This is a genomic window from Micromonospora sp. NPDC050980, from assembly GCF_040653835.1.
Classification (GTDB): Bacteria; Actinomycetota; Actinomycetes; order Mycobacteriales; family Micromonosporaceae; genus Micromonospora.
This window is the reverse complement of record NZ_JBFAGS010000006.1, coordinates 192093-247703: the sequence shown is the minus strand read 5'-3', so window position 1 is coordinate 247703 and position 55611 is coordinate 192093. Positions and strand designations below refer to the sequence as shown.

The 55611-nt window shown below is 73.0% G+C and carries 62 protein-coding genes and 1 riboswitch (1 of these 63 cut by a window edge); of the genes, 40 read left to right on the top strand and 22 right to left on the bottom strand.

Annotated features, from left to right (window positions below; all coding sequences use genetic code 11):
• From hrcA to AB0H28_RS12920, 3 genes are all read left to right on the top strand, one after another.
• Positions 1-48, top strand: partial view of a heat-inducible transcriptional repressor HrcA gene (gene hrcA / locus AB0H28_RS12930; RefSeq protein WP_358038055.1) — the final stretch only. Its footprint begins 975 nt before the window's first position; the window shows 48 of its 1023 coding nt (coding positions 976-1023); its start codon lies off the left edge, out of view; it ends in the stop codon at positions 46-48.
• A gap of 73 nt (positions 49-121) precedes the next feature.
• A complete protein-coding gene (gene dnaJ, locus AB0H28_RS12925) occupies positions 122-1264 on the top strand; it encodes a molecular chaperone DnaJ (protein WP_358038249.1) in 1143 nt (380 codons plus the stop codon).
• A gap of 1 nt (position 1265) precedes the next feature.
• Positions 1266-2000: a 16S rRNA (uracil(1498)-N(3))-methyltransferase gene (locus AB0H28_RS12920; protein WP_358038052.1), complete on the top strand. Its 735-nt coding sequence runs from the start codon at positions 1266-1268 to the stop codon at positions 1998-2000.
• A 92-nt stretch (positions 2001-2092) separates the two neighbouring features.
• On the opposite strand, the gene AB0H28_RS12915 is transcribed toward AB0H28_RS12920, so the two are convergent.
• Entirely contained in the window at positions 2093-2854 is a 762-nt protein-coding gene (locus AB0H28_RS12915; protein WP_358038049.1) for an SDR family oxidoreductase, read from the bottom strand.
• A 93-nt stretch (positions 2855-2947) separates the two neighbouring features.
• Between AB0H28_RS12915 and AB0H28_RS12910 the strand changes: the two genes are divergently transcribed.
• From AB0H28_RS12910 to AB0H28_RS12875, 8 genes are all read left to right on the top strand, one after another.
• The gene (locus AB0H28_RS12910; RefSeq protein WP_358038046.1) at positions 2948-3292 is read left to right on the top strand and encodes a histidine triad nucleotide-binding protein; all 345 of its coding nucleotides are present in this window, start codon (positions 2948-2950) and stop codon (positions 3290-3292) included.
• A gap of 3 nt (positions 3293-3295) precedes the next feature.
• Positions 3296-4672 carry a serine hydrolase domain-containing protein gene (locus tag AB0H28_RS12905; RefSeq protein WP_358038043.1) on the top strand — a complete coding sequence of 459 codons (1377 nt, stop codon included), beginning with the start codon at positions 3296-3298 and terminating at the stop codon, positions 4670-4672.
• Between the two features lie 134 nt (positions 4673-4806).
• The gene (locus AB0H28_RS12900; protein ID WP_358038040.1) at positions 4807-5865 is read left to right on the top strand and encodes a PhoH family protein; all 1059 of its coding nucleotides are present in this window, start codon (positions 4807-4809) and stop codon (positions 5863-5865) included.
• An 18-nt stretch (positions 5866-5883) separates the two neighbouring features.
• Positions 5884-6357, top strand: a complete 474-nt coding sequence (ybeY, locus tag AB0H28_RS12895; RefSeq protein WP_091572065.1) for an rRNA maturation RNase YbeY — start codon at positions 5884-5886, stop codon at positions 6355-6357.
• The gene (locus AB0H28_RS12890) at positions 6333-7733 is read left to right on the top strand and encodes a hemolysin family protein (protein ID WP_358038246.1); all 1401 of its coding nucleotides are present in this window, start codon (positions 6333-6335) and stop codon (positions 7731-7733) included. The genes ybeY and AB0H28_RS12890 overlap by 25 nt, the downstream gene beginning before the upstream one ends.
• The gene (locus AB0H28_RS12885) at positions 7726-8112 is read left to right on the top strand and encodes a cytidine deaminase (protein ID WP_358038036.1); all 387 of its coding nucleotides are present in this window, start codon (positions 7726-7728) and stop codon (positions 8110-8112) included. The genes AB0H28_RS12890 and AB0H28_RS12885 overlap by 8 nt, the downstream gene beginning before the upstream one ends.
• Entirely contained in the window at positions 8109-9005 is an 897-nt protein-coding gene (era, locus tag AB0H28_RS12880) for a GTPase Era (RefSeq protein ID WP_358038033.1), read from the top strand. Before AB0H28_RS12885 ends, era begins: the two co-directional genes overlap by 4 nt.
• A 138-nt stretch (positions 9006-9143) precedes the next feature.
• Positions 9144-10328, top strand: coding sequence for an acyltransferase (locus AB0H28_RS12875; RefSeq protein ID WP_358038028.1), 1185 nt, complete (start codon positions 9144-9146; stop codon positions 10326-10328).
• On the opposite strand, the gene AB0H28_RS12870 is transcribed toward AB0H28_RS12875, so the two are convergent.
• A complete protein-coding gene (locus tag AB0H28_RS12870; protein WP_358038025.1) occupies positions 10315-11073 on the bottom strand; it encodes a DUF4097 family beta strand repeat-containing protein in 759 nt (252 codons plus the stop codon). The two genes, AB0H28_RS12875 and AB0H28_RS12870, sit on opposite strands and share 14 nt — an antisense overlap.
• A 213-nt stretch (positions 11074-11286) precedes the next feature.
• Between AB0H28_RS12870 and recO the strand changes: the two genes are divergently transcribed.
• The 4 genes from recO to AB0H28_RS12850 all read left to right on the top strand — a co-directional run bounded on the left by recO (position 11287) and on the right by AB0H28_RS12850 (position 13541).
• Positions 11287-12141: a DNA repair protein RecO gene (gene recO, locus AB0H28_RS12865; RefSeq protein WP_358038021.1), complete on the top strand. Its 855-nt coding sequence runs from the start codon at positions 11287-11289 to the stop codon at positions 12139-12141.
• Positions 12138-12950, top strand: a complete 813-nt coding sequence (locus AB0H28_RS12860; protein WP_358038018.1) for an isoprenyl transferase — start codon at positions 12138-12140, stop codon at positions 12948-12950. The genes recO and AB0H28_RS12860 overlap by 4 nt, the downstream gene beginning before the upstream one ends.
• Before the next feature lie 67 nt (positions 12951-13017).
• Entirely contained in the window at positions 13018-13203 is a 186-nt protein-coding gene (locus AB0H28_RS12855; protein WP_358038015.1) for a hypothetical protein, read from the top strand.
• Positions 13204-13319: 116 nt separating this feature from the next.
• On the top strand, positions 13320-13541 hold the full coding sequence (locus tag AB0H28_RS12850) for a thioredoxin reductase (protein ID WP_358038012.1): 222 nt from the start codon (positions 13320-13322) through the stop codon (positions 13539-13541).
• Between the two features lie 3 nt (positions 13542-13544).
• Here AB0H28_RS12850 and gndA read toward each other — a convergent pair whose 3' ends face one another.
• Both gndA and AB0H28_RS12840 read right to left on the bottom strand, forming a co-directional pair.
• The gene (gene gndA / locus AB0H28_RS12845) at positions 13545-14987 is read right to left on the bottom strand and encodes an NADP-dependent phosphogluconate dehydrogenase (protein WP_358038009.1); all 1443 of its coding nucleotides are present in this window, start codon (positions 14985-14987) and stop codon (positions 13545-13547) included.
• 106 nt (positions 14988-15093) lie between these two features.
• Positions 15094-15390 (bottom strand): MTH1187 family thiamine-binding protein, encoded by a 297-nt coding sequence (locus AB0H28_RS12840; RefSeq protein WP_358038006.1) that lies wholly within the window; start codon positions 15388-15390, stop codon positions 15094-15096.
• A gap of 250 nt (positions 15391-15640) precedes the next feature.
• Here AB0H28_RS12840 and AB0H28_RS12835 point away from each other — a divergent pair, with 250 nt between their 5' ends.
• Positions 15641-15991: a hypothetical protein gene (locus tag AB0H28_RS12835; RefSeq protein ID WP_358038003.1), complete on the top strand. Its 351-nt coding sequence runs from the start codon at positions 15641-15643 to the stop codon at positions 15989-15991.
• A gap of 78 nt (positions 15992-16069) precedes the next feature.
• On the opposite strand, the gene AB0H28_RS12830 is transcribed toward AB0H28_RS12835, so the two are convergent.
• The 4 genes from AB0H28_RS12830 to AB0H28_RS12815 all read right to left on the bottom strand — a co-directional run bounded on the left by AB0H28_RS12830 (position 16070) and on the right by AB0H28_RS12815 (position 19666).
• A complete protein-coding gene (locus AB0H28_RS12830) occupies positions 16070-16453 on the bottom strand; it encodes a hypothetical protein (protein ID WP_358038000.1) in 384 nt (127 codons plus the stop codon).
• A 240-nt stretch (positions 16454-16693) separates the two neighbouring features.
• On the bottom strand, positions 16694-17494 hold the full coding sequence (locus tag AB0H28_RS12825) for an energy-coupling factor transporter transmembrane component T (RefSeq protein WP_358037997.1): 801 nt from the start codon (positions 17492-17494) through the stop codon (positions 16694-16696).
• Complete coding sequence (locus AB0H28_RS12820; protein WP_358037994.1) at positions 17491-18981, bottom strand: ABC transporter ATP-binding protein; 1491 nt, start codon at positions 18979-18981, stop codon at positions 17491-17493. Before AB0H28_RS12820 ends, AB0H28_RS12825 begins: the two co-directional genes overlap by 4 nt.
• Positions 18982-19075: 94 nt before the next feature.
• Positions 19076-19666: an ECF transporter S component gene (locus tag AB0H28_RS12815; RefSeq protein ID WP_358037991.1), complete on the bottom strand. Its 591-nt coding sequence runs from the start codon at positions 19664-19666 to the stop codon at positions 19076-19078.
• A gap of 76 nt (positions 19667-19742) precedes the next feature.
• A riboswitch (TPP riboswitch) is annotated at positions 19743-19849 on the bottom strand.
• Positions 19850-19926: 77 nt separating this feature from the next.
• Here AB0H28_RS12815 and AB0H28_RS12810 point away from each other — a divergent pair.
• The 3 genes from AB0H28_RS12810 to AB0H28_RS12800 all read left to right on the top strand — a co-directional run bounded on the left by AB0H28_RS12810 (position 19927) and on the right by AB0H28_RS12800 (position 23457).
• Positions 19927-20754 carry an alpha/beta hydrolase gene (locus AB0H28_RS12810; protein WP_358037988.1) on the top strand — a complete coding sequence of 276 codons (828 nt, stop codon included), beginning with the start codon at positions 19927-19929 and terminating at the stop codon, positions 20752-20754.
• A gap of 149 nt (positions 20755-20903) precedes the next feature.
• A complete protein-coding gene (locus AB0H28_RS12805; RefSeq protein ID WP_358037985.1) occupies positions 20904-21407 on the top strand; it encodes a DUF6328 family protein in 504 nt (167 codons plus the stop codon).
• Between the two features lie 100 nt (positions 21408-21507).
• Positions 21508-23457: an acyl-CoA dehydrogenase family protein gene (locus AB0H28_RS12800; protein ID WP_358037982.1), complete on the top strand. Its 1950-nt coding sequence runs from the start codon at positions 21508-21510 to the stop codon at positions 23455-23457.
• A 58-nt stretch (positions 23458-23515) separates the two neighbouring features.
• Here AB0H28_RS12800 and AB0H28_RS12795 read toward each other — a convergent pair whose 3' ends face one another.
• The 8 genes from AB0H28_RS12795 to AB0H28_RS12760 form a co-directional block, all read right to left on the bottom strand.
• On the bottom strand, positions 23516-23686 hold the full coding sequence (locus AB0H28_RS12795) for a hypothetical protein (protein ID WP_358037979.1): 171 nt from the start codon (positions 23684-23686) through the stop codon (positions 23516-23518).
• A gap of 9 nt (positions 23687-23695) precedes the next feature.
• Positions 23696-24301, bottom strand: a complete 606-nt coding sequence (locus AB0H28_RS12790) for a hypothetical protein (protein ID WP_358037976.1) — start codon at positions 24299-24301, stop codon at positions 23696-23698.
• Positions 24302-24346: 45 nt separating this feature from the next.
• Positions 24347-24742 carry a transcriptional repressor gene (locus AB0H28_RS12785; protein ID WP_358037973.1) on the bottom strand — a complete coding sequence of 132 codons (396 nt, stop codon included), beginning with the start codon at positions 24740-24742 and terminating at the stop codon, positions 24347-24349.
• On the bottom strand, positions 24739-25041 hold the full coding sequence (locus tag AB0H28_RS12780; RefSeq protein WP_358037970.1) for a metalloregulator ArsR/SmtB family transcription factor: 303 nt from the start codon (positions 25039-25041) through the stop codon (positions 24739-24741). The genes AB0H28_RS12785 and AB0H28_RS12780 overlap by 4 nt, the downstream gene beginning before the upstream one ends.
• Positions 25042-25075: 34 nt before the next feature.
• The gene (locus AB0H28_RS12775; RefSeq protein WP_358037967.1) at positions 25076-25951 is read right to left on the bottom strand and encodes a metal ABC transporter permease; all 876 of its coding nucleotides are present in this window, start codon (positions 25949-25951) and stop codon (positions 25076-25078) included.
• Position 25952: 1 nt separating this feature from the next.
• Complete coding sequence (locus tag AB0H28_RS12770) at positions 25953-26717, bottom strand: ABC transporter ATP-binding protein (protein ID WP_358037964.1); 765 nt, start codon at positions 26715-26717, stop codon at positions 25953-25955.
• Complete coding sequence (locus AB0H28_RS12765; RefSeq protein WP_358037961.1) at positions 26714-27655, bottom strand: metal ABC transporter substrate-binding protein; 942 nt, start codon at positions 27653-27655, stop codon at positions 26714-26716. The genes AB0H28_RS12770 and AB0H28_RS12765 overlap by 4 nt, the downstream gene beginning before the upstream one ends.
• 85 nt (positions 27656-27740) lie before the next feature.
• On the bottom strand, positions 27741-28004 hold the full coding sequence (locus AB0H28_RS12760) for a DUF6703 family protein (protein WP_358037958.1): 264 nt from the start codon (positions 28002-28004) through the stop codon (positions 27741-27743).
• Between the two features lie 27 nt (positions 28005-28031).
• Between AB0H28_RS12760 and AB0H28_RS12755 the strand changes: the two genes are divergently transcribed.
• The 3 genes from AB0H28_RS12755 (at position 28032) to AB0H28_RS12745 (ending at position 30436) form a co-directional block, all read left to right on the top strand.
• Positions 28032-28373 carry an antibiotic biosynthesis monooxygenase family protein gene (locus AB0H28_RS12755; protein ID WP_358037955.1) on the top strand — a complete coding sequence of 114 codons (342 nt, stop codon included), beginning with the start codon at positions 28032-28034 and terminating at the stop codon, positions 28371-28373.
• A gap of 25 nt (positions 28374-28398) precedes the next feature.
• Positions 28399-28944 (top strand): hypothetical protein, encoded by a 546-nt coding sequence (locus tag AB0H28_RS12750; protein WP_358037952.1) that lies wholly within the window; start codon positions 28399-28401, stop codon positions 28942-28944.
• Between the two features lie 112 nt (positions 28945-29056).
• The gene (locus tag AB0H28_RS12745; RefSeq protein ID WP_358037949.1) at positions 29057-30436 is read left to right on the top strand and encodes a glycine--tRNA ligase; all 1380 of its coding nucleotides are present in this window, start codon (positions 29057-29059) and stop codon (positions 30434-30436) included.
• A 52-nt stretch (positions 30437-30488) separates the two neighbouring features.
• Here AB0H28_RS12745 and AB0H28_RS12740 read toward each other — a convergent pair whose 3' ends face one another.
• Entirely contained in the window at positions 30489-31454 is a 966-nt protein-coding gene (locus tag AB0H28_RS12740) for a type IV toxin-antitoxin system AbiEi family antitoxin domain-containing protein (RefSeq protein WP_358037946.1), read from the bottom strand.
• A gap of 177 nt (positions 31455-31631) precedes the next feature.
• Here AB0H28_RS12740 and dusB point away from each other — a divergent pair, with 177 nt between their 5' ends.
• Positions 31632-32780 (top strand): tRNA dihydrouridine synthase DusB, encoded by a 1149-nt coding sequence (gene dusB, locus AB0H28_RS12735; RefSeq protein ID WP_358037943.1) that lies wholly within the window; start codon positions 31632-31634, stop codon positions 32778-32780.
• A gap of 54 nt (positions 32781-32834) precedes the next feature.
• Here the strand turns inward: dusB and AB0H28_RS12730 are convergent, their stop codons facing one another.
• Positions 32835-33482, bottom strand: a complete 648-nt coding sequence (locus AB0H28_RS12730; protein WP_358037941.1) for a C39 family peptidase — start codon at positions 33480-33482, stop codon at positions 32835-32837.
• Between the two features lie 386 nt (positions 33483-33868).
• Entirely contained in the window at positions 33869-35554 is a 1686-nt protein-coding gene (locus AB0H28_RS12725; RefSeq protein WP_358038243.1) for a beta-N-acetylhexosaminidase, read from the bottom strand.
• Positions 35555-35928: 374 nt separating this feature from the next.
• Between AB0H28_RS12725 and ppdK the strand changes: the two genes are divergently transcribed.
• The 10 genes from ppdK (at position 35929) to AB0H28_RS12675 (ending at position 47651) form a co-directional block, all read left to right on the top strand.
• Positions 35929-38640: a pyruvate, phosphate dikinase gene (ppdK, locus tag AB0H28_RS12720; RefSeq protein ID WP_358037938.1), complete on the top strand. Its 2712-nt coding sequence runs from the start codon at positions 35929-35931 to the stop codon at positions 38638-38640.
• A 76-nt stretch (positions 38641-38716) separates the two neighbouring features.
• On the top strand, positions 38717-39070 hold the full coding sequence (locus tag AB0H28_RS12715; RefSeq protein WP_358037935.1) for a VOC family protein: 354 nt from the start codon (positions 38717-38719) through the stop codon (positions 39068-39070).
• 48 nt (positions 39071-39118) lie between these two features.
• Positions 39119-40351 (top strand): deoxyguanosinetriphosphate triphosphohydrolase, encoded by a 1233-nt coding sequence (locus tag AB0H28_RS12710; RefSeq protein WP_358037933.1) that lies wholly within the window; start codon positions 39119-39121, stop codon positions 40349-40351.
• A gap of 47 nt (positions 40352-40398) precedes the next feature.
• On the top strand, positions 40399-41235 hold the full coding sequence (locus tag AB0H28_RS12705; RefSeq protein ID WP_358037931.1) for a siderophore-interacting protein: 837 nt from the start codon (positions 40399-40401) through the stop codon (positions 41233-41235).
• 148 nt (positions 41236-41383) lie between these two features.
• Positions 41384-43021: a BCCT family transporter gene (locus AB0H28_RS12700; RefSeq protein WP_358037928.1), complete on the top strand. Its 1638-nt coding sequence runs from the start codon at positions 41384-41386 to the stop codon at positions 43019-43021.
• A gap of 133 nt (positions 43022-43154) precedes the next feature.
• Positions 43155-44045, top strand: a complete 891-nt coding sequence (locus AB0H28_RS12695) for an ABC transporter ATP-binding protein (protein ID WP_358038240.1) — start codon at positions 43155-43157, stop codon at positions 44043-44045.
• On the top strand, positions 44042-44893 hold the full coding sequence (locus tag AB0H28_RS12690) for an ABC transporter permease (RefSeq protein WP_358037925.1): 852 nt from the start codon (positions 44042-44044) through the stop codon (positions 44891-44893). The genes AB0H28_RS12695 and AB0H28_RS12690 overlap by 4 nt, the downstream gene beginning before the upstream one ends.
• A gap of 10 nt (positions 44894-44903) precedes the next feature.
• Positions 44904-45149 carry a helix-turn-helix transcriptional regulator gene (locus AB0H28_RS12685; RefSeq protein ID WP_358037922.1) on the top strand — a complete coding sequence of 82 codons (246 nt, stop codon included), beginning with the start codon at positions 44904-44906 and terminating at the stop codon, positions 45147-45149.
• A gap of 97 nt (positions 45150-45246) precedes the next feature.
• Entirely contained in the window at positions 45247-47115 is a 1869-nt protein-coding gene (gene dnaG / locus AB0H28_RS12680; protein ID WP_358037919.1) for a DNA primase, read from the top strand.
• Positions 47115-47651 carry a hypothetical protein gene (locus AB0H28_RS12675; protein ID WP_358037916.1) on the top strand — a complete coding sequence of 179 codons (537 nt, stop codon included), beginning with the start codon at positions 47115-47117 and terminating at the stop codon, positions 47649-47651. Before dnaG ends, AB0H28_RS12675 begins: the two co-directional genes overlap by 1 nt.
• Before the next feature lie 11 nt (positions 47652-47662).
• Here the strand turns inward: AB0H28_RS12675 and AB0H28_RS12670 are convergent, their stop codons facing one another.
• Positions 47663-48688, bottom strand: coding sequence for a sodium:calcium symporter (locus AB0H28_RS12670; RefSeq protein ID WP_358037914.1), 1026 nt, complete (start codon positions 48686-48688; stop codon positions 47663-47665).
• 134 nt (positions 48689-48822) lie between these two features.
• Positions 48823-49701: a MerR family transcriptional regulator gene (locus AB0H28_RS12665; RefSeq protein ID WP_358037911.1), complete on the bottom strand. Its 879-nt coding sequence runs from the start codon at positions 49699-49701 to the stop codon at positions 48823-48825.
• Between the two features lie 133 nt (positions 49702-49834).
• Here AB0H28_RS12665 and AB0H28_RS12660 point away from each other — a divergent pair, with 133 nt between their 5' ends.
• Positions 49835-50767 carry an ABC transporter ATP-binding protein gene (locus AB0H28_RS12660; protein ID WP_358037908.1) on the top strand — a complete coding sequence of 311 codons (933 nt, stop codon included), beginning with the start codon at positions 49835-49837 and terminating at the stop codon, positions 50765-50767.
• 18 nt (positions 50768-50785) lie between these two features.
• On the opposite strand, the gene AB0H28_RS12655 is transcribed toward AB0H28_RS12660, so the two are convergent.
• Entirely contained in the window at positions 50786-51010 is a 225-nt protein-coding gene (locus AB0H28_RS12655) for a flavin reductase (RefSeq protein WP_358037905.1), read from the bottom strand.
• Between AB0H28_RS12655 and AB0H28_RS12650 the strand changes: the two genes are divergently transcribed.
• From AB0H28_RS12650 to AB0H28_RS12625, 6 genes are all read left to right on the top strand, one after another.
• Positions 51000-51185 (top strand): Scr1 family TA system antitoxin-like transcriptional regulator, encoded by a 186-nt coding sequence (locus tag AB0H28_RS12650; RefSeq protein ID WP_358037902.1) that lies wholly within the window; start codon positions 51000-51002, stop codon positions 51183-51185. The genes AB0H28_RS12655 and AB0H28_RS12650 overlap by 11 nt on opposite strands.
• Entirely contained in the window at positions 51176-51364 is a 189-nt protein-coding gene (locus AB0H28_RS12645; RefSeq protein WP_358037899.1) for a DUF397 domain-containing protein, read from the top strand. Before AB0H28_RS12650 ends, AB0H28_RS12645 begins: the two co-directional genes overlap by 10 nt.
• Positions 51365-51470: 106 nt before the next feature.
• Positions 51471-52253: an ABC transporter permease gene (locus AB0H28_RS12640; protein WP_358037896.1), complete on the top strand. Its 783-nt coding sequence runs from the start codon at positions 51471-51473 to the stop codon at positions 52251-52253.
• A 25-nt stretch (positions 52254-52278) separates the two neighbouring features.
• Positions 52279-53085, top strand: coding sequence for an ABC transporter permease (locus tag AB0H28_RS12635; RefSeq protein ID WP_358037893.1), 807 nt, complete (start codon positions 52279-52281; stop codon positions 53083-53085).
• Positions 53086-53147: 62 nt separating this feature from the next.
• Positions 53148-54164: a YihY/virulence factor BrkB family protein gene (locus AB0H28_RS12630; protein ID WP_358037890.1), complete on the top strand. Its 1017-nt coding sequence runs from the start codon at positions 53148-53150 to the stop codon at positions 54162-54164.
• Positions 54165-54434: 270 nt separating this feature from the next.
• On the top strand, positions 54435-55611 hold a 1177-nt coding region (locus AB0H28_RS12625), incomplete at its 3' end, for an ROK family protein (protein ID WP_358037887.1).

Genomic DNA, 55611 nt, shown 5'->3' with positions numbered 1-55611 from the left:
GTGAGGGCCGTGGCACGCTACGTGGGCGAGCTGCTGGCCCAGAACTGACCAGTCAGGGCCGACGGCCGGCTGCGGCCGACGACCGGCGAGACGCGAGACGAACATGAGGACACCGAACGCAGTGGCCAGGGACTACTACGGCATTCTCGGCGTGAGCCGGGACGCCTCCGACGACGACATCAAGCGTGCCTACCGCAAGCTGGCGCGGCAGTACCACCCGGACGTCAATCCGGACCCGGAGGCACAGGAGAAGTTCAAGGACATCAACGCCGCGTACGAGGTCCTCTCGGACGATCGGAAGCGGCAGATCGTCGACCTGGGTGGCGACCCGCTCGCCCCGGGTGGCGGCGGCGCGGGCCCGGGCGGCCCGGGCGGGGCCGGCCCGTTCGTCGGCTTCCAGGACATCATGGACGCGTTCTTCGGCGGTGCGGCCGGCGGCAGCCGGGGCCCCCGGCCGCGCACCCGGCCGGGCGCCGACGCGATCCTGCGCCTGGAGCTGGACCTCAACGAGACCGCGTTCGGCGTCGAGGCGCCGATCACCGTCGACACCGCGGTGCTCTGCACCACCTGTTCCGGCGCCGGCACCGCCGCCGGCACCCACCTGGCCACCTGCGAGGCGTGCGGGGGCCGCGGCGAGGTGCAGTCGGTGCAGCGGACGTTCCTCGGCCAGGTGGTCTCCGCCCGGCCGTGCACCGTCTGCCAGGGCTACGGCACCACGATCCCGCACCCCTGCCCGACCTGCGCCGGCGACGGCCGGGTCCGCACCCGGCGCTCGCTGACCGTCAAGATCCCGGCCGGGGTCGAGGACGGCATGCGGATCCGGCTGGCCCAGCAGGGCGAGGTCGGCCCGGGCGGCGGCACCGCCGGCGACCTCTACGTCGAGATCCACGAGCGGACCCACGACGTCTACTCCCGCAAAGGCGACGACCTGCACTGCCGGGTGACCGTGCCGATGACCGCCGCCGCGCTCGGCACCCGGCTGACCATCAAGACGCTCGACAGCGAGGAGACCGTCGACGTCAAGGCCGGCACCCAGCCCGGCAGCACGCTGCGGCTGCGCGCCCGCGGCGTGCCGCACCTGCGCGGCACCGGGCGCGGTGACCTCTACGTCCACCTGGACGTGCGGACCCCGACCAAGCTCGACGCCGACCAGGAGCGGATGCTGCGCGACTTCGCCAAGACGCGGGGCGAGGAGGTCGCCGAGCTGACCAAGCAGGGCGGCTTCTTCTCCCGAATGCGCGACGCCTTCAACGGGCACGCCTGAGGTGTCGGCGCCACTGTTCCTGGTCGAGGCGCTGCCCACCGGTGACACGGCGACGCTGGACGGCCCGGAGGGCCACCACGCGGCCACCGTGCAGCGGCTGCGCGTCGGCCAGGAACTGCTGCTCGCCGACGGCCGGGGCGGCACCGCCGCCGCGGTGGTCACCGCCGTCGGCCGAGGCACCCTCGACCTGCGGATCACCGACCGGGGGTACGCCGACGCGTGCGTCCCCCGGCTGGTCGTGGTGCAGGGGATCGCCAAGGGCGACCGGGGTGAGCTGGCCGTGCAGGCGATGACCGAGGCCGGGGTGGACGAGATCGTGCCCTGGGCGGCGTCCCGCTCGGTGGCGCAGTGGCGCGGCGACCGGGGCGTACGGGCCCGGGAGAAGTGGGCGGCCACCGCCCGGGAGGCCGCCAAGCAGGCCCGCCGCCCATGGCTGCCGGTGGTGGCCGGCGCCCCGGACGAGTCGACCGACACGGTGGCCCGGCGGATCGCCGGCGCCGCCGCGGGCTTCGTGCTGCACGAGGCGGCCGACGAGCGGCTGGCCACCGTCGAGCTGCCGTCGACCGGCGAGATCGTCCTGGTGGTGGGTCCCGAGGGCGGCATCGCCGAGCCGGAGCTGGCCGTGTTCCGCGAGGCCGGCGCCCGCGCCGTGCGCCTCGGCCCGTCCGTCCTGCGGACCTCCACCGCCGGCGTCGCCGCCCTGTCCGTCCTCGCCACCCGCCTCGCGCGCTGGTAACCCCACCCCATCTCTCTCCCCTGATTCACGGAAAGAGTGGCTGTTCCGCCCGGGATGACCACTCTTTCCGTGAATCAGGGGGAGCGGGGTCGTCAGGTGCGGAGGTAGGAGGCGCCGTTGAGGTCGAGCACGGTGCCGGCGGCCCACTCGGCCTCGGGGCTGGCCAGCCAGTGCACCGCCGCCGCGATCTCCTCGGGGCGGGCCACCCGGCCGAACGGGGACTGGGCCCGCACCGCCTCGCCGCGCTCGCTCTTGAGGTGCTCGTTGGTCATGTCGGTCGCGACGAACCCCGGGGCCACGCAGGCCACCCCGATGCCGTACGGCGCCAGGGCCACCGCGAGCGACTGCGCCATCGCGTTCATCCCCGCCTTGCTGGCCCCGTACGCCGGGTTGGCCGGCTCGCCCCGGAACGCGCCCCGGGAGGAGACGTTGACGATCCGCCCGCCCTGGCCCCGCATGTGCTGGGCGGCGCACCAGGACGCGTTCGCGGCGCCGAACAGGTTGACGTCGAGCACCTCCCGCCAGCGCGCCCGCCACTGCTCGTAGCTGCTGTCGAAGACCGGGTGCGGCGGGTCGGCCGGCCCGAACACGCCGGCGTTGTTGACCAGCACGTCGAGCCCGTCGAGCAGCCCGGCCGCGGAGTCCACCATGACCTTGACCGCGTCCGGGTCGGCCAGGTCGGCGCGGACCACCACGTGCCCGTCGCCGGGCAGCTCGGCGCGCAGCGCCTCGGCCAGTTCGGCGGAGTCCCGGTGGTGCACCGCGACCCGGTCCCCGCCGGCCGCGAACGCCCGCGCGACCGCCCGCCCGATGCCCCGTGAGGCTCCCGTCACCAGCACCGCCCGCCCCGCCATGCCGGCCATCCTGCCGCACGGTCCCGGGGTGCTAAGCGGGGCCCCTTCCTATACCGGAAGCGTTAAGCGGGGGCCCCTCCTTACACTGCTGCGATGGACTGCCTGTTCTGCCGGATCGTCGCCGGGGAGATCCCGGCCACCATCGTCCGCGAGACCGCCACCACCCTCGCCTTCCGGGACATCGACCCGAAGGCGCCCACCCACGTGCTGGTGATCCCGAAGGAGCACTACGTGGACGTGGCCACCCTGGCGCAGGGCGACCCGACACTGGCCGGTGAGCTGCTCAACACCGCCGCCCTGGTGGCCGAGGAGGAGGGCCTCACGGTCGACGGGTTCCGGCTCATGTTCAACACCGGCCCGTACGGCGGCCAGGAGGTCTTCCACGTGCACGCCCACCTGCTCGGCGGCGCGCCGCTGGGCCCGATGCTCTGCCGCTGACCGGTGACCGCGATCTCCGACCGCCTCGACCGGATGGTGCGGTGGGCCCAGGCGAAGGGCCGCATCCCGGCCGTGTCGGCGGCCCTGCACCGGGCGGACCGGCCGCTCTGGACCGCCTCGGTGGGCGGCACCGGCACCGACACCCCGCTCGACGCGCAGAGCGTCTTCCGGATCGGCTCGGTCACCAAGACGTTCACCGCCGTGCTGGTCATGCAGTGTCGCGACGACGGGCTGCTCGACCTGGACGACCCGGTCGGGCGGCACCTCGACCTGCCCGCGCACGGCGAGCTGACGGTGCGCCGGCTGCTGTCGCACACCGCCGGCCTGCAACGCGAGCCGTACGGCGACGTGTGGGACAGCCTGCGCGCCCCGACCGTCGACCAACTGCTGGCCGACCTGGCCCGGGTGGAGCGGGTGCTGCCCACCGGCCGGCGTTTCCACTACTCCAACCTCGGCATGTCGCTGCTCGGCGAGCTGGTCGCCCGGCGACGCGGGGGCGCCTGGGCCGAGGTGCTCGCCGAGCGGGTGCTCGGCCCGCTCGGGTTGACCGCCACCACCGTGACGCCGGGGGATCGGGCGGTCACCGGCTACCTGGTCGACACGTACTCCGACGAGGCGCACCCGGAGCCGCCCGCCGACTTCGGCGCGGTGGCGCCGGCCGCCCAGCTCTGGAGCACCGCCCCGGACATGGCCCGCTGGGCGGCCTTCCTGGCCGACCCGGCCGCGCTCGACCCGGCCGGCGCGGTGCTCGCCCCGACCACCGTCGAGGAGATGCGCTGGCCGCTCACCACCACCGACGAGTCGCTCTGGACGGCCGGTTTCGGTCTCGGGCTGATCCTGGTGCCCCGACCGGGCCGGGTGACCCACGTCGGGCACGACGGCGCGATGCCCGGTTTCCTGGCCGCCGTCTACGGGCGGCGCGGCGGGGAGGGCACGGCCGGCGCCATGGGGTGCGCGGTGCTCGGCTCGTCCGGCACCGGCACGGCGGTGCTCGACCTGCCGCACGAGCTGCTCGCCGCCGCCGCCGAGCACGACCCGGCGGAGATCGAGCCGTGGCGTCCCGGCCCGCCCGCGCCCGCGCACCTGCGCGGGATGCTCGGCCGCTGGTGGGGTGAGGGGTTCGAGTCGGTCTTCTGCTGGCAGGACGGGGCGCTGCGGGCCCGAGGCGTGGACGACCCGGTCGACAAGCCGCCGTCGGTGTTCGCGCCGCTGCCGGACCGGCCGGACGTGTTCCGCACGGTCTCCGGCCGGGAGGTGGGCGAGTTGCTCCGGCTCACCCGCGACGAGCGGGGCGTGGTGGTCCGGATGCACTGGGCCACCTACCGCTTCACCCGGCGGCAGGAGGCGTTCGACGGCTACGACTTCCGAGCCGGCGGCTGACCCGGCCGGGCACCGGAAATGGGCGCGGTGCGTGCGGGGTCGACCCGATACGATGGGAGCAACCGCACGCCGCGCCGACCGGGCCCGGCGCCGAGATCGGAGAGCAGGTGGCGCAGGGCCCCACGGCCCGACCTATGACCGGCACCCCACCTCCCGGCCCGCCCCGGGCGCAGACCAGGATCACGGTCTCCGACCCGAAGATCATGGTGAATCTGCTCGGCGCGGGCGACGAGATCCTGCGACTCGTCGAACGTTCGGTCACCAGCGACGTCCACGTGCGCGGCAACGAGATCACCATCACCGGTGCGCCCGCCGACAACGTCCTCGCCGAGCGTCTCTTCAGTGAGCTCCTCGAGTTGATCGAGAAAGGCGAGACCCTGACCACAGACGCCGTCCGGCGTACCGTCGGCATGCTTGAGCAGGGCGGCGCCGAGCGGCCCGCCGAGGTCCTGACGCTCAACATCCTTTCCCGGCGCGGTCGCACCATCCGCCCCAAGACCCTCGGGCAGAAGCGCTACGTCGACGCGATCGACTCGCACACCATCGTCTTCGGCATCGGCCCGGCCGGCACCGGCAAGACCTACCTGGCCATGGCGAAGGCCGTCCAGGCGTTGCAGGCCAAGCAGGTCAACCGGATCATCCTGACCCGGCCGGCGGTCGAGGCGGGCGAGCGGCTGGGCTTCCTGCCCGGCACGCTCAACGAGAAGATCGACCCCTACCTGCGCCCGCTCTACGACGCGCTGCACGACATGCTCGACCCGGAGTCCATCCCGAAGCTGATGGCGGCCGGCACGATCGAGGTGGCGCCGCTGGCATACATGAGGGGCCGGACCTTGAACGACGCGTTCATCATCCTGGACGAGGCGCAGAACACCACGCCCGAGCAGATGAAGATGTTCCTCACCCGGCTCGGCTTCAACTCGAAGATCGTGGTCACCGGTGACATCACCCAGGTGGACCTTCCCGGCGGGACGAGCAGCGGCCTGCGGGTGGTGCGGGAGATCCTGAACAACGTCGAGGACGTGCACTTCGCCCAGCTCTCCAGCTCGGACGTGGTTCGCCACAAGCTGGTGGGCGAGATCGTCGACGCGTACGCCCGCTGGGACGCCGAGCGGGAGAGCCAGCAGACACAGAGCGTGCACGCCGTGCCGGGGCGGCCCGCCCAGGGCGGCCGGGCCGGCCGGCGCCGCTAACCCACCAGAGGAAGACAGTTGTCCATCGAGATCGCCAACGAGTCCGGTGTCGAGGTCGACACCGATGCCGTGCTCGCCGTCGCCCGGCACGCCCTCGACGAGATGGGGGTCAACCCTCTCGCCGAGCTGTCCGTGCTGCTCGTCGACATCGAATACATGTCGGAGCTGAACCACCGCTGGATGGGTGGTGACGGCCCGACCGACGTGCTCGCCTTCCCCATGGACGAGGGCAGCGTCGACCACGGGCCGGGGGAGAGCGCCCCGGCCGGGGGCGAGCCGGCGCTGCTCGGCGACATCGTGCTCTGCCCGGAGGTGGCGGCCAAGCAGGCCGCCGCCGCCGGGCACTCCGCCGCCGACGAGCTGCACCTGCTCACCGTGCACGGCGTGCTGCACCTGCTCGGCTACGACCACGCCGAGCCCGAGGAGGAGCGGGAGATGTTCGGTCTCCAGGCCCGGCTGCTGGCCAGCTGGCGGTCGACCCGGTCGCGGTGATGGTTGCCCTTGCGGCGGCGGGCGCCCCGGCCGGTCTGCCCGATCTCCAGCTCCTGTTCTTCGGTGCCGGGCTGGTGGTCCTCGCCGGCCTGATCGCGATGACCGAGGCGGCGCTGGCCGCGGTGTCCCCGGCGCGCGCCGCCGAGCTGGCCCGCGACGGGGCGCGCGGTGCGCGCGCCCTCCAGGCGGTCGCCGGTGACGTGGTCCGCCACCTCAACCTGCTGCTCCTGCTCCGGCTGCTGGCCGAGCTGACCGCGACCACGCTCGTCGCGCTGGTGGCGGTCGACACGTTCGGGGCCGGCTGGCGGGCGGCGCTGGTGACCGCCGGGGCGATGACCGTGGTGAGCTTCGTGGTGGTCGGTGTCGCGCCGCGCACGTTGGGCCGGCAGCACGCCTATGCGGTCGGGCGGGCGGTCGCGCCGCTGGTGCGCTGGCTGGGGCGGGCGCTCAACCCGCTGGCGTCGCTGCTGATCCTGATCGGCAACGCGGTCACGCCGGGCAAGGGTTTCCGCGAGGGGCCGTTCGCCAGCCAGGTGGAACTGCGCGAGCTGGTCGACCTGGCCGAGCAGCGCGGGGTGGTGGAGCACGGCGAGCGCCAGATGATCCACTCGGTCTTCGCGCTCGGCGACACCATCGCCCGGGAGGTGATGGTGCCGCGTACGGAGATGGTGTGGATCGAGGAGCGCAAGACGCTGGCCCAGGCGCTGGCGCTCTTCCTGCGCTCCGGGTTCTCCCGCATCCCGGTGATCGGCGAGAACGTCGACGACGTGCTCGGGGTGCTCTACCTCAAGGACCTGATCCGGCGCACCCAGGGTGACCGCGGGGCGCGGCAGATGCCGGTGGCCGAGTTGATGCGCCCGGCGACGTTCGTGCCGGAGTCCAAGCCGGTGGACGATCTGCTCTCCGAGATGCAGGCGGCCCGTAACCACCTGGTCATCGTGGTCGACGAGTACGGCGGCACCGGTGGCCTGGTCACCATCGAGGACATCCTGGAGGAGATCGTCGGTGAGATCACCGACGAGTACGATGTCGAACGCCCACCGGTGGAGCATCTGCCGGACGGCGCCGTGCGGGTGACCGCCCGGTTGCCGGTGGAGAATCTGGGCGAGTTGTTCGACACCGAGCTGCCCACCGACGAGGTGGAGACGGTGGGTGGGCTGCTCGCCCAGGCGCTCGGCCGGGTGCCCATTCCGGGCTCCGGGGCCGAGGTGGCCGGGTTGCGCCTGATCGCCGAGGGCACCACCGGCCGACGCAACCGGATCGACACCGTCCTGGTGAGCCGGGCCGGGCCGGGTTCCACGCCGGAGGGCGCGGGGCCGGCCGAGTCCGGTGGCAGTCCCAACCGTTCCGAGGAGAGGCAACCCGCCGATGCCTGAGTCAGCCGCCGTGCCGGCCGCCCTGCCTACCCCCGCCGATCCGGCCGAGCTGAGCGCCGAGGACGGCAAGCTCGTCGTCCTGGCCCGGGGCGCGCGGGGCCGGGTCGGGGCCGTGGAGGGCGCGGCGGTCCGCGACCAGGACGGCCGGACGTACGCCGCGGCCAGCGTGGTGCTGCCGTCGCTGACCCTGACCGCGCTCCAGTTGGCGGTCGCCTCGGCGGTGGCTGCGGGCGCGAGCCGGCTGGAGGCCGCGGTGGTGGTGACCGAGGCGTCGACGCTGGACGGGGCCGGGCACGCCGCGGTGCGTGATCTCTCCGCCGACGCGCCGATCCACGTGGCCGCGCCGGACGGCGTCGTACTCGGCACGGTGGTCGAGTGACCGCGTCCGAGGCACGGCCCTACCGGGCCGGTTTCGCCTGTTTCGTCGGCCGGCCGAACGCCGGCAAGTCGACGCTCACCAACGCGATCGTGGGCACCAAGATCGCGATCACGTCGAGCAAGCCGCAGACCACCCGGCACATCATCCGGGCGGTGCTGCACCGGCCGGAGTCGCAGCTCGTGCTGGTGGACACGCCCGGCCTGCACCGTCCCCGCACGCTGCTCGGGGAGCGCCTCAACGACCTGGTCCGGGAGACCTGGAGCGAGGTCGACGTGATCGGGTTGTGCGTGCCGGCGAACGAGCCGGTCGGTCGGGGTGACCGGTTCATCACCGGCGAGCTGTCCAGCCTCAAGGCGACGGTGCTGGCCGTGGTCACCAAGACCGATCTGGTGGACAAGAAGCGGCTGGCCGAGCAGCTGCTCGCGGTGAGCGAGCTGGCCGAGTTCGCGGCAGTGGTGCCGGTGAGCGCGGTCGCCGGTCACCAGGTCGACACGCTCGTCGACGTGATGACCGACTACCTGCCGGAGTCGCCGCAGCTCTACCCGGACGACATGCTCACCGACGACCCGGAGCAGGTGCTCGTCGCCGAGCTGGTCCGGGAGGCGGCGCTGGAGGGGGTCCGGGACGAACTTCCCCACTCCATCGCGGTGGTGGTGGAGGAGATGATTCCGGAGGGCAACCTGACGAAGATCTACGCGGATCTCTATGTGGAGCGGTCGAGCCAGAAGGCGATCGTGATCGGTCACCGGGGCGGTCGGCTCAAGCACGTGGGCACCACCGCGCGCCGGCAGATCGAGGCGTTGCTGGGCACCCGGGTCTACCTGGACCTGCACGTGCGGGTGGCGAAGGACTGGCAACGCGACCCGAAGCAGTTGCGCAAGCTGGGCTTCTGAGCCCGCGCCGGCCCCGGTGGTGAGGTTCAGTCAGATCTATGGGTCATCTCACCTCGACCGGGCCTCCTTACACGTTTCACAGCTTGTCGGAGCAGGGTAGGACCGACTGTCTCTGCCCCCGGACCCCGCTGCGAGCCGATGCGAAACCGCTACCTGGACCTGCTTCGCTTCCTGGCCATCCTGCGCGTCGTCACCTACCACGTCACCGGTTACGCCTCGCTCACGCTGGTGTTCCCGGCGATGGCGGTGATGTTCGCGCTGGCCGGGTCGCTGATGGCCGCGTCACTGGACCGCACCGGGGTGCCCGCGGTCGCGCGCCGGCTGCGGCGGCTGCTGCCCTCGCTCTGGGTGCTCGCCGCGGCCTTCGTGCCGGCGATGCTGCTCACCGGGCTGCCGCCGAGCCCGAAGGTGCTGCTCTGGCTCTTCCCGGTCAGTGACCCGCCGGCCAACTACTGGGGCGGGCTGGCCCTCAGCCCGATCTGGTACCTGCGGGACTATCTGTGGTTCGTGCTCGCCTCGCCGCTGGCGCTCTGGCTGTTCCGGCGGGCGCCGCTGCCCACGCTGGCCGCCCCGTTCGCGGTGCTCGCCGCGATCGAGTTCGGCGTCCTGCCGAACCCCCCGACCGTGTTGCGCGAGTTCGGTCTCTATTTCGGCGCCTGGCTGCTCGGTTTCGCCCACCACGACGGTCTGCTGCGGCGGATGCGCAATTGGGTGCTCCTGCCGCTCGCCGCGGTCGTGGGCGCGGCCGGGCTCGCCTGGATCTTCACCCATCCCGGCCCGCGCGGCTACGACATCAACGACATCCCGCTCGGCAACGCGCTCTGGGCGGCGGCGTTCATCCTGGTGGCGATCGGTCGGGCGCCGACCGACACGGCCTGGGTCGACCGGGTTCCGGTGCTCGGCCGGGCGGTGACCGTGGTGAACCGGCGGGCGCTGACCATCTACCTGTGGCACATGCCGTTCGTGGTGGCGCTCACCCCGCTGGTGGGGCTGGTGGGCTGGTCGCCCACCGACCCGGTCGGCCTGTGGCTGCGGGTGGTGCTGGTCTTCGCCCTGGTCGGGGTGGTGACGTTGGTGGTCGGCTGGGTCGAGGACGTGGCCGCCCGGCGTACCCCGGAACTGGTGCCGGGCAAGCCCCGGCGGTCGGTGGCGGAACGGGCGGCGGACGACCCGGCCGGTCCGGCCCCGCCCGGCGTGGCCGCCGGGTTCGTCGGCGCCCACCCCCGGGTGCCGGCGCCGCGCCGCAGCCCCGAGCCGTCCGCCGACGCCGCGCCGGACCCGGGTGGCCGAGTGCGCGGCGGCGGCCCGTTCAGCGACCGGTGACGGTCACGTTGCCGCTGGTGGCGGAGACGTCGAGCAGCAGGGACGCGCCCGGGTCGTTGGGCACCCGCACGTCGGTGTCGCCGGACCTGGCGTCGGCGCGCACCCGGTAGCGGCCGGCCGGCACGACCAGGTCGACGTTTCCGCTGGTGGCGTGCAGCCGGGCCGGAACCGGCTGGTCCAGCTCGACGGTGAGGTTGCCGGAGGTGGTCTCCGCGTCGACCGCGGAGGTGAGCCGGCGGGCCTCGATGTCGCCGGACTTGGCCCGCACCCGGACCGGGCCGGTCGCCTCGACCAGCCGGATGTTGCCTGACGTGGTGGCGGCGCGCACCTCGCCGCTCGCGCCGCTGATGGTGAGGTCGCCGGAGCCGAGCGTGAACTCCACCGCCCCGACGTCGGTGAGGTCGACGTTGCCGGAGCCGGTGCCGCCGCGGACCGCCACGCCCTTCGGCGCGGTCACCTCCCAGGAGATGCTGCACCGCTGCCCGCAGTCGGTGGGCAGCACCAACTCGTCGCCCTTGAGCTGGTAGCGGCTGTCCGGCTCACCACCCTGGTAACGAACCACGCGCTTGATCTTCACCTGGTCGGCCGGGCCGGTGGCCCGGACCACCACGTCGCCCGAGCCGCCGTCGTCCACCACGATCCGGGCAATCGTGGCGTGTTCGGTCCGGTCGTAGTCGAGCCGGCGGAACGACAGGTTGTCACACCCGGCGAGCACGATGAGCGTGGCGGCGGCGGTCGCGGCCACCAAGCTGTGCGGCCGGCGAGCGCTGTGTGGCCGGCGAGCGCTGTGCGGCCGGCGAGCGCTGTGCGGCCGGCGAGCGCTGTGCGGCCGGAGACCCGTTCGGAGCGGAACCATGGCCAGAACCCTAGGGCCGGCGGGTCGGCCGGCACATCCGGGATCGGCCGCCGGTCCACCCCGAGCCGACCCTGAGATCGCACCCCGAGAGAGAATGGACCGATGGCCGGGTATCGCCGACAGCTCTACCGCGACGACGCGGTGGTGCTGCGCGTGCAGAAGCTGGGCGAGTCCGACCGGATCATCACCCTGTTCACCCGCCGGCACGGCCGGCTGCGCGCGGTGGCCCGGGGCGTGCGGCGCACCACCAGCAGGTTCGGCGCCCGGCTGGAGCCGTTCGGGCACGTCGACCTCCAGCTCGCCGGTGACCCCAAGGGCAACCAGGGCAGTTCCCTGCACACGGTCAGCCAGGTCGAGGCGATCGAGCTGTACGGCAAGCGGTTCCTCGGCGACTACCCCCGCTACACGGCGGCCAGCGCGATCGCCGAGACCGCCGAGCGGCTGACTCCGGTCGAGCGGGAACCGTCGCTGCGGCTGTTCCAGCTCACCCTCGGTGCGATGAAGTCGCTGGCCCGCGGCGATCACGCGACCACGCTGGTGCTCGACGCCTACCTGTTGCGCGGCATGTCCTTCGCCGGCTGGGCGCCGGCGTTGACCGCCTGCGCGGTCTGCGGCGAGCCGGGCGGGCACCGCGCGTTCTCGGTGCCGGCCGGCGGCGCGGTCTGCCCGGACTGCCGACCCCCCGGCGCGGCCCACCCGGCGCCGGCCACGCTCACGCTGATGTCCGCGCTGACCACCGGCGACTGGGCGTACGCCGACGCCGCCGAGACCGCCGTGCGCCGGGAGTGCAGCGGCCTGGTCGCGGCGCACCTCCAGTGGCATCTGGAGCGCGCGCTACGCTCGCTGCCGCTGGTCGACCGGGGTGCCCCGGCGCCCGGCGCGGGGCCGAGGGTGGTCCCGCCGCGCACCGGCGCCGGGCCGGCCGCCGCTGGTGTCAACAGGGAGATGACCGAGTGATCCGATCGACGAGGACGACCCGCCGCGAGCCGTCGCCGCCGACCCCGCACCCGTCCGGCGCGCGACCGCCGGCCCTCCCCGCCGCCGCGCTGCCCCGGCACATCGCCATCGTGATGGACGGCAACGGGCGCTGGGCCAAGGAGCGCGGGCTGCCCCGCACCAAGGGGCACGAGCAGGGTGAGCACAGTCTGTTCGACACCATCGAGGGCGCGATCGAGCTGGGCGTGCCCTACCTGTCGGCGTACGCGTTCTCCACCGAGAACTGGCGGCGCTCGCCGGACGAGGTCCGCTTCCTGATGGGCTTCAACCGCGATGTCATCCGCCGCCGTCGCGACCAGCTCGTCGACCTCGGCGTGCGGGTGGTCTGGTCCGGCCGGGCCGGGCGGCTGTGGAAGAGCGTCATCTCCGAGTTGCAGACCGCCGAGGAGATGTCCCGCGGCAACTCGACGCTGACGCTCCAGTTCTGCGTCAACTACGGCGGCCAGGCGGAGATCGCCGACGCGGCGGCGGCCATCGCCCGCGACGTCGCCGCCGGCAGGCTGCACCCGGACAGGGTCACCGAGAAGACGGTGGCCCGCTACCTCTACCACCCCGAGGTGCCCGAGGTCGACCTGTTCCTGCGCCCCTCCGGCGAGCAGCGCATCTCCAACTTCCTGCTCTGGCAGACCGCCTACGCCGAACTGGTCTACCTGGACACGCTCTGGCCCGACTTCGACCGCCGCCACCTCTGGTACGCCTGCGAGCTGTACGCCCAGCGGGACCGCCGCTTCGGCGGCGCGCTGCCCAACCCGGTCGCCCCGGGAGTCTGAGCTCACGCTTACCGACGCGCCACGCTGGGTACCCGTACCGACAACAGCACACGCGGAGGTGAACCACATGATTCAGAAGCGGATCGCGCAGTGGGCGCTCATGGCGGTCGCCGTGCCGCTGGCGGCGGCCGGCGCGCGCCGGCTCAGCCACTCGTTGGAGGCCCGTCGCGGGCCGACCGGGGTGAGCCGCCTGCTGACCAAGGGCGCCGACCTGATCCGGCCGCAGAAGGCCAAGCGCCGCCGGTTCTTCTGAGCTGCCCGGCCGGCGCCGACCGGCCGTCGACGGAACGCCCCGCATCCGCGGGGCGTTCCGCTTTACCATAGGCGCAGGGCGCGCCGCCGGGACGCGCCGCCACGGGGGGTGGAGACATGCGCGATCTCCGGTACGAGCTGACGGCCGCCCTGGCCGCCGCCGACCTGGTGGAGCCGACCCGCCGGGAGGCGGTCGCCGAACTGTGCGCCGGGGTGGCCGAGCGGCACTGCGCCGACCTCGGGCACACCCCGACGGTCCGCTCGGGCGAGATCGGCGAGCTGACCACCGGCGAACCGGTGGCCGGCTGGGCGCCCGACCCGCCCGAGCGAATGTGGTGAGCCTCAGCCCTCCACTTCGGATCGGTCGCCCGCCCACAGGGTGTGGAACGAGCCGTCCCGGTCCACCCGGTGGTAGGTGTGCGCGCCGAAGTTGTCCCGCAGCCCCTGGATCAGCGCGGCCGGCAGCCGCTCGGCGCGCAGCGCGTCGAAGTAGGCCAGCGACGAGGAGAAGGCCGGGGTCGGCACGCCCGCCCGGGCCGCGTCGGCCACCACCCGCCGCCAGGCCGGGACGCCGGCGCTGACCCGCTCGGCGAACCAGGGCGCGACCAGCAGCGTCGACAGGTCCGGCTCGCTGTCGTACGCCTCCCGGATGCGGTCCAGGAAGCGGGCCCGGATGATGCAGCCGCCCCGCCAGATGGTGGCGGTGCCGCCCAGGTCGATGTTCCAGTCGTACTCCTGGCTGCCGGCGCGGATGTGGTCGAAGCCCTGCGCGTACGCAACGATCTTGCTGGCCAGCAGCGCGCGGCGCACGTCCTCGACGAACGTGTCCCGGTCGTCCACCCGCCACTTCTCACCGGCGTCGGGGAACACGCGGCGGGCGGCCTCGCGCTGGTCGGCGTGGCCGGACAGCGACCGGGCGAACGTGGCCTCGGCGATGCCGGTGATGGGGATGCCCAGGTCCAGCGCGCTCTGCACGGTCCAGCGGCCGGTGCCCTTCTGTTCGGCCTGGTCGAGCACCACGTCCACGAACGCCCGCCCGGTGGCCGCGTCGGTGTGGCCGAGCACCTCGGCGGTGATCTCGATGAGGAACGACTCCAGTTCGCCGCCGTTCCACTCCCGGAAGATCTCCGCGATCTCCGCCGGGCTCGCCGACAGGCCGGCCCGCAACAGGTCGTACGCCTCGGCGATGAGCTGCATGTCGGCGTACTCGATGCCGTTGTGCACCATCTTGACGAAGTGGCCCGCGCCGTCCGGCCCGACGTGCCGGCAGCAGGAGACGCCCTCGACCTGCGCGGCGATCTTCTCGAAGATCGGCCCGAGCTTCTGGTATGACTCCGCGGAGCCGCCCGGCATGATGCTCGGGCCGCGCAGCGCGCCCTCCTCGCCGCCGGAGACGCCGGTGCCGACGAAGTGCAGCCCGTGCTCGCGCAGCGCCTCCTCCCGGCGGCGGGTGTCGGCGAAGTGCGCGTTGCCGCAGTCGACGACGATGTCCCCCTCCTGAAGCAGCGGGATCAGCTCGTCGATCACCGCGTCGGTGGGCGCGCCGGCCTTCACCATCACGATCACCGCGCGGGGCCGCTCCAGCGAGCCGACGAAGTCGGCGAGCGACTCGGACGGCACGAAGGTGCCCTCGTCGCCGTGTTCCGCGACCAGGCTGCGGGTGCGTTCCGGCGAGCGGTTGTGCACCGCCACGGCGAATCCGTTGCGGGCCAGGTTCCGGGCCAGGTTGCGACCCATCACCGCCAGACCGGTGACCCCGATCTGCGCCGTCGCCTCTGCTGCCATGCGTACCGCCACCTCTCGTCCTCGCTGCCGTCATGCGACCGTATCGCGGTCACCGGGTGAGCGGATCACACCTCGACGGTGGGTGAGGAGCCGGTGGCGTCGTGTCTCACCCCTCGGCGAGACGCGCCTCGACGCGCGCCACCTTCGCGGTCAACGTGTCGGTCACCCCGGGGCGCAGGTCGGCCTTGAGCACCAGGCTGACCCGGGGCGCCTCGGCGGCGACCGTGTCGACGGCCCGCTTCACCACCGCCATCACCTCGTCCCACTCGCCTTCGACGGTGGTGAACATGGCGTCGGTCCGGTTCGGCAGGCCGGACTCGCGGACCACCCGTACGGCGTCGGCGACCAGGTCGCCCACGGACTCACCCACGCCGAGCGGGGTGATCGAGAACGCGATCAGCATGCCGACGATCGTGCCAGTAATTCGGCTGCGGTGGCCGGCCGTGTCGGGCTAGCGTGTCGGTATGCGTAACTGACGCCCGTCCTGCGAGCCCGGTCCACCGCCGCAGTCGCCGTGGATCCGTCCCGCTCCGGGCGTCCGCATCCCCTTCCCGCCGCCGCTTGTTCGCGGTGTCCGTCGTGGTCGGATCGCACCCGGGGCACCCGCTCGGCGCGTCCCTGGTCGGCGCGCCCGACAGACAGGAGGCCCGCGGATGCCCGCGAAGCGCACCTCGAAGAAGTCCCGTACCTCGTCGCCGTCCACCCCGTCGGACCGCGTCGCGCTCGGCGCGACGCCACCTATCCCGGCGGCGCTGCTCCCCGGTGTCGTGACGCCCGACCCGGTCCTGCCCGACGGGGCACTGCTGGTTCCGGTGCTGTCCGCCGACGCGGTGGCGGGAGGCGCGTCGAACGGTCCGGCCCGGTCCGGCGTGGCTCCGCTCGACGAGCCGAAGCCGGCCGGCCCAGCGCCGAAGGCCGGCCCGCCCGGCGCCCGTGACGCCCGGCTGAAGGGGCGCGGCCAGCGCGTCGACCGGACCCGGTTCTATGCCTTCCGGCGTAGCTGACCGTCGCCGCTCCTTGTCCGAATCCGAGAATATGGACGACAGTGACCGCCGCCTTGTGGAAACACTGTGGTTCGGGGGTCATCCGGTGGCCGCGTCCAGACCGGTCCGTTGGGTGATGGCCCGCACGACGCGGGGATCCACGGAGGCCGGGTCGCAGACGACCAGTTCCTCCGGGGCATAGACGCCCGTGCTCGTCTCGGGGTGCCAGACGAGCACGCCGCCGACGGGAAGGAAATCGACGATCTGGCCGTAGGGATGCCGCGTCGTCTCGCCCGGATCGGTCGATGGGGGAAGGTGCACAAGCACGCCCGGCGCCAGCCACGGCGGCCGGTCGACCAGGAGTGACACGTCCAGCGGCCCGCCACCGTGGATGCCGGCCGCTGCTTCCTGTGCCATTCGGCCGAGGTCCGCCGTGTGTTTCGTGACTCCCGCGTCGACCGGCCCGTCCGGCCCGTCGAGCACAAGGTGCATGGAACGGTCCGGGTGGAAGTGCACGTGCCCGCTGACGTTTCGCGACACCGCTCGCCCTTTCGCCGGTAGGTGCCGGTGCGTCACGGGCTCGACGCCGAGCCCGTGACACGCCGGTCCTGAGTGTGCAGCGTCGGTGCTCAGCCTGGGCTGCTGTTGCCGGGTGGCGGTGCTCGTCGTCGCCGGGCAGCACTCCCGACCGGTTCCGCAGGCGTTGCGCTGACCGGCGTCCGGTCACCCGATCAGCGGTCGGAAGGTGCCGAGGACCACGCTGACCGTCAGGGCCGCGCCGGCCAGCAGCGCCGCCCCGGCGATCAACAGCCCGTCAGCCCGGGTGAAGCGTTGCCGGCGGGCGACCGTGCGCGGGGTGCCGGCGTCGAAGCCGCGGGCGTCCATCGCCACCGCCAGTCGGGTGCCCCGCCGGATCGCGCCGACCAGCAGGGTGAACGCGGTGGACGCGAAGATCCGCAGCTTGGCGAACGGGTTGCGGCCGGCGCCCACGCCGCGCGCCCGGCGGGCCATACTGATCATCCGCCACTCCTGTTCGAGGAGCGGCACCAGCCGGAACGCGGCCAGCGCGCCGATGGCGAACCGGGCCGGGGCCTTGGCGTTCTGGATCAGCGCGTCGGCCAGGTCCGTCGGGTCGGTGGTGGCGAATACGATGATCCCGGGCAGCGCCACCGCGAGCATCCGCAGCACCAGCCCGAGCGCGGTGACCAGCACGCCTCCGGTGACCACCACCGGGCCGGCCTCGACGAAGACCCGGCCGGACCGGTCGGCGGCGAAGAGCACAAGCGTGACCAGGATGCCGACGGCGGCGGCCAGCAACGGCCAGGCCCGCCGGGCCAGCACCCGGTAGCGGACGCCGAACAGCGGCAGCACGGCCAGCTCGACGGCGATGGCGATGGCCGGCGCGACCGGGTCCAGCGTGGCCACCAGGACGATCGTGAACACCATCGCGGCGGCCAGCTTCGCCACCGGGTTGCGCCGGGCCAGCGGGGCGCCGGGCGTCGCCACCGGCTCCAGGTCGATCACGTCACACCGGTCCCTCGGCCCGGAGGCGACGACGGGCGCTCCGCGTCTGGGCGGCCCGGTTCGCTGGACCCGGGCGGGCGGTCCAGGGTGAGCCTCCGGTCGGCGAGCGCGGCCACGAAGTCCGCGTCGTGGGTCACGGTGACCACGCCGTGGCCGGCGTCGCGCAGCTCGGCCAGCAGGTCGACCAGCTCCCGCCAGGTGCGCCGGTCCTGGCCGAACGTGGGCTCGTCGCAGATCAGCAGGCGGGGCGCGGTGGCCAGGGCGGTCGCCACGCTCAGCCGCCGCGCTTCGCCACCGGAGAGGGTGTACGGGTTGGCGCCGGCGAGCCGGTCCAGCCGCAGCCGCTCCAGCAGCGCGTCCACGGTGGCGGTGACTTCCGCCTCGGGCCGGCCGGTGCGGCGCGGCCCGAGCGCCAGCTCGTCGCGGACCGTGGCGGTGACGAACTGGTGCTCCGGGTCCTGGAAGACCGAGCCGATCCGCCCGGCCAGCGCCGGCGCGCGCCACCGGTGCGGGGGCGTGCGCGCGTCCCGGCCGGCCAGGCCGGCGGAGGCGGTGACCGTGCCGGCGCCGGGGCGCGTCAGGCCGCCGAGGAGCAGCGCCAGGGTGGACTTGCCGGCGCCGTTCGGGCCGAGCACGGCGAGCGCCTCGCCGGCGCGTACCCGCAGGTCGGTGGGGGCCAGCCGGGGTGGCAGGCCGAGCCGGTCGGCGGTGAGCAGCACGTCGCCGGCCGGCGCGGTGGCGTGTCGTGGTGGCACGGTGTGTCCGGGCACCCAGACCCCGGCGGCGGCCAGCGCCTCGCCGTGCGCGGCGAAGACCGCCTCGGGTGGGCCGTCGGCGCGCACCCCGCCGCCGGGTTCCAGCACCACCACCCGGTCGACGAGCGGCAACGCCTCGGCGACCCGGTGCTCGACCAGGATCAGCGTGGTGTCCCTGTCGAGCGCGTCAGCGACGGCCCGGCGGATCAGCGTGGCGCCGGCCGGGTCGAGGTTGGCGGTGGGTTCGTCGAGCAGCAGCAGCCCGGGCCGCAGCGCGAGCACCCCGGCCAGCGCCAGCCGCTGCTGCTCGCCGCCGCTGAGCGCGGCGGTCGGGCGGTCCCGGTGGTAAGGGAAGCCGACCCGGCGCAGTGCCTCGTCCACCCGGGGCCAGATCTCCTCGGCGGGCACGCCCCGGTTCTCCAGCCCGAACGCGACGTCGTCGCCGCAGCGGGCCATCACCAGTTGGGTTTCCGGGTCCTGGAAGACGACGCCGACGCGCTCGCGGGCCTTGCGCGGGTCCAGCCCGTCGATCTCGACTGTGCCTTCCTGCTCGCCGGAGTCCTCGGGCAGCAGCCCGGCCAGCGCCGCCAGCAGCGTGCTCTTGCCGGCCCCGGAGGCACCGAGCAGCAGCACCCGCTCCCCGCTCTCGACGCGCAGGTCCACCCCGCGCACCGCCCAGCGTCTGCGCCCCCCGTGCCGCCACCCGAATCCCCGCAGCACCACCCCGCTCACGGTCCCACCCCCTCTGCCTCGTCGATCATGAAGTTGACGGCACCACAACGCGCCGAAATCACCGTCAACTTCATGATCGACAGTGGGATACCCGTCAGACCAGGGCTCGGTCGCGGCCGGCGGGGAAGCGGTCCAGGACGCCGGTGTTGGCCAGGGCGCGGGTGAGCAGGTGGGCGCCGACGCCGGCGACGATCGTGGCGCTGACGATGGTGATCAGCGCGTACGGGATGCGGTAGGAGGTGAGGTCGAAGGCCTTGTTCCAGTAGACGAAGTCGAAGATCGCCGCGCCCAGGCCGGTGAGCGCGCCGGCCAGCGCCGCCACCGGCAGCTTGAACGAGCGGTAACGGAACGCGGCGAACGCCAGCTCGGCGCCGACGCCCTGCATCAGGCCCTGGAGGATCACGATGCCCGCCCACTGGCTGCCCAGCAGCGCGGAGACGATAGCGGCCACCGTCTCGCAGTAGAGCGCGGCACCCGGCTTGCGGATGATCAGGCCGGCGAGCACCGCCGGGATCAGCCACACGCCGTAGAGCACCGCCTGCGCCGGCGGGAAGAACGCGAACGCCGCGTCGGTGGCGCTCCAGAGCAGGCCCCAGGCCCAGAAGACGACGCCGAAGGCGACGGCGATGACCGAGGCGACGACGATGTCGACGGTACGCCAGCGGTTGCTGTCGGTGTGGTTCATGACGGACTCCCAGTTCGTGGTGCGGAACCAGGAGAAGACGCACGCCGCGCCCGGAAAACGCCCGGACTGCGGCGCGGCTGGAGGTCGACCGAACTCCCTGCGCTGGCATTACCCAGATCAGGTTCGAGGGTCTGCGGGCACCGGCCCGCACTCTCAGCGCTGTGCGCTCCCCTGTCGGATGTGAAGTTGTCTCGTCGCAGACGCTAGCACCGACCGTGGCCCCGGGCCCAGCAGGGCGACTGTCGGCTACGGTGGCGACCATGCGGGTCGAGGCGCGGGGACTGACGTTCGAGGTGACCACCGGCGGCCCAGAGGACGGCGAACCCGTCCTGCTGCTGCACGGCTTTCCGCAGCACGCCGGCGAGTGGGAGGCGGTGACACCCGCGCTGCACGCCGCCGGGCTGCGCACGTACGCACTCGACCAGCGCGGCTATTCGCCCGGCGCGCGGCCGGACGCGGTCGAGGCGTACCGGATCCCGGAGCTGGTGGCCGACGCGGCGGCCGTGCTGGACGCGCTCGGGGTGAGCGCCGCGCACCTGGTCGGCCACGACTGGGGGGCGATCGTGGCCTGGGGCCTGGCCGCGGCGCACCCGCAGCGGGTGCGGACGCTTACCGCGGTGTCGGTGCCGCACCCGGCCGCGATGGGGCACGCGCTCGCCACCGATCCGAGGCAGAAGGCCAAGTCCGCCTACATGGCGCTGTTCCGGATGCCGGGCAAGGCCGAGAAGGTGCTGCTGGCGCTGCGCGGGGCGGCGCTGCGCCGGCTGCTGCGCGGGGTCGGCGACGTCGATCGCTACGCCGAGCCGATGCGCCAGCCGGGCGCGCTCACCGCCGCGCTCAACTGGTACCGCGCGATGAGCGGGTCGGACATGAAGGCGGTCGGGCCGGTGGCGGTGCCGACCACGTACGTCTGGAGCGACAGGGACGTGGCGATCGGCCGGACCGCCGCCGAGGCGTGCGCGGCGCACGTCACCGGCGACTACCGCTACCTGGTGCTGCCCGGGGTCAGCCACTGGATTCCCGACGAGGCCCCCGGCCCGCTGGCCGAGGCGATCCTCGCCCGGACGTCGGGGACGGCGGAGGCATGACGGTGAGCGCCGAGGCGTACCTGGCGGTATGAGGGCCGGACCCGGCGCGGATCCTGAGCCGGTTTCGTGGTCAACCGATCCGGGCACAGACGCTGCTGCCGGCGGGCGTTCACCCGCCGGCCGTGCCGTCTTCACCGGAGGTTCACGAGTTGTCCAAGGAATCCGAGAAGCAGCGCTGGCAGCGCAACTTCGCCGACCTGCTCCAGGAGTTGCGCGTCGCGCAGACCGGTGTGCAGATCCTCTTCGCCTTCCTGCTGACCATGCCGTTCAGCAACGCGTTCAACCGGACCACCGACTTCCAGCGCGACGTCTACGTGGTGGCGCTGCTGGCCGCCGCCGCTGCCGCCGCGATGATCATTTCGCCGGTGGCGTTCCACCGGGCGCTGTTCCGCCAGGGGCGCAAGCCGGAGCTGGTGCGCTTCGCCCACCGGATGGCCACCGGCGGCCTGTTCTTCATGCTGGTCGCGATGGTCAGCGCGGTCCTGCTGGTCACCGACTTCGTGCTGCCCCGGCCGATCGCCTTCGCGCTCAGCGCGATCACCGGCGTCTGGTTCCTGATCTTCTGGGCCGTGCTGCCGTTCGCCCGCCGCAACTGGGGTGACGACGACATCGACGACGAGGACGACGACCCGCAGACGCTGACCGGGGACTGACGGTCCGCCAAATCGGACGTGCACGCGAGGCTACCCCTGGGTAACACCCGGGGGTAGCGTCGTTTTCGTCGCATCCGGACCGACCATCCAGGAGGCAGCCGTGACCACGACACAGAACAATGCCGGCGGAGCCGGGCCGCTGCCCACCGAGGCGGGCCAGGTTTCCGAGCATGAGGCCCGCCAGGTCGCCGAGGCGGCCCGGGAGGCGGCCTGGGACCGGCCCAGCTTCGGCAAGGAACTGTTCCTCGGCCGGTTCCGGCTCGACCTGATCGACCCCTGGCCCCGGTCCGACCCGGCCGACGTGGCCCGCGCCGACGAGTTCCTCGGCGCGTTCGGGGCGTACCTGCGCGACGAGGTGGACGGCGCGGCGATCGAGCGCGACGCGCACATACCGGATGAGGTGTTCCGCGGGCTGGCCCGGCTCGGCGCGTTCGGCATGAAGATCGACCGGAAGTACGGCGGCCTCGGGCTGAGCAACCTGCACTACTGCCGGGCGCTGATGCTCGCCGGTTCGGTGAACCCGGCGATCAGCGCCCTGCTCTCCGCGCACCAGTCGATCGGCGTGCCGCAGCCGCTGAAGATGTTCGGCACGCCGGAGCAGAAGGAGCGGTTCCTGCCCCGGCTGGCCGCCGGTGAGGTCTCCGCGTTCCTGCTCACCGAGCCGGACGTCGGCTCCGACCCGGCCCGGCTCGCCACCACCGCCGAGCCGACCGCCGACGGCGCCGGCTACCGGCTCAACGGGGTGAAGCTCTGGGCCACCAACGGCACGGTCGCCACCCTGCTCGTGGTGATGGCCCGGGTGCCGGCCGGCGAGGGGCGGCGCGGCGGGATCACCGCGTTCGTGGTCGACGGCGACAGCGAGGGCATCACGGTGGAGCGGCGCAACTCCTTCGTCGGGCTGCGCGGCCTGGAGAACAGCCTCACCCGGTTCCACGACGTGTTCGTGCCGGCCGAGAACGTGATCGGCGGCGAGGGCAAGGGCCTGAAGATCGCGTTGACCACGCTCAACACCGGCCGGCTGTCGCTGCCGGCGATGTGCGTGGGCGCCGGCAAGTGGGCGCTCAACGTGGCCCGGGGGTGGGCCGCCGACCGGGTCCAGTGGGGCCGGCCGGTCGGCGAGCACGAGGCGGTGGCGAAGAAGCTGTCGTTCATCGCCGCCACCACGTACGGCATGGAGTCCATGCTGGACCTGTCCTGCCTGCTCGCCGACGACGACCGCAACGACATCCGGATCGAGGCGGCGTTGGTCAAGCTCTACGCCAGCGAGATGGCCTGGCGGATCGCCGACGAGCTGATCCAGATCCGGGGCGGGCGCGGCTACGAGACGGCCGAGTCGCTGGAAGCCCGGGGCGAGCGTCCCGCCGCCGTCGAGCAGCTCCTGCGCGACCTGCGGATCAACCGGATCTTCGAGGGCTCCACCGAGATCATGCACCTGCTGATCGCCCGGGAGGCGGTCGACGCGCACCTGTCGGTGGCCGGCGACATCATCGACCCGGAGGCCGGGCTGGGCCGCAAGGCGTCAGCGGGCGTGCGGGCCGGCGCCTTCTACGCGAAGTGGCTGCCCACGCTCGCCGTCGGCAAGGGGCAGGCGCCGGGCGCCTACCCGGAGTTCGGGCCGTTGGCCGGGCACCTGCGGCACGTCGAGCGGACGTCGCGCAAGCTGGCCCGCTCGACCTTCTACGCGATGTCCCGCTGGCAGGGAAAGATGGAGCGCAAGCAGGCGTTCCTCGGCCGGGTGGTGGACATCGGCGCGGAGCTGTTCGCGATGTCCGCGGTCTGCGTCCGGGCCTACGCCGAGCGGTCCGAGCACCCGGAGAACGTCGAGCTGGCCGACCTGTTCTGCCGGCAGGCGCGGCTGCGCGTCGACGAGCTGTTCACCGGCCTGTGGTCGAACACCGACTCGGTCGACGTGGCCGCCGCGAAGCGGATCGTCGCCGGCCGCTACGCCTCGGTGGAGAGCGGCGTGGTCACGCCCCCCGCCGACCTCCCCTGGGTCGCCCGCTGGCAGCCGGGCCCGTCCACCACCGAAGACGTCCGCCGCCGGATCTGAAAGGAGGGGCCCCTTCTTAACGCCTCCGGTAGAGCAGGGGCCCCTTCTTAACAGCCGCTCAGCGGCGGGCGACCGCCCAGGCGATCACCGCGACCAGGATGAGGCCGTTCAGGGCGGCCAGCACGAGATACGCCGACGGCGGGATCCGGCGGCCCTTGCGGACGAAGCTCACCAGCACACCCGCGTAGCCCAGCAGCAGCACGGCGACGACGATCAGGAAGTACAGCACCGGCACACCCTACCGGTCACTGCGCAGCCCCAAGCCGCGCAGCTCCAGCGCGGCGAGCGCGTCGACTGTGGCGTCGTCGCCGCGCCGCCACGCCTCGGCCACGTCCGGCGCGATCCGGGTGAGCTTCGACAGCGGCTGACCGGCGAGCGCGCGCAGCGCCAGCAGGTCCCGCCCGGCCGGCGCGGCGGCCATCGCCTTCGCCGCACCGGCCCGGCGCATCCAGCGCACCCGCAGCGGCAGCCAGCCGAAGAGCACCAGGCCGAGCGGGAACACCAGCACCGCGACGGTCAGCGCGAGGGCCAACTGGCCGACCAGCTCCTGCTGGTCGCGGCCGGCGTCGGCCATCGCGCGGGCGGCGTCGGCGGCCCGGGTGAACGGCGCGGTCAGCTCGTCGCCGACCAGCGGCACCCGGCCCACCTTGCCGCCGGCGTCGGCCAGGTTGTCGGCCAGCCCGCTGCCCGCCCCCTCCAGCTTCCGCCCGGGTACGGCGAGCTTCTCCACCAGATCGTGCAGCCAGAGCGCGAAGCGGATCGCCGCGTACACCCAGACGACCACGAGCAGGTCGGTCAGGAGCTGACGGAGTGCGGTCGGGAAACGGTCGGCGTAGATCTTCACGCCGGACAGCCTGCCACGGCCCGGGCGTGCCGGCACCGGTCGGATTTACCGGCCGGCGCAGGCCGGGCAGGTGCCGAAGATCTCCAGGGTGTGGCTGACCTCGGTGAAGCCGTGCTCGGCGGAGATCTGCTCGGCCCACTTCTCCACCGCCGGGCCGGCCACCTCGACGGTGCGACCGCAGGCCCGGCAGACCAGGTGGTGGTGGTGACCGCCGCTGCACCGCCGGTAGAGGTGCTCGCCGCCCGGCGGGCGCATCACGTCGATCTCGTCGGCGTCGGCGAGCGCCTGCAGCGTCCGGTAGACCGTGGTCAGCCCGATCCGGTCGCCCCGGCGGCGGAGCATGGCGTGCAGGTCCTGGGCGCTGTGGAAGCCCTCGACCTCGTCCAGCAGCGCGCTCACGGCGCTGCGCTGTCGGGTGGTGCGTGGGGTGCCGGTGGTCATGACGGTCCCTCCCCGGCGTGGCTGACCGCGTCCGCCACGATGTGCGCGACGTGCTCGTCGACCAGGGCGTACGCGATCTCCCGGCCACGCCGCGAGCCGCGCACCACGCCGGCCCCGCGCAGCACCCGCAGGTGCTGGGAGACCAGCGGCTGTGGTGCGCCGAGCCTCTCGACCAGCTCGTGCACGCAGCGCTCGCCCTCGGCCAGCTCGCTCACGATGGCGAGTCGGATCGGGGCCGAGAGGGCGCGCAGCAGCTCACCCGCGCCCTCGAAGGCGTCGTACCCGTTGGTGCCGGTCACCTCGTAACGATAACCACTGCCGGTTGCGCCGGCCTCATCCGAGCAGCACCTCGTGCTCGGCCGGCTCGACCGCGGGCGCGCCCGGCGCCGGCCGGCCCCGCCGCCGCAGCGCCCGCCCGCCGGCCGCCAGCACCGTCACCGCCAGGAACGAGCCGATCGCCACCAGCACCACCGAGGCGCCGGGCGCGGTGTCGGCGGTGGCGGCCACCCAGACCCCGGCCCCGGCCGCGAACAGGCCCAACGCCATCGCTGCGGTCATGGTCGACCGGAAACCACGGGTCACCTGCTGGGCGGTGGCCACCGGCACCACCATCAGCGCGCTGATCAGCAGCACCCCCACCGCCCGCATGGCGATGGTCACCGTCACCGCGGTGCCGACCGCGACGAGCAGGTTCAGCGCCCGCACCGGCAGGCCGGAGACCCGCGCGTACTCCTCGTCGTGGCAGACCGCGAACAGCGCCGGCCGCAGCACCAGCATGGTCACCAGCAGCACCGCGCCGAGCACGCCGATGGTGACGAGGTCGGCCGGCGACGTCGTGGTCAGCGACCCGAAGAGGTACGCGTTGAGCGACCCGCTGCTGGCGTCGGAGAGCCCGACCAGCATCACGCCGCCGGCGATGCCCCCGTAGAAGAGCAGCGCCAGCGCCAGGTCGCCGGAGGTGCGCCCGTACGCGCGGACCAGCTCGATGACCACCGCGCCGAGCGTGGCGGCGAGCACCGCCACCAGCACCGGGGAGCGGTTGAGCAGCAGCCCCGCGCCGACGCCGGTGAGCGCCACGTGGCCGATGCCGTCGCCGATCAGCGCCAGCCGGCGCTGCACCAGATAGATGCCGAGCGCCGGCGCGGCCAGCCCGATGACAAGCGCGCCGACCAGCGCGCGGAGCATGAAGTCGTACTGGAAGAGGTCCATCTCAGATGCCCGTCCAGAGCCCGTCGGGCTCCTCGTCGCAGTGCGGGTGCACGTGTTCGTGGTCCGGGTCGGCGTGGTGGCCGGCCGGCTCCGGCACCGCGCCGTCGTGGGCGATCCCGCCCTGGTGCACCACCACGGCCCGGCTGATCAGCGGGCGCAGCGGCCCCAGCTCGTGGGCGACCAGCAGCACCGTGCCGCCGCCGTCGCGGAACGCGCGCAGCGCCCCCGCGAACGCCTCCTGGCTGGCCGCGTCCACCCCGGCGGTCGGCTCGTCGAGCACCAGCAGTTCCGGCCCGCCGGCCAGCGCCCGGGCGATCAGCGCGCGCTGCTGCTGGCCCCCGGAGAGGGTGGCCACCGGATCACCGGCCCGGTCGGCCAGCCCGACCGCGCGCAGCGCCTCCGTCACCGCCGCCCGGTCCGCCCGCCCGGCCGGCCGGAGCACGCCCCGGCGGGCCAGCCGCCCGGCTGCCACCACCTCGGCCACGGTGGCGGGCACCCCGCCGCCGGCGCCGAGCCGCTGCGGGACGTACCCGACGCGGTGCCACTGCCGGAAGCGGCGTTGCGGCGTGCCGAACAGGGCGACCGACCCGGCGCCGAGCGGCACCAGACCGAGCGCGGCGCGCACCAGCGTCGACTTGCCGGAGCCGTTGGCGCCGAGCACGGCGACCACCTCGCCGGCGGTCAGCGTCAGCGAGACGTCGCGCAGCACCGGCCGGCCGTCGTAGCCGACGGTGGCGTGCGCGATCTCGATCACGGGTGAGGTCATGAGCAGTCCAGGGCGGTTCGCAGGGTCTTCAGGTTGGCGCGCATCGCGGAGAGGTAGTCGCCCTCGGCCGGCGGGCCCTCGATCGGGTCCAGGACCGCCGTCCGCGCCCCGACCTCCCGGGCGATCGTCTCGGCGACCTTCGGGCTGACCAGTGTCTCGAAGAAGATGGTGCCGGCCCGGTGCTCCCGGGCCTCCGCCGCCACCTCGGCGAGCCGCTGCGGGGACGGCTCGGACTCCGGGGTCAGCCCGGTGAGCCCGATCTGCTCCAACCGGTAGCGCTCGGCCAGGTAGCCGAAGGCGGCGTGGCTGGTCACGATCTCCCGCCGCTGGCAGGTGCGCAGGCCCTCGGCGTACCCGGTGTCGAGCGTCGCCAGTTCGGCGCGCAACGCGCCGGCGCGGGCGGTGTAGTCGGCGGCGTGGTCCGGGTCGGCCCGGCCGAGGCGTTCGGCGAGGCGGTCACCGACCTTGGCCAGCCGGGTCGGGTCGAGCCAGAGGTGCGGGTCCTTGCCGCCGCTCTCCTCCTCGTGCCCGGCCTCGCCCTCGTGCTCGTGGCCCCCGGCGGCGGCGTCGCGCAGCGGCGCCACGCCGGCCACGTCGAACGCGCGGTCGCCGCCGTTCTGCGCGACCGCCTCGTCCACTGCCGGCTGGAAGCCGGTCAGGTAGACGATCAGCTCGGCGTCGACCACCTGGCCGACCTGGCGGGGGTTGAGCTCCAGGTCGTGCGGCTCCGCGCCCGGCTTGGTGAGGTTGTCGACCACCACCCGGTCGCCGCCGATCCGCTCGGCGAGGAACTGCAGCGGGTAGAACGCGGCCACCACGTCGACCTTGTCCGGGTCGCTTCCCCCGCCGCCGCCGTCCGAGCAGGCGGCGACGCCGCCCAGGGCGAGCAGGGCGGTGGCGGCGGCGGCCAGGGCGCGGGAGGTGGCACGAACGGTCATGGGCTCAACTGTCCGCGACAACGAAAATTATTGTCAAAAACGCATGCTTGCATGTCAGCGCGGGTCGGGCTCGGCCGGGCGCGGCTCAGCCGACCATCAGCTTCGCCAGCGCCGCCGCGATCAACAGGGTGAGCATCAGCAGCCGGAGCACCCGGGTCGTCGGCGCCTGCACCGGCCAGGTGACCGACATCAACCAGACCAGCCCGGCGGCCAGCGCCAGCAACAGGACGCCACCGGCCGGACCGGGCGCGAACAGGCCGACCAGCACCAGCACCAGCGCGGCGAGGAACACCGTCGTCGGGTTGAGCCGGGCCAACCGGGACAGCACGAGACTCTGCGTACGCTGCATGCCACAAACTCTACGAGGAGGAACGCCGTGCTGGTCACCAACCGGTTCGTGGTGGACGCCGAAACGGCTGACGAGTTCACCCGGGAGGCGCACGCCGCGCTGGCCGCGCTCGCCGCCCGCCCCGGCTACCTGCGCGGCGAACTGCTGCGGGCGCTCGACGACCCCGCCCACTGGTGCCTGCTCACCGAGTGGGAGTCGGTCGGGGCCTACCGGCGGGCGCTCGGCGGCTTCGACGTCAAGGTCACTGCGGTGCCTCTGCTCGCCCGGTCGGTGGACGAGCCGTCGGCGTTCGAGACGCTCGCGTCCGCCGCCCCGCAGGGCGAGATCGTCGTCGCCGCCAGCGATCGAGCCGCAGGCCCGCACCGCTGAGACCGGGGGCACTACCCTGGCGCGTATGACCGCTCCCGGCCCGGCCGCGCCGCCCCCGTCACCCGTGCCGCCCGGCGCGACCCCGGCGGACCCGGGCGTTCCCACGCCGCCGGCCGGTCCCGGCGTCGCCCCGCCGTTCGCCGCCCCGCCCACCGAGGGCCGGCGGGCCCGGCTCTGGCTCGCCCTCGGCGTCGGCGCGCTGGCCGTGCTGCTCTGCTGCGGTGGGGGCGGCGCGGCGATCGTCGGCCTGGCCGTGAGCAACGTGCAGGCGATCGGCGAGCAGGGCCGGGCGGTCACCGACGACTACTACCAGGCCCTGGTCGCCCGGGAGTGGTCCACGGCCTACGACCAGCTCTGCGACGACGTCCGGCGACGCGAGTCCCGGTCGGAGTTCGCGCAGCGGGTCGCCACCGAACCGCAGATCTCCGGCTACCGGGTGGGCCAGGTCGACACCGCCACGCTGACCGTGCCGGTGGACGTCACGCTGGCCGGCGGCCGGCGGGAGGCGCAGACCGTCACGCTGGCCCCCGACCGGCAGACCGGCGGCATGGAGGTCTGCGGGGTGAGCTGACCGCGCCCGGTATTCTGCTGGGCTCGGGGCCGAGGCGGTCGTACCGTTGTCCCGAACAGCCCGGAACCATCCAACTCGACCGCGCCGACCGCCAGCCGGCGTAGGAGGAAACATGCCAGCCGACCGTATCGACGCCGTCGTCAGCCTCGCCAAGCGCCGGGGCTTCGTCTTCCCCTCCAGCGAGATCTACGGGGGCACCCGGTCGGCGTGGGACTACGGCCCGCTCGGCGTCGAACTCAAGGAGAACGTCCGCCGGCAGTGGTGGCGCACCATGGTCCAACAGCGTGACGACGTCGTCGGCCTCGACTCCGCGGTCATCCTGGCCCGCAAGGTCTGGGAGGCCAGCGGCCACATCGCCGAGTTCGTCGACCCGCTGACCGAGTGCCAGTCCTGCCACAAGCGGTTCCGCGCCGACCACCTGGAGGAGGCGTACGAGGCCAAGCACGGCAAGCCGCTGACCTCGCTGACGGAGCTGAACTGCCCCAACTGCGGCAACAAGGGCACCTTCACCGAGCCGAAGATGTTCAACGGCCTGATGAAGACCTACCTGGGCCCGGTGGAGAGCGACGAGGGCCTGCACTACCTGCGCCCGGAGACCGCCCAGGGCATCTTCGTCAACTACAAGAACGTGGAGACGGTCGCCCGCAAGAAGCCGCCGTTCGGCATCGCGCAGACCGGCAAGTCGTTCCGCAACGAGATCACCCCGGGCAACTTCATCTTCCGCACCCGCGAGTTCGAGCAGATGGAGATGGAGTTCTTCGTCGAGCCGGGCACCGACGAGCAGTGGCACGAATACTGGCTTCAGGAGCGCTGGAACTGGTATCTCGACCTGGGCCTGTCCGAGGAGAACCTGCGCTTCTACGAGCACCCCAAGGAGAAGCTCTCCCACTACTCGAAGCGCACCGTCGACATCGAGTACAAGTTCCAGTTCGGCGGCAGCGAGTTCGCCGAGCTGGAGGGCATCGCCAACCGCACCGACTTCGACCTGTCCACGCACAGCAAGCACTCCGGCGTCGACCTGTCGTACTTCGACCAGGCCAAGGGCGAGCGCTGGATGCCGTACGTGATCGAGCCGGCCGCCGGGCTCACCCGCGCGGTGCTGGCGTTCCTGCTGGAGGCGTACGACGAGGACGAGGCGCCGAACACCAAGGGCGGCGTGGACAAGCGCACCGTGATGCGCTTCGACCCGCGGCTGGCCCCGGTCAAGGTGGCGGTGCTGCCGCTGTCCCGCAACGAGGCGCTCTCGCCCAAGGCCAAGCAGCTCGCCGCCGACCTGCGCAAGCGCTGGGTGGTCGAGTTCGACGACTCGCAGGCGATCGGCCGCCGCTACCGCCGGCAGGACGAGATCGGCACGCCGTTCTGCGTCACCGTCGACTTCGACACCCTCGACGACGACGCGGTGACGGTGCGCAACCGGGACACCATGGCCCAGGAGCGCGTCGCCCTCGACCAGGTCGAGCGCTACCTCATCGAGCGCCTCCCCGGCTGCTGAGGTGTAAGCACGGGCCCCTTCTTAACGTTTCCGGTCGAGAAGGGGCCCCGTCTCACACCTGCGCGGGCGGCGGTTCGACCCGCACGTCGATGGTCGCGGCCAGGCCGCGCCGCGCCTCGTACGCCTCCTCCACCGTCCGCCGCACCAGCGCCGGGCTCCGCCGGATCTGCGCCGGCGTGAAGTGCAGGATGAGCACCCCCGACCGGCTCAGCTCGTTGTGCCGGTCGAGCGTGCGCGCCCAGTCGCCGGGGGCGAAGTGGAACTCCTGCGAGTCCACCTCCAGCGCCACCGCCGCGTCGGCCAGATAGCCGTCCGGCGTGGGGAGCCGTCGCCCGTCCCCGGCGCACAGCCGCGGATTCCAGAGCAGGTCCGGCAGCACCGGACTGCCGGCCAGACACTCCCGCAACTCGGCCTCGGGCGCGGACCTGGTGCCGGCGAGCACCTCGGAGAACGCCTTCCGGACGAGGGCCGTCCGGCTACGGCGGGCCCGCCGGACCTCCTCGTCCAGAGCGGTGAGGTCGGTGAAGCCGCGCTGCACGGCCTCGGCCACGATGGCCCGTACCGGGCGAAGCTGTCGCAGGTCGCGAGCCGCGTCGACCACCGCGCGGGCGGGTGAGCAGACCGGGTAGAGCGCCGTGCGCCGGGCCTTGTCGTCGACGGCAAGCGCGCGGGCGATCACCGCGTGACCGGAGGACTTCCGCCGCGTCCAGTGCGGCACGATCAGGTGTACGGCGTCCGTCCGCGGGCTGTATCGGAAGCCGTACCAGACCAGCGCCGCCAGCCCGGTGAGCTGGGCCTCCGGGCCCGCGTACAGGGCTGCGGAGATCCGCCGCTGCTCCTCCGTCAACGTCCCGGTGACCAGCGCGTACGTGGCGGGGAGCACCCGTTGCCACAAGCCGCGTCGGGTCTGCCGGTAGAGGAACATGTCGTCGAAGCCGGCGGCGAGCAGTTGGGCCCGGGTGAGGATCTGCTGCTGCCGGTGGGCCGTCTCCGCCAGCGCGGGAGCGAGTTCAACCATGCCCGGAGGTTGGCCCACCGCGCCGCCGCCGTGCCGCCCCACGCGCACCGCCCTGTGGACACGGCCCGCTTGTGGAGCACTCCGCCGTCCCGCCGGCTCTGTGATATGCGCCGTGTTAACAGGGGGCCCCTGCTATGCAGAAGGCGTTAACAGGGGGCCCCTCCTTACACTTGGGCGGTGGATGAGCTGAGGATCGGGCCGCATGCCGTGTGGCCGCCGGTGGTGCTCGCGCCGATGGCCGGCATCACCAACGTCGGCTTCCGGCGACTCTGCCGCGAGCAGGGCGGCGGCATCTACGTCTGCGAGATGATCACCACCCGGGCGCTGGTCGAGCGGAACCCGAAGACGCTTCGCATGATCGCGTTCGGCGCCGACGAGCACCCCCGCAGCCTCCAGCTCTACGGCACCGACCCGGAGATCACCGCAGCCGCGGTGCGGATCGTGGTCGAGCGGGACCTCGCCGACCACATCGACCTCAACTTCGGCTGCCCGGTCCCCAAGGTCACCCGGCGCGGCGGCGGGTCCGCGCTGCCGTGGCGGCGCCGGCTCTTCGCCCGGCTGGTCCGGGCCGCGGTGGACGCCGCGTCACCCGCCGGGGTGCCGGTCACGGTCAAGATGCGCAAGGGCATCGACGACGACCACCTGACGTACGTGGAGGCCGGGCTGGCCGCCCAGGACGCCGGTGTCGCGGCGGTCGCCCTGCACGGGCGTACGGCGGCGCAGCGCTATTCGGGCACCGCTGACTGGGATGCCATCGCCACGCTCAAGGCGGCGCTCGACGTGCCGGTGCTCGGCAACGGCGACATCTGGGAGGGCGAGGACGCGCTGCGGATGGTCGCGCACACCGGCGTGGACGGCGTGGTGGTGGGGCGCGGTTGTCTGGGCCGGCCGTGGCTCTTCGCCGACCTGGAGGCCGCGTTCGACGGCCGTACCGACCGGCGGCTGCCCACCCTGGGCGAGGTGGCGGTGACCATGCGGCGGCACGCCGAGCTGCTGGTGGAGCAGTTCGTGGCGGGGGCCCGCAGTCCGGCCCGGGGCGAGCGGGACGGCTGCACCGACTTCCGCAAGCACGTGGCCTGGTATCTGAAGGGTTTCCCGATCGGCGGCGAACTGCGCCGCTCGCTCGCCATGATCGAGAGTCTGGCCCAGCTCGACGACCTGCTCGGCAAGCTCGACCCGGCGGTGCCGTTCCCGGTGGAGACGCTCGGGCAGCCCCGGGGCCGCACCAACTCCCCGGGCAAGGTCTTCCTGCCCGACGGTTGGCTGGACAGCCGTGACGACGACACCCCGCCGGAGGGTGCGGAGCTGGACGACTCGGGCGGCTGACCCGGGTACACCGACGGGCCCGACCCCCGCGGGGGTCGGGCCCGTCGACGTTCGTCAGGAGCTGTAGCCGCGGCTGGCGATCCAGTGCGCCAGGGCGTCCACGTCCATCCGGTAGGCGGCCTGGTCCGGGTTCGCCGAGTCGGCGATCGTCACGATCTTGCCGTCGTCGCGGTAGCCCACCACGCTGATGTAGTGGCCACCCTCGAAGGAGTGGACGGTGCCGTCGGTGTCGGTCGCCGTGCCGGCGATGTTGGCCACCACGGCCCGGCCGTCGTCCACCGCGCGCACGATGTCGGCGCGCAGCTTGTCGACCTTGTCACCGACCTTGTCCACCGGGATCTCGGTGGACTTGTAGACGTCCTTGCCGGTCTCCTTGTTCAGCACCGGCGTGATGTCGTTGATCGAGTTGGTGCCGGCCTCGGTGGTGCCCATCTCCTGGGCCATGGTGTCCACGTCGATGTTCTTGCCCTGCACGCTGAGCGCGTTGCGGGCCGCGGCCGGGCCGCAGAAGTAGAAGTTGGGCTGTGCCTCGTAGCGCACGTCCAGCTCACGCTCGCCGTGGCTCTTGCGGTCGACGACGACCTGGGCGGCGCGCTCGGCCGGGGCGGCCTGGGCGGCGATGGCGGGGCCGGCGATGCCACCGGCGGTGGCGGCGATACCGGCGACGGTCAGCGCGGTCTTGCGGATCAGATCGGTACGCATGATGCGACTCCTCTGCGTCGGGGGTGTGCGGCGCGGGGGCGCCGCGGGGGAGGTCCGTGCCGGCCGGCGGTCAGCGGGTGGCGACCTGCTCGGCGGCTCGGGGGTGTAACCGCCGGGTGGGCCCCGGCATTCCCCGGTTCTGGGCGCTCCGGCTCGCGGTCTTCGGGGGCGAGCTCGCGGTCTGCGGGGGTGAGCCAGGTACAACGCCCGGGGGCGGGCATCGATTCCGTTCTCCGATCCGAACATACCCACCCATACTCCCTCAAAACGCCTCACCGTCACCCACCCCGCCCTGCCCTCCCGCGTGTCGATCATGAAGTTGGCGGCACGTCATGTCCGGTTTGTCGCCGCCAACCTCATGATCGAGGCTGGGGTGGGGGTGGGAGTCAGGCGGGGGTTCTGGCGGGCTGGGGGGACGGGGGGCGCCGGGTTGGCCAGGGGATCTCGGGGGAACGGTGGAAGGTGATGCCGGCGGCGGTCCAGCGCGGGCCGTGGCCGGCGAGCCGCTCGGCGAACCCGGCCCAGTCGTGCCGGTGGCGGGGCGACCAGCCCAGCTCGGCCAGCGCGGGCAGGCGGGGAAAGATCATGAACTCGGCCTCGGCGCGAGTGGTGATCGACTCGGTCCACAGCGGCGCCTCGACGCCAAGCACGGCCGCCGCCGGCACGCCGTCGACGTGTGCGCCGGGGTCCCAGTCGTACGCCCGGCGCACGTCGACCAGGCCGGCCCAGTCGTGCCCGATCGGGGTGTTTGGGGCGTACTTCATGTCTAGGTAGGCGCGGTTGCCGGGGGAGAGGATGAGCCGGGCGCCCCGGCGCACCGCGTCGGCCGTCGCGGGGTCGTCGCCGTCGGTGCCCCACCACTGCAGGACGCGCCCGTCGACGTGCCCGGCCGGGGCGATCTGGTGCCAGCCGATGATCGTCTTGCCGGTGGCCGCGACCAGCGCCTGGGCCCGCTCGACGAAGGCGCGGTAGCTGTCGGCCGGCACCTTGAACGCCTCGTCGCCGCCGAGGTGCAGCCACGGGCCGGGGGTCAGCGCGGCCACCTCGCCGATGACGTCGGCGACGAAGGCGTACGTCCGCTCGTCGGCCGGGTCGACGTAGCTGAACCCGACCTCTGTGCCGGTGTAGGGCGGCGGCGCGGTCTTGTCGGGCGCCAGCTCCGGGTAGGCGACGAGCGCCGAGTTGGTGTGCCCGGGCAGGTCGATCTCGGGCACCACTGTCACGTGGCGACGGGCGGCGTGGGCGACGATGCGCCGGTAGTCGTCCCGGGTGTACCAGCCGCCCGGCCCGCCGCCGACCGCGGTGGCGCCGCCGACCTCGGCGAGCCGGGGCCAGGAGTCGACGGCGATCCGCCAGCCCTGGTCGTCGGTGAGGTGCAGGTGCAGGTGGTTGAGCTTGTAGCGGGCCAGGTGGTCGACGACCCGCAGCACGTCGGCGACGCCGAAGAAGTGCCGGGCGACGTCGAGCATGACGCCCCGGTAGGCGAAGCGCGGCCGGTCGACGATCGTGCCACCCGGCACCGTCCAGCGTTCCGTGACCGGGGCGCCGTTCTCGATCGCCGCCGGGAGGAGCTGCCGCAACGTCTGTGCGCCGTGGAACAGCCCGGCTCGGGTCGCGGCGGTGATCCGGATGCCGGCGGCGGTGACGTCGAGGCGGTAACCCTCGTCACCGAGCGCCACGTCGCCGGCCGCGCCGCCGGTGTCGGGCCCGTCCCCGCCTGGTGCGCCGAGCGCGGCGTCGGCGGCCGAGAGGGTGAGCGTCAACCGGCCCTCGGCGGGGTCGGTCGTGTCGGCCACCGGGAGCGGAAACCCGGTGGCCGGGCGCAGCCAGCCGGCGAGCTGTTCGGCCGCGTCCCGACCGGCGGGGTCGACCCGGATCGCCGCGTCCGGGGTCAGCGTGAAGTCGGCGACCGGGTCGGGGAACACCTGCTCGGGGGCCGGCACCACGTCGCCGAGACGGACCGGCGCGGGCGGGGTGAGCAGGTCGGCGGCCCGCTCGGCGGCGACGCGAGCCAGCTCACCGGCGGCCGTCAGCCGGCCGGGCAGGTGGTCGGCCGGCGACCCGCCGGGCAGGTGGTCGGTCGGCGTCCGGGCGGGGTCCGGCCCGGTCTCGGGGACTGCGGGGTTGGTCGGCACGGCGACGGCTCCGAGGGGTGTATTCGTGCGGGATATGGCAAAGGTCAGGTTCGGCGATATCCGGTGCCGTCAAGGGTACGAGGGGAATCGGAATTGCGTGATCCTGCGCGTGGAAGCGTTCCCAAATGCCCGTACGGACGCGGGCAGTGGTGACTGTTGTGCCGATTGTCACCGAACGGTCCCAGGTCTCGCGAAGTTCGCTTAACCTTCGCCCACCGAGCGCTGACGAGCCGGGATTATCGGTGGTCGGTCCCGGGGTATGTCCGAACTGAATTTTCGTTAAGTGTCAATGGCGCGCGTGGGAGGCTCTGGTGGCAGCGCAAGAGGAAACGGTCGAGAGTAAGTACGTCTACGATTTCGCCGAGGGCAACAAGGACCTCAAGGACCTGCTCGGTGGCAAGGGGGCCAACCTGGCCGAGATGACCAACCTCGGCCTGCCCGTCCCGCCCGGCTTCACGATCACCACCGAGGCCTGCCAGGCGTACCTGACGACCGGGCGCGAGCCGGACGGCCTGGCCGGGCAGATCGAGGCGCACCTGGAGGCACTGGAACGCCAGATGGGCCGCCGGCTCGGCGACCCGGACGACCCGCTGCTGGTCTCGGTGCGCTCCGGCGCCAAGTTCTCCATGCCCGGCATGATGGAGACCGTCCTCAACGTCGGCCTCAACGACCGCAGCGTGGTCGGCCTGAGCCGGCAGGCGGGGCAGAACGACAGGTTCGCCTGGGACTCCTACCGCCGCCTGATCCAGATGTTCGGCAAGACCGTCTGCGAGGTGCCCGGCGAGGAGTTCGAGCACGCGCTCGACGAGGCCAAGCATGCCAAGGGCACGCACGACGACCTCGACCTGGACGCCGACGACCTGCGCGGGCTTGTCGACGCGTACAAGAAGATCTTCGCCAAGCACACCGGGCGGGAGTTTCCGCAGGAGCCGCGGGAGCAGCTCGACCTGGCCATCCGCGCGGTCTTCGACTCGTGGAACGCGGAGCGGGCCATCCTCTACCGCCGGCAGGAGCGCATCCCGGCCGACCTGGGCACCGCGGTCAACGTGGTCAGCATGGTCTTCGGCAACCTCGGGCCCGACTCCGGCACCGGTGTGGCGTTCACCCGCGACCCGGGCAGCGGTGCGCAGGGCATCTACGGCGACTACCTGGCCAACGCCCAGGGCGAGGACGTGGTGGCCGGCATCCGCAACACGGTGCCGTTGCAGGAGCTGGAACAGCTCGACAAGACCTCCTACGACGAACTGCTCGGCATCATGGCCCGGCTGGAGGAGCACTACAAGGATCTCTGCGACATCGAGTTCACCATCGAGCGCGGCAAGCTCTGGATGCTGCAGACCCGGGTCGGCAAACGCACCGCCGCCGCCGCGTTCGTCATCGCCGGCCAGCTCGTCGACGAGGGCCTGATCGACCTGGACGAGGCGCTGCACCGGGTCAACGGGGCGCAGCTCGCCCAGTTGATGTTCCCGCGCTTCCAGCTCGACCACGAGTTCCAGCCGGTCGCCAGGGGCATCGGCGCGTCGCCGGGCGCCGCGTCCGGCAAGGTGGTCTTCACCTCGGCCCGCGCCGTCGAGTTGGCCGCCGCGGGCGAGCCGGTGATCCTGGTCCGCCGGGAGACCAACCCGGACGACCTGACCGGCATGATCGCCGCCAACGGCATCCTCACCTCGCGCGGCGGCAAGACCAGCCACGCCGCCGTGGTGGCCCGCGGCATGGGCAAGACCTGCGTCTCCGGCGCCGACGAGCTGGAGGTGAACGTCCCGGCGAAGAAGTTCACCGTGGCCGGGCGGACCGTCACCGAGGGTGATCTGATTTCCATCGACGGCACCACCGGCAAGGTCTATCTCGGTGAGGTGCCGGTCATGCCGTCCGAGGTGGTGCAGTACTTCGAGGGCGAACTCGACCCGGAGACCACCGACGACGCGCTGGTCCGGGCCGTACACCGGATCATGACGCACGCCGACGCGGCGCGGCGGCTGCGGGTGCGCACGAACGCCGACACCGGCGCGGACGCGGCGCGGGCCCGGCGCTTCGGCGCCGAGGGCATCGGCCTGTGCCGCACCGAGCACATGTTCCTGGGCGACCGCCGGGAACTGGTCGAGCGGCTCATCCTCGCCGAGGGCGGGCAGCAGCGCGACGAGGCGCTCGCCGCGCTGCTGCCGTTGCAGCGGGCCGACTTCGTGGAGATCTTCCGACAGATGGACGGGCTGCCGGTCACCGTGCGGCTGATCGACCCGCCGCTGCACGAGTTCCTGCCCCCGCTGGAGCAACTCGCGGTCAACGTCGCGGTCGCCCAGGAACGCGGCGAGGACGTGGCCAAGGAGGAGGCGCTGCTGGCCGCCGTGCGGCGGATGCACGAGGAGAACCCGATGCTGGGCCTGCGCGGGGTCCGGCTCGGTCTGGTCATCCCGGGCCTGTTCGCCATGCAGGTCCGCGCCATCGCCGAGGCCGCCGTCGCGGTCGCCCGCGACGGCGGGACGGCCTGCCCGGAGATCATGGTGCCGCTGGTCGGCGCCGTGCAGGAACTGGAGACGGTACGGGCGGAGGCCGAGAAGATCATCGCCGAGGTGGTCGGCGACAGCGGCGTCGACGTGCTGATCGGCACGATGATCGAGGTGCCGCGGGCGGCGCTGACCGCCGGGCAGATCGCCGAGGCGGCCGAGTTCTTCTCCTTCGGCACCAACGACCTGACCCAGATGGCGTGGGGCTTCTCCCGCGACGACGTGGAGGGCGCGTTCTTCTGGCGCTACCTGGAGCTGGGCATCTTCGGCATCTCGCCGTTCGAGTCGATCGACGCCGACGGCGTCGGCCGGCTGGTCCGGATCGCCGCCGAGGAGGGCCGGGCGGCCCGGCCCGGGCTCAAGCTCGGCGTCTGCGGCGAGCACGGCGGTGACCCGGACTCGGTGCACTTCTTCCACTCCGTCGGGTTGGACTACGTCTCCTGCTCGCCGTTCCGGGTGCCGGTGGCCCGGCTGGAGGCCGGTCGCGCGGTGATCACCACGACCGGCTCCGACTCCCGCTGACCCGCCCGACGCGCCATTGCGGGCACCCCGGCGTAACCTGAGCTTCCACCACGTGTCGATCAGGAGGGGTGGCCGCATGACCGCCGTCTGGGACAGCCTGGTAGTCGACGCCCGGGACCCGTCCCGGCTCGCCCGCTGGTGGGCCGAGGCGCTGGGCTATCAGGTGATCACCGACAAGCCGGACGAGGTGGAGATCCGGCGGACCCCCGACACGCTCCCGGGTCTGGTGTTCGTCCCGGCCTCCGGCCCGAAGGCGGGCAAGAACCGGCTGCACGTCGACCTGCGCCCGACCGACCAGGAGGCCGAGGTGGAACGGCTTGTCGACATGGGCGCGCGGCACGTCGACGTCGGGCAGGGCGACGTGGAGTGGACCGTGCTGGCCGACCCGGAGGGCAACGAATTCTGTGTTCTCCGGGAGCGCGCGGAGTGAGCCGGTGTTGCGGGCCCCGCAGTCGCGACCTTCGGTCGCTGCGTCCGCGTGCCTGCTGACGACGCGGCGCGGCTGGTCGCCGAGGCGCCCAAGGACACCGGGTACGGGCGGTCGCCGTTCGAGCGCGACCGGGCCCGGGTGCTGCACTCGGCGGCGTTCCGCCGGCTCGCCGCGAAGACCCAGGTGCACACCGCCGGCACCGACGACTTCCTGCGTACCCGGCTGACCCACTCGCTGGAGGTGGCGCAGATCGCCCGCGAGATGGGCGCGCGCCTCGGCTGTGACGCCGACGTGGTGGACACCGCCGGGCTCGCCCACGACCTGGGTCACCCGCCGTTCGGCCACAACGGTGAGTACGCCCTGGACGCCCTCGCCGCCCCCGCCGGCGGCTTCGAGGGCAACGCGCAGACACTGCGGGTGCTCACCCGGCTGGAGGCGAAGGTGCTCGCCCCGGACGGGCGCTCCGCCGGGCTGAACCTGACCCGGGCCGCGCTCGACGCGGTCGGCAAATATCCGTGGCCGCGTCGTCCCGGCGAGCGCAAGTTCGGCGTGTACGCCGACGACCGCCCGGTCTTCGACTGGGTGCGCGCCGGCGCTCCGCCCGGTGACCGGCGCTGCCTGGAGGCCCAGGTGATGGACTGGGCCGACGACGTGGCGTACTCGGTGCACGACGTGGAGGACGGCATCCACGGCGGATATGTGGACCTGCGCCCGTTGCTGGCCGACGAGGACGAGCGGCGGGCGCTCTGCGCCGACGTGGCGTCCACCTATTCCGGTGAGGCCCCGGAGGACCTGGGGGAGGTGCTGGCCGAGCTGCTCGCCGACCCGGTGCTCGCCCCGCTCGCCGCGTACGACGGCAGCCACCGGTCGCTGGCCGCGTTGAAGGCCACCACGAGCGTGCTCACCGGCCGTTTCGTGTCGACCGTGGTGGCCGCCACCGAGGCGCGTCACGGCCCCGGCCCGCATCGCCGTTACGCCGCCGACCTGGTGGTGCCGCGCCGGATCCGGGCGCAGTGTGCGCTGCTCAAGGGCATCGCCCTGCGCTACGTGATGCGCCGCCCCGGCGCCAGTGGCCGCTACGGCCGGCAGCGCGAGGTCCTGGCCGAGCTGGTCGCCACGCTGCTCGACCGCGCCCCGGACGCGCTCGACGAGGTCTTCGCCCCGCTCTGGCGGGACGCTCCGGACGACGCCGCCCGGCTGCGCGTGGTGATCGACCAGGTGGCCTCGCTCACCGACCCGGCCGCCCTGGCCTGGCACGCCCGGCTGGTGTCGCCGAGCTGACCGACCGCCCCCACGGAGCCGGCGTGAAGTTAGGGTAACCTAAGCGCATGACGGATCGCCCGAAGAAGCTCACCGCCGCCACGGTCGTCCGCACCACGCGGCCCACCCCGCACCTGATCCGCCTCGTGCTGGGCGGCCCGGAGCTGGCCGGTCTGCCGGTGGGCGCCCACACCGACCACTACGTGAAGTTCGTCTTCGCGCCGGCCGGGGTGACCTATCCGCACCCGACCGACCTGGCCACCATCAAGCGGGAGTTCCCGGCGTCGCGGTGGCCGCGGCTGCGGGCGTACACGGTGCGGGCCTGGGACGCGGCGGCCGGCGAGCTGACCGTCGACGTGGTCCACCACGGCGACGAGGGGCTGGCCGGTCCGTGGGCCGCGGCGCTGCGCCCCGGCGACCGGGTGCTGTTCACCGGGCCCGGCGGCGCGTACGCGCCGGATCCGACGGCCGACTGGCACCTGCTGGCCGGCGACGAGAGCGCGTTGCCGGCGATCGCCGCCGCCCTGGAGCGGCTGCCGGCCGGTGCGCCGGCCCGGGTCTACGTCGAGGTGTCCGGCCCCGCCGACGAGCTGCCGCTGGCCAGCGCCGGCGCGGTCGAGCTGCGCTGGCTGCACCGGGCCGGACGGCCGGTCGGCGCGGCGCTGGTCGAGGCGGTCCGGGCGTTGGAGTTCCCGCCCGGCCGGGTGCACGCGTTCGTGCACGGCGAGGCCGGCGCGGTGAAGGAGTTGCGTCGCCTGCTGCGGGTGGACCGGGGGGTGCCCCGCGACGACCTGTCCATCTCCGGCTACTGGCGGCGCGGCCTGGACGACGAGGGCTGGCGTTCGGCCAAGCCGGCCTGGAACGCCGAGGTCGAGGCCGCGGAGGCCACCCCCACCCCCGCCTGACCCTCGCCACCCGCCTCGTCGGGTGGACCTGCGGCATTTCCGGTACCGGTGCGAAACCCGCGTCCCGGGTGCCGCACCTCCCACGATCGGCGGGGGCCGGGTAAGGCGTTTCGTCCCGCGCCGACCAAGGGCCGCCCAGGATGGGGCCATGGCGGAACAGACGGCGGGGGAACGGGCGGCGACGCGGCCGGCCGACCGGGTGGTGCTCGGGCTCGGCGTGGCCGGGGTGCTGGCGGTGGTGGCCTGGGGGGTGTTCGCGCGCGGTTCCCTGGCGTCGTTCGGCGCGGCCGGGCTGAGCTGGACGATCAGCACGTTCGGTTGGTTCTTCGTGCTCGCGGCCGACGCGTTCCTGGTGCTGGCGGTGGTGCTCGCCGCCTCCCGCTTCGGCCGGATCCGGCTGGGCGGTGACGACGACGAGCCGGAGTTCGACGCGCTGGCCTGGATCGCCATGATGTTCAGCGCCGGGATGGGCATCGGCCTGGTCTTCTTCGCCGTCGCCGAGCCGATCCAGCACTACGCGACGCCGCCGCCGTCCTCCGGCGTGGAACCGCAGACGGGTGCCGCCGCCGCGGCGGCCATGCGGTACACCCTCTTCCACTGGACGCTGCACCCGTGGGGCATCTACGCGATCGCGGCGCTGGCGCTCGCCTACTCGACGTTCCGCAAGGGGCGGGGCAACCGGATCTCGTCGGCGTTCGCGCCGCTGCTCGGCGCCCGGACGGACGGCCCGATCGGCCGGGCGATCGACCTGCTGGCGGTCTTCGCCACCGTGTTCGGCTCGGCGACCAGCCTGGGCCTCGGCGCGCTGCAGGTCGCGGCCGGGCTGGACCTGGTGACCGGCGTGCCGGACAGCCGGGGTGTCGAGTTGGTGGTCATCGGCGCACTCACCCTGGCGTTCGTGGTGTCGGCCTTCTCCGGCCTGCATCGCGGCGTGAAGTGGCTGTCCACCACAAACGTGCTGATCGCCGTGGCGCTGATGCTGTTCGTGTTCGTGGTCGGCCCGACGGTCTACACGCTTGAGGTCTTGCCGGCCTCGGTCGGTGACTACCTGAGCGGCCTGGTGCGCATGTCGACCCGCACCGGGGCGTTCTCCGACCCGGCCTGGCTGGGGTCGTGGACGATCTTCTACTGGGCGTGGTGGATCTCCTGGGCGCCGTTCGTGGGCACGTTCATCGCTCGCATCTCGCGGGGCCGCACGGTCCGGCAGTTCCTGGTCGGGGTGCTGCTGGTGCCCAGCGGCGCGAGCGCGGTCTGGTTCGCGGTGATGGGCGGCACCGCGTTGCGGACCCAGGCCACCGGCACGCGGGACCTGGTGGCCGACGTGGACGCCGGCTCGGAGCAGGCGCTGTTCGGGCTGCTGGAGGCGCTTCCGCTGGCCACGGTGACCAGCGTGCTCGCCATGGTGCTGATCGCGCTCTACTTCGTCACCAGCGCCGACTCGGCGTCGCTGGTGCTCGGCTCGCTGAGTTCGCGGGGCGCGCTTCGGCCGCACCGTGGCGTGGTGGTGCTGTGGGGCGTGCTCATCGGCGCGGTCGCGGCGGCGTTGCTGCTGGCCGGCGGTCTGGGCGCGTTGCAGCAGGCCACCATCCTGGTGGCGCTGCCGTTCGTGGTGGTGATGCTCGGCCTGGCGGTGTCCCTGGTCCGGGAGATGGCCGCCGACCCGGTCCTGCGCTCGGGGAACCGCCCGCGCCGGTCCGGCCTGGCCGCGGCCGTGCGCGCGGCCCGGTCGTACGAGGAGGAGGAGCCGCCGCCGGTCACCCGCTGGTTGCACCGTCCCCGCCGCTGAGCAGAGCGGGTGTACCTCGAATCATAGTAGAGATGCTACATTCCGGCGTATGACTGCGACCGACTCCCGTGATGCCGTCGCGCCGACCGGTCCACCCGACGACGATCTGGTCCTCGATGTGCGCGACCTGCGCATGCGCTACGGCGACGTCGACGTGCTGCACGGCGTCGACCTCACCGCCCGGCGGGGCGAGGTGGTCGCGCTGCTCGGGCCCAACGGCGCCGGCAAGACCACCACCATCGAGATCCTGGAGGGCTTCCGGCTGCCCTCGGCCGGCGCGGTCCGGGTGCTCGGCGTCGACCCGGCCCGGGGCGACGAGCGGTGGCGCGCCCGGCTCGGCGTGGTCCTCCAGTCCTGGCGCGACCACGGCAGGTGGCGGGTGCGGGAGCTGCTCGCCCACCTCGGCGACTTCTACGCGCCGTACGCCACCGACCGGATCCGGCGTCCGTGGCCGGTCGACGACCTGCTGGCCACCGTGGGGCTGACCGCGCACGCCGGCACCCGGGTGGCCCGACTCTCCGGCGGCCAGCGCCGCCGGCTCGACCTGGCGGTCGGCATCGTCGGGCGGCCGGAGCTGCTCTTCCTCGACGAGCCGACGGTCGGCTTCGACCCGGTGGCCCGGCGCGAGTTCCACGAGCTGGTGCACCGGCTCACCGACACCGACCGGTGCACCATCGTGTTGACCACCCACGACCTGGCCGAGGCCGAGAAGCTGGCCGACCGCATCCTGATCCTGGCCGGCGGCCGGATCGTCGCCGAGGGCTCGCCCGACCAGTTGGCCCGCCGCGTCGCCGCCGACGCCGAGGTCCGCTGGACCCGCGACGGCGAGCGCTACGTGCACGCCACCGCCGACGCCACCGGCTTCCTGCGCGACCTGCTCCGCGAGCACGGTGACCGGGTGCGGGAGCTGGAGGTGCGCCGGGCCAGCCTCGAGGACGCCTACCTGGCGCTGGTGCACGAGGAAGAGACCGGAATCCGCACCGGCCGGGCCGAGCGGGTGTGGCAGCAGGAGGTGACGCGATGAACCCGACCGTCAACGCGCTGCGGGCCGGGGTGCGGCGCGGCCTGATCGAGCTGCGCGCCACGTTCACCAACGGTCAGGACCTGTGGAACTACTTCTTCCCCACGGTGGTGCTGCTGGTCGCCGTGTTCTGGATGCGCGGCTCGACCGTGCCCGGCACCGACTTCTCCCTCGGCGCCCGCGCGCTGCCCAGCGCGCTCGGCATGGGCCTGCTCTTCGGCGGGCTGCTCGGGCTGGCCCAACAGCTCATCGTCGACCGGGAGGACGGCACGCTGCTGCGCGCCAAGGCGATCCCGGACGGCATGCTCGGTTATCTCGTCGGCAAGCTGGTGCTCGTCACGGCGATCTCACTGATCGGGGTGACCATCCAGCTCACGCCCGGCCTGCTCGTCCTGGACGGGCTGCGGCTCGATGATCCGGACGCCTGGCTCACCCTGGCCTGGGTGGTGCCGCTGGGGCTGGTGGCGACGCTGCCGCTGGGCGCGGTGATCGGCTCGGTGATCGAGAACCCACGCAACATGGGCCTGGTGGTGCTGCCGATCTTCGGGCTGATCGCGCTCTCCGGGATCTTCTACCCGATCAACGGCCTGCCCGGCTGGGTGCAGGGCGTCGCCCAGGTCTTCCCGCTCTACTGGCTAGGCTTGGGCATGCGCTCGGCGCTGCTTCCGGCCGATCTGGCGGCGGTCGAGCTGGGCGGCTCCTGGCGGCACCTGGAGACGCTCGGCGTGCTCGGCGCCTGGGCGGTGCTCGGGCTGGTGCTGGCCCCGGTGGTGCTGCGCCGGATGGCCCGCCGGGAGTCCGGCTCGCGGGTCGCGGCGCGGCGGGAGCGGGCCATGCAGCGGGCCGGATGAGAGGGCGTCGATGAGCGAGACCGTGCACAACCGGATCGCGGTGCTGCGCGCCGAACGGGGCGTCTCCCGCCGGCAGCTCGCCGACGCGCTCGGGGTGCACTACCAGACCGTCGGCTACCTGGAACGCGGTGAGTTCCGGCCCAGCCTGCACCTGGCGCTGCGGATCGCGGCCTACTTCGAGGTGCCGGTCGAGGTGGTCTTCTCCATCGAGCCCTTCCCGCGCATCGGCGACCCCGCGGCGGCCCGCACGGCCTGAGCCGCCGGGGGACGGGCGGCGTCCGCCACACGTCCGTCCCCCGGCCGCCGGATCGTCGGCCCGGCAGGGCAGGATGTAGGCCGAGGAGGTGGCGGTCATGGCGGGGCGGATCCGGGACGAGGACATCGCGCTGGTCCGCGAGCGCACCGCCATCGCGGACGTGATCTCCGAGGTGGTGACGCTCAAGTCGGCCGGTGGCGGCAACCTCAAGGGGCTCTGCCCGTTCCACGACGAGAAGAGCCCGTCGTTCAACGTCTCGCCCGCCCGCAACGTGTTCTACTGCTTCGGCTGCGGGATCGGCGGCGACGCGATCAAGTTCCTGATGGACGCCGAGCACCTCGGCTTCGTCGAGTCGGTGGAGAGTCTCGCCGCCCGCGCCGGCATCCAGCTTCGCTACGTCTCCGACGACCGGTCCACCCCACGCGCCCGTCCGCAGCAGGGGCAGCGGCAGCGGCTGGTGGCCGCGCACGCCGCCGCCGTCGAGTTCTACCGCGCCCAGCTCACCACCGCCGGCGCCCGGCCGGCCCGGGAGTTCCTCGCCCGGCGCGGCTTCGACCGGGCCGCCGCCGAGCGCTACGGCTGCGGCTTCGCCCCCGACGGGTGGGACCTGCTCACCAAGCACCTGCGCCAGCAGGGTTTCAGCCACGACGAGCTGGTCACCGGCGGGCTGTCCCGCCCGGCCCGGTCGGGCTCGCTGATCGACAGGTTCCGCCGCCGGCTGATGTGGCCGATCCGGGACATCACCGGTGACGTGATCGGCTTCGGGGCCCGCAAGCTCTTCGACGACGACGACGGCCCGAAATACCTGAATACCCCCGAGACGCCGATTTACAAGAAGTCGCACGTCCTCTACGGCATCGACCAGGCCAAGCGGGAGATCGCCAAGCAGGGCAAGGTGGTGGTGGTCGAGGGCTACACCGACGTGATGGCCTGCCACCTCGCCGACGTCCCGACCGCGGTGGCGACCTGCGGCACCGCGTTCGGCTCCGACCACATCTCGGTGCTGCGCCGGGTGCTCTTCGACAGCGACGAGCACGCTGGCGAGATCATCTTCACGTTCGACGGCGACGCCGCCGGCCAGAAGGCCGCGCTGCGCGCCTTCGCCGACGACCAGCGCTTCGTCGGGCGTACGTTCATCGCGGTCAGCCCGGACAACATGGACCCGTGCGACCTGCGGCTGGCCAAGGGCGACCTGGCCGTGCGTGACCTGGTGGCCCGCCGCGAGCCGCTCGTCGACTTCGCGCTCCGGCACGTGATCAACCGGTTCGACCTGGACACGGTCGACGGCCGGGTGGAGGCCATGCGCCGGGCCGCGCCGCTGGTCGCGCAGATCAAGGATCGGGAGAAGCGCCCGGAATACGTCCGCAAGCTCGCCGGCGACCTCGGCATGGAGATCGAGCCGGTGCAGCGGGCCGTGCTGAGCGCCGCGAACGGGCAGCCCGCCGACGGCCGGCCCGCGCCGGCCCGTCCGGGCCCCGCCACGCCGGCCGTGGACAGCCCCCGGTCCATGGTGGAGCGGGAGGCGCTGAAACTGGCGTTGCAGGAGCCGGTCCTGGCCGGCCCGATGTTCGACGCCGTCGAGGCGGGCGACTACCAGCACCCGGTGCACGCCGCTGTGCGGGCCGCCGTCGCCGCGGCCGGCGGCGCGGCGGGCGCCACCGGTGGCGCGGTCTGGATCGAGCGGGTCCGCGACGCCTGTGCCGACCTGGCCGGGCAGGCGCTGGTGGGGGAATTGGCGGTGGAGCCGTTGCGCATCGACGGCGAGGTCGACCCGAGATACGTCTCGGTCACCATGGCCCGGCTCCAGTGGAGTTCGGTCACCGGCCGGATCCGGGACCTCAAGTCGAAGATCCAGCGGGTCAACCCGGTGAGCCACAAGGACGAATACTTCGCCCTGTTCGGGGAGCTGCTCTCGTTGGAACAACACGCGCGGGCGCTGCGCGAGCAGGCCGCCGGAGGACTGTGATGGGGCTTTTCCGCCGCCGCCCGAAGCTGCCGCCGGCCGACCGGCCGCCGCTGGCCGCCGACGAGCGGGTGCTCGCCTGGGCCGCCGCCGGCAACGGCGAGGGCGACGGTGTGCTGGTCGCCAGCAACCGCGGGCTCTGGCTGCCCGGCCGGGGGGAGCGCCTCGGGTGGCACGACGTGCTCAAGGCGGTCTGGTCCGGCCGCGAACTCACCGTCACCCCGGCCGCGCCGGTCACCGAGCGCGACGGCTACCTCGTGGTCGCCGACGCCCCGGCCGAGTCCTACCTGCTGCTCGACCCGGGCGACCTGCCGCACCAGGTGCGGGCCCGGGTCACCGGCTCGGTGGCGTACACCGCGCACCACCCGGTGCCCGGCGGCGCCGGCCGGATCGCCGCCCGCCGGGTGCCCGGCGTGGACGGGCTGACCTGGACGGTCCGCTACGACCCCGGCACCCCGACCGACGACGAGGCGGTGGTCGCCGAGACCGGTCGCCTGGTGGCGGCGGCCCGGGCCGCCGCCACGCCCGCCGACGTGTAGGGCTGCCGGCCTCAGCCGGGCCGGAGCAGCAGCAGGAGCACGGTGGCCACGTAGATGACGGGGATGGCGACTCCCTCGAAGCCGATTCCCCGACGCTCCCGGATGATCAGCCCGGCCGCCAGGGTGGCGGTCATCAGGGTCGTCATGCCGGTGAACAGCAGGCCCGACAGGTTCGCCTCGGAATAGATCGACCCGGACCGGTAGGTGCCGTCGGCCAGCAGGATCATCAGGGAGTCGAAGGCGTTGCCGCCGAGGATGTTGCCGATGCCGAGGGTCAGCGCCCCGATGCGGATCGCCGCGATGAGGGTGATCAGTTCCGGTAGCGAGGTGATCGCCGTGGTGACGGTGAAGCCCACGAATCCGCTGGGCAGGCCCGTGGCGGCCACCACGCCGAGCCCGCCCTGGCCGATCAGGTAGCCGGTGGCGGCCACCACGGCGGCCAGGGCGGCCAGCCGGAACCACAACCGGCGCAGACTCACGTTCGACGACGTCGGGGCCGGCACGTCCTGACGGGTGTCGGCGGTGCGGCGGGCGAACCACATCGGTTCCCGGCGGAGCCGGCGCAGCAGCACCAGCCCGTACAGGTAGATGACGGGGATCAGCAGGCTCGCCGGGTGCACCCAGAGGACGGTGAGTTTCGGCGTCGCGTAGGCCACCACGGGCAGGCAGAGCAACGCCACCAGGACGAGCGACTGCAGGACGTTCTCCAGTGACGCCGCCGCGTGTTCGATGTTGGACCGGCGGTAGAGCAGATCGGCGATGGCCAGCCACACCGTCTGCACCGCGATGCCACCGATCGGGTTCGCGAGGGCGAACTCGGCGTCCTGCCGGACCGAACCGATGATCGTGGTGGCGATGCCGGGCAGCGAGGTCACCGCGCCGAGCAGCAGCGCACCGGCCACCGCCTCGCCCATGCCGGTCCGGTCCGCCAGCTCGTCCGCCGTCCGGGCCAGCTTCCCACCGGCGAACACGATCGCCACCAGCGCGGTGAGCAGCGCGACCACGCTCGGCACGAGCGGCCAGGTGGTGGCGGTCACGAGGCGCGGCCCGCCGATTGTCCCTTCACACAGAGCATGTCTCCACCCATACCCCACCGATGGATCTCTAGCATGACGATCCGATGACGAGCCGGGTCGGGGAAGGATGCCGGCGGCCGTTCGGCAAAGCAGTGCTAGGACGGCTCGACGTCGGGGCCCTGGCCTGCCGGTGCGACGCGGATCGGCACCTGCATCTCGGTGACCCACCGGTCCAGGTGGTCCATCGGGCAGTCCAGGTAGACCTCGCGGGCGAAGCCCGGCTCGATCGCCCGGTGGCCGTTGTCGTCGATCCAGTTGGCGATCTTCTGGCCGGTGCGGAACGCCTCCGACATCGGCCCGTGGTGCAGCGCGGCCGCCGCGTCGGGGACGGGCGGGAGCATGACCACCTCGAAGCCGTCGCCGGGTTCCGCCTCGGCCGTTCCGATCGGGAACGCCGCGTGCACCCGGATCGTCTCGTCACCCGGCTCGGACGGCGCCGGCTCGTACCAGGCGATCGGCGCGCCGACGATGTCCACCCGGTGCCGCTCCAGCAACTCGAGCAGGCGCGGATAGAGCGGCGTGAGGTTCTCGGTTATCGATGTCGGGTGGTCGTAGCCGGCGGCGGTGGCGGACAACTGCGCCACCCGCATCGCCGGGATGCTCTTTCGGACCACGTCTCCGGTGTCCATGTGTCCCTCGCTCTCGATCATGCGGAGGCGCGCGTCGACCTGGGCCAGGCGGGCGGTGTCCTGCCGCATCCGCGCGGCCAGCTCGGCCCGGCGCAGGCGCAGCATGCCGCGCAGCTCGGCGGCGTTCACCTTCTCGTCGATCAGCGTCTGTACCTGCGCCAGGGTGAAGCCCAGGTCCTTGAGGGCGGTCACCCGGTTGAGCAGGCGCAGTTGCGCGGCGGTGTAGAAGCGGTAGCCGCTGCGCGGATCGACGTGGGCGGGACGCAACAGGCCGATGGCGTCGTAGTGGCGCAGCATCCGCACCGACACCCGGCCCAGGCCGGCGAACTCTCCGATACTGAACATGGTTCTCCCAGCTTCGGCCCTGACACCGTGGAAGGGTCAAGCGCGACGTCGCCCGGGAGCGATTCTTCGTCCACCTCGGTCACTGACGGTAACCTGCGGACGAGGTGTCGGACCGGGCGGTTAGGGTCGGCCGGTGACCATCGGGCAACCACTCATCCAGGCACGGGGGCTGGTGAAGCGGTTCGGCGACTTCACCGCCGTCGACGGCATCGACGTCGAGGTCCGTCGCGGCGAGGCGTTCGGCTTCCTCGGCCCCAACGGCGCGGGCAAGTCCTCCACCATGCGCATGATCGGCTGCATCTCCCCGCCGTCCGGGGGTGAGCTGCGCATCCTCGGGCTCGACCCGGTGCGCGACGGCCCCGCCATCCGGGCCCGGCTCGGCGTGTGCCCGCAGCTCGACAGCCTCGACCCGGAGCTGACCGTCCGGGAGAACCTCACCACCTACGCGCGCTACTTCGGCATCCCGCGCCGGACGGCCCGGGAGCGCGCCGCCGAGCTGCTCGACTTCGTCCAGCTCGCCGAGCGGGCCGACAGCAAGGTCGACCCGCTGTCCGGCGGCATGAAGCGACGGTTGACGATCGCCCGCGCGCTGGTCAACGACCCGGAGATCGTGCTGCTCGACGAGCCCACCACCGGCCTCGACCCGCAGGCCCGGCACCTGGTCTGGGAGCGGCTGTTCCGGCTCAAGCAGCAGGGCGTGACGTTGGTGCTCACCACCCACTACATGGACGAGGCGGAGCAGCTCTGCGACCGTCTGGTGGTGATGGACGGCGGCCGGATCGTCGCCGAGGGCTCGCCCCGCGCTCTGATCGAGCGACACGCCACCCGTGAGGTGGTCGAGCTGCGCTTCGCCGGCGACTCGCAGGAAGCTTTCGCCGGCAAGCTCGACGGGCTGGGCGAGCGGGTCGAGGTGCTGCCCGACCGCATCCTGCTCTACGTGCCCGACGGCGACGCCGCGGTGGCCGAGGTGGCCGGGCGCGGTCTGGAACCGGCCGGCGTGCTGATCCGCCGGGGCAGCCTGGAGGACGTCTTCCTCCACCTGACCGGCCGCACCCTGGTCGACTGACCCGCGCGTCCGGCTCGGTCAGCGGGCCCGGGCCCAGGTGACGAAGCGGTCGGCCAGGCGCTGCGGGGCGGTGCCGTCCCGCCCGGCGGCCAGGTCGGCGGTGGCCTCGCACAGCAGCGTCCCGAGGTAGACCAGCAGCGCGGTCCGATCCTCGCGATACTCGCCGAGCAGCGCCAGCCGGGCGGGCGAGCACGGCCACGCGGCGCCTACCCTGACATGAACGGCCCCGTTCGTGATCGCCACCCCGCCGCACGGCGAGGACGTGGTCTACCAGGAGGGCCAGCTCCACGCCCAGGTGATCGACCGCGCCGAGCACGTGCGGCAGATGGTCGAGGTGTGGGAGTCGATCCGCGGTGAGGCACTATCGCACCAGCAGTCCCTCGAACTCGTGACGGAAGTGGCGGAGACATGGACCTGAATGGCGTCCGGTGGCGCAAGAGCAGCCGCAGCAACGGCCAGGGTGGAGCCTGCGTGGAGGTGGCGGGCGACCTGCCCGGAGTGGTCGCGGTGCGCGACTCCAAGGACCCGGCCGGCCCGGTGCTGGCCTTCGTCCCCGCCGCCTGGCGCGCGTTCGTCGACCGGATCGCCCCGCGCTGACCGGAGCCGCCCGGCCGAGGTGACGGCCCCGATGCCGCCAACTCGGCCGGCCGGCGCTCGCGCCTGTCGTACCCACCCGGTAGGAAGGTCGGCGGGGGTGGTGCGGGTGACGACGGTTCGCTTCGTGGCACGGGTGCCGGCGACGGCGGTGCTCGCGCACTATCTGGTCGGCTACCGGCGCACCTGGCGCGCGGGCGTCTTCTCGTCGTTCCTGCTGCCGGTGCTGACCGTGGTCGGGTTCGGCTTCGGCGTCGGGGCGTACGTCGACCAGGGCGTCGACGGCGTGCCCTACCTGTGGTGGCTGGTGCCGGGCTTGATCGCCTCGACCGCCTTCCAGGTCGCGGTCGCCGAGTCGACCTGGCCGGTGCACAGCAACTTCAATTGGATCCGCACCTACCATGCCCAGGTGGCCGCGCCGCTGCGCACCGGCGACATCGTGGCCGGTCACCTGGCCTTCGTGCTGTTCCGGGTGGTCAGCAGCGCGGTGGCGTTCCTGCTGGTGACCGCCGCGTTCGGGGCGCTGCGGTCACCCTGGGCGGTGGCGGTGGCGCCGATCGCCCTGCTGCTCGGGCTGGCGGTCGCCGCGCCGGTCTTCGCGTTCAGCGCGCGGGTGCCCAGCGACAGCTACCTCGCGTTGCTGTTCCGGTTCGCGGTGATCCCGATGACGCTGTTCTCCGGGGTGTTCTTCCCGGTGGAGTCGATGCCGGCCGGGTTGCGGCCGGTCGCCTGGGCGTCGCCGCTCTGGCACGGTGTCGACCTGTGCCGGGCGGCCACCCTGGGCGTCGTGCCGCGCTGGTCGGTCGCCGGCCACCTGTTCTACCTCGTCGCCTGGGCCGGTGCCGGCTGGTGGCTGGCGCTGCGGGCGTTCCGCCGTCAACTCGTCGTCTAGGGAAGTCGTCCAGGAAAGGGGTGTCGTGGTCGCTCTCCTCATGCCCCGGCTGGCCGGCGTCACCGGGGCGCGGCGCTCGGCGGCGGTGGCCGAGCGCAACCTCACCGCGTTGCGCAGCGCCTACTGGCTGGTGCTGGTCTCCGGTTTCGTGGAGCCGGTGCTCTACCTGCTGTCGATCGGCATCGGCGTGGGCGCGCTGGTCGGCGACCTGACGCTGGCCGGTGGCCGGGTGGTGTCCTACGCGGCGTTCGTCGCCCCGGCCATGCTCGCCTCGTCGGCGATGAGCGGCGCGCTGGCCGAGACCACCTTCAACTTCTTCGGCAAGATGAAATACATGAAGCTGTACGACGGGGTCATCGCGACCCCGGTGCGGCCGTTCGAGATCGCCCTGGGCGAGTTGGGCTGGGCGATGGCGCGAGGGTCGCTCTACTCGGCCGCGTTCCTCCTGATCATGGTGGCGCTGGACCTGACCACCGTGGCCCGGGCGCTCGTCGCGTTCCCGGCGGCTGTGCTCCTCGGGTTCGCGTTCGGCGCGCTCGGCATGACTGTCGCCACGTTGCTGCGCAGTTGGCAGGATTTCGACCTGATGGGTTCGGCCCAGTTCACCCTCTTCCTGTTCTCCGGCACGTTCGTGCCCGCCGAGACCTACCCGGCGGTGCTGCGCTGGCTGGTCGAGCTGACCCCGCTCTACCGTTCGGTGCACCTGATCCGGGGCGTCTGCGTGGGCGGGTCCGGCTGGTCCTGGCTGCTCGACGTGGTCTATCTGGTGGCGCTGACCGCCGGGATGCTGGCGCTGTCGTCCCGGCGGATGGCCAGGTTGCTCTACCCCTAGCCGGTTATCCACCCCCACCTCGGGGCATGTCGTTCGGGACGACACGACGACGAGGAGGTGCGATGGCCGGCGACGAGTCTCCCAACCGGGACGAGCGCGACCGCACCGGTCCGGTGGGGCCGGACGACGGGCCGGACAGCCCGACCGACCTGCCGGGCACCGGCTGGGTGGCGACGCTCAAGCGGACCGCCCGCGAGTTTCAGGACGACAGCCTGACCGACTGGGCCGCCGCGCTCACCTACTACGGCGTGCTCTCCATCTTCCCCGGCCTGCTGGTGCTGATCTCGGTGCTCGGTCTGCTCGGCGACCGGGCCACCCGGGGCGTGCAGGACACGGTGAACCAGGCGGTGCCGGAGGAGAACATCCGGGGGATCATCGAGAGCGCGATCACCCAGGCCGGCGACTCGGGCGGGCTGGCGAGCGTCGCGGCGGTGATCGGTCTGGTCGCGGCGTTCTGGTCGGCGTCCGGCTATGTCGCCGCGTTCATGCGCGCCTCGAACAGCATCTACGACGTGCCGGAGGGCCGGCCGATCTGGAAGACGCTGCCGATCCGGCTGGGCGTGACCGCGGTGATCGGCGTGATGCTGCTGATCAGCGCCGTGATCGTGGTGTTCACAGGTGGGCTGGCCGAGCAGGCGGGCGAGGCGATCGGCCTGGGCGCTACGACGGTCACGGTGTGGAACATCGCCAAGTGGCCGGTGCTGCTGCTGCTGGTCAGCCTGATGTTCGCGATTCTCTACTGGGCGTCGCCGAACGCCAAGCACGGCGGCTTCCGCTGGGTCAGCCCGGGCGGGGTGCTCGCGGTGGTGCTCTGGCTGGTGGTGTCCGGCCTGTTCGCGTTCTACGTCAGCAACTTCGGCTCCTACAATGAGACGTACGGCGCGGTGGCCGGCGTGATCATCTTCCTGATCTGGCTCTGGCTGAGCAACATCGCCATCCTGCTCGGTGCGGAGTTCGACGCCGAGTTGGAGCGCAGTCGCGCCATCGCCGCCGGGATGCCCGAGGACGAGGAGCCGTACGTCGAGCTGCGCGACGACCGCAAGCTGCGCAAGAAGCGCAACACCCCCACCACGCGCTGACCCCACCCCACCCCCCTCGCGCACCCGCTAATTCACGGAAAGGGTGGCCATCCACGCCCGGATGGCCACCCTTTCCGTGAAACAGCGGGGGCCGGGCCGGGCGGGTGGCGCGTTTCCATGATCCGGAACTCGCTTTTGTTCGGATGGACAAAAGTTTGCATCGGACGTGCCGAAGCTATGGACATGTGACCCGGAAGGCTCCTACTGTGTCGGACACGACACATCGCCGTCGCGTCGATGTGCACGACTCCCACACGGAGGTGACTGCCGGTGCGGACGGTCGACCCCCTGCACGTGCGGCTCCTGCGGCTGCTCCGGGACGAGGGCGCGGTCTCCCGCGCCGAACTCGGTGACCGCCTACAGATGCCCCGCCCGCGCCTGCTCGCCGAGCTGGAACGCCTGGTGGCTCTCGGCTACGTCGCCGAGGCCGGGCTGGCCGCCTCCCGGGGCGGGCGTCGCTCCACCCTGGTCGAGCTGAGCCCGCGCCTGCGCTTCGCCTCGGTCGACCTGGGTGCCAGCTCGATCGACGTCGAGGTGGTCAACGGCCGGTTGGAGCCGGTCACCGCCTACACCGAGCAAGCCGACATCCGCTCCGGGCCGAAGGTGACCCTGCACCGGGTCAACGAGCTGCTGCACAAGGCGAAGGTCGACGGCGCGTACGAGCGGCTGGACGCGATCGGCGTCGGCGTGCCCGGCCCGGTGAGCTTCCGCGACGGGGTGCCGGTCTCCCCGCCGATCATGCCGGGCTGGGACCGTTTCCCGGTCCGCGAGCTGCTGACCCGCGAGCACGGCTGCCCGGCGGTGGTCGACAACGACGTCAACATCATGGCGATCGGCGAGCGGCACGGCGGTGTCGCCCACTCGATCGACGACTTCCTCTTCATCAAGATCGGCACAGGCATCGGCTGCGGCATCTACCTGAACGGCGAGGTCTATCGGGGCACCGACGGCTGCGCCGGCGACATCGGCCACATCCAGGTCGACCCGCACGGCCCGATGTGCTCCTGCGGCAACCTCGGCTGCCTGGAAGCGGTGTTCAGCGGCGCGGCGCTGGCTCGGGAGGCGACCGCGGCGGCCCGCGCCGAGGCGTCGCCGGCCCTGGTCGAGCGGTTCACCGCCCGGGGCGTGGTGACCGCGCTGGACGTGGCGCAGGGCGCGGTCGAGGGGGACGTCACCTGCATCCAGCTCATCCGCGACGGCGGCCGGCGGGTCGGCAGCGTGCTGGCCGGCCTGGTCAGCTTCACCAACCCGTCGATGATCGTGATCGGCGGCGGGCTGGCCCAGCTCGGGCACATCCTGCTCGCCGAGATCCGCAGCGTGGTCTACCGCCGCTCGCTGCCACTGGCCACCGGCAACCTGCCGGTCGTCCTCTCCGAGCTGGGCCCCCGCGCCGGCGTCGCCGGCGCGGCCGTGCTGGCCAGCGACCTCGCGTTCGGCGGCCCCGCAT

Coding starts and splice junctions, on each gene's coding strand:
- AB0H28_RS12750 (WP_358037952.1), top strand. CDS start 28,399: ATGACCGCTCCCGGCCCGGCCGCGCCGCCCCCGTCACCCGTGCCGCCC.
- AB0H28_RS12700 (WP_358037928.1), top strand. CDS start 41,384: ATGGCGGAACAGACGGCGGGGGAACGGGCGGCGACGCGGCCGGCCGAC.
- AB0H28_RS12835 (WP_358038003.1), top strand. CDS start 15,641: ATGCCCGCGAAGCGCACCTCGAAGAAGTCCCGTACCTCGTCGCCGTCC.
- AB0H28_RS12855 (WP_358038015.1), top strand. CDS start 13,018: ATGATTCAGAAGCGGATCGCGCAGTGGGCGCTCATGGCGGTCGCCGTG.
- AB0H28_RS12745 (WP_358037949.1), top strand. CDS start 29,057: ATGCCAGCCGACCGTATCGACGCCGTCGTCAGCCTCGCCAAGCGCCGG.
- AB0H28_RS12770 (WP_358037964.1), bottom strand. CDS start 26,717: ATGACCTCACCCGTGATCGAGATCGCGCACGCCACCGTCGGCTACGAC.
- AB0H28_RS12815 (WP_358037991.1), bottom strand. CDS start 19,666: ATGAACCACACCGACAGCAACCGCTGGCGTACCGTCGACATCGTCGTC.
- AB0H28_RS12740 (WP_358037946.1), bottom strand. CDS start 31,454: ATGGTTGAACTCGCTCCCGCGCTGGCGGAGACGGCCCACCGGCAGCAG.
- AB0H28_RS12715 (WP_358037935.1), top strand. CDS start 38,717: ATGACCGCCGTCTGGGACAGCCTGGTAGTCGACGCCCGGGACCCGTCC.
- AB0H28_RS12765 (WP_358037961.1), bottom strand. CDS start 27,655: ATGACCGTTCGTGCCACCTCCCGCGCCCTGGCCGCCGCCGCCACCGCC.
- recO (WP_358038021.1), top strand. CDS start 11,287: ATGGCCGGGTATCGCCGACAGCTCTACCGCGACGACGCGGTGGTGCTG.
- AB0H28_RS12690 (WP_358037925.1), top strand. CDS start 44,042: ATGAACCCGACCGTCAACGCGCTGCGGGCCGGGGTGCGGCGCGGCCTG.
- AB0H28_RS12775 (WP_358037967.1), bottom strand. CDS start 25,951: ATGGACCTCTTCCAGTACGACTTCATGCTCCGCGCGCTGGTCGGCGCG.
- AB0H28_RS12840 (WP_358038006.1), bottom strand. CDS start 15,390: ATGCTGATCGCGTTCTCGATCACCCCGCTCGGCGTGGGTGAGTCCGTG.
- AB0H28_RS12910 (WP_358038046.1), top strand. CDS start 2,948: ATGGACTGCCTGTTCTGCCGGATCGTCGCCGGGGAGATCCCGGCCACC.
- AB0H28_RS12900 (WP_358038040.1), top strand. CDS start 4,807: ATGACCGGCACCCCACCTCCCGGCCCGCCCCGGGCGCAGACCAGGATC.
- AB0H28_RS12810 (WP_358037988.1), top strand. CDS start 19,927: ATGCGGGTCGAGGCGCGGGGACTGACGTTCGAGGTGACCACCGGCGGC.
- AB0H28_RS12695 (WP_358038240.1), top strand. CDS start 43,155: ATGCGCTACGGCGACGTCGACGTGCTGCACGGCGTCGACCTCACCGCC.
- AB0H28_RS12915 (WP_358038049.1), bottom strand. CDS start 2,854: ATGGCGGGGCGGGCGGTGCTGGTGACGGGAGCCTCACGGGGCATCGGG.
- AB0H28_RS12685 (WP_358037922.1), top strand. CDS start 44,904: ATGAGCGAGACCGTGCACAACCGGATCGCGGTGCTGCGCGCCGAACGG.
- AB0H28_RS12630 (WP_358037890.1), top strand. CDS start 53,148: ATGGCCGGCGACGAGTCTCCCAACCGGGACGAGCGCGACCGCACCGGT.
- dnaG (WP_358037919.1), top strand. CDS start 45,247: ATGGCGGGGCGGATCCGGGACGAGGACATCGCGCTGGTCCGCGAGCGC.
- AB0H28_RS12675 (WP_358037916.1), top strand. CDS start 47,115: ATGGGGCTTTTCCGCCGCCGCCCGAAGCTGCCGCCGGCCGACCGGCCG.
- AB0H28_RS12850 (WP_358038012.1), top strand. CDS start 13,320: ATGCGCGATCTCCGGTACGAGCTGACGGCCGCCCTGGCCGCCGCCGAC.
- AB0H28_RS12760 (WP_358037958.1), bottom strand. CDS start 28,004: ATGCAGCGTACGCAGAGTCTCGTGCTGTCCCGGTTGGCCCGGCTCAAC.
- AB0H28_RS12705 (WP_358037931.1), top strand. CDS start 40,399: ATGACGGATCGCCCGAAGAAGCTCACCGCCGCCACGGTCGTCCGCACC.
- AB0H28_RS12665 (WP_358037911.1), bottom strand. CDS start 49,701: ATGTTCAGTATCGGAGAGTTCGCCGGCCTGGGCCGGGTGTCGGTGCGG.
- AB0H28_RS12730 (WP_358037941.1), bottom strand. CDS start 33,482: ATGCGTACCGATCTGATCCGCAAGACCGCGCTGACCGTCGCCGGTATC.
- AB0H28_RS12785 (WP_358037973.1), bottom strand. CDS start 24,742: ATGACCACCGGCACCCCACGCACCACCCGACAGCGCAGCGCCGTGAGC.
- AB0H28_RS12645 (WP_358037899.1), top strand. CDS start 51,176: ATGGACCTGAATGGCGTCCGGTGGCGCAAGAGCAGCCGCAGCAACGGC.
- AB0H28_RS12885 (WP_358038036.1), top strand. CDS start 7,726: ATGCCTGAGTCAGCCGCCGTGCCGGCCGCCCTGCCTACCCCCGCCGAT.
- AB0H28_RS12875 (WP_358038028.1), top strand. CDS start 9,144: ATGCGAAACCGCTACCTGGACCTGCTTCGCTTCCTGGCCATCCTGCGC.
- gndA (WP_358038009.1), bottom strand. CDS start 14,987: ATGGCAGCAGAGGCGACGGCGCAGATCGGGGTCACCGGTCTGGCGGTG.